A 57,671-nucleotide genomic window follows, 5' to 3' on the forward strand; every position below is an offset into this window, starting at 1 on the left:
CCTATTTTTACAGATTCACTAATATCGAACACAAAAGGAGGTGCCCATTTTACTCCTATTTTATTTCCATTACACCATAGTTCCGCAATATTTGACACAATTCCTAAATCAATTACTATATGCTGAGGTGATTCAGATATATTGAAGGTTTTGCTGTAAGATGTTGTTCCTGAATAGTGCTTAATAGCATCATTCGCTAACATTGTTAATGATTTTAGTTCATCAATTTTTATAGTTTGCGGTGTGTCCCAACCTTTATCAAAACGTAATTCCCAATTATTTTGAAGTGATTTTTCATTGACAACAATATCTTTAGTAGTATTATTTTCACTATTATAAAATTGGTATTTTCCAGATTTTGAAACTATAAAGCCTTCATTTTTCCATGTTAATTTCGCGTAGTTATTAGTTTTATGGATTTTATACCATCCCGTTACTGTATTTAGAATAATGGCATCATTATAAGTTACTTTATTAGCATAAGGCTTTTTGTTTCCTTTTGAAAATACAACAATTGCACTTCCACTTGGAGCAAAAGATAAGACTACATTTGTTCTATTATTTGAGGTGCTCCAAATTTTTGCTTCCTTTTGCTCTCCATTAAAAGCATTCCATATTTGAGGGTACATATCGTTGACTCTAAAACTCAATGTGGCGTCAACTGATTTGTCATGATTTGATGCTACAAAATAAATATGTGAGTCTGCTGTTTCACGATGAATCCATTTTATATTCAAACCTTCTGGCACTATAACGTCTTGCTCAATCCGTTCTGCTTTTAAAACCTCATCGAGTGATTTCCCCCAATATACTTTTCCTTTGCCAATTTGTTTAACGCCTTCTAATGTATTTCCCCATAAAGCATCCGTAATTTGAGACAACGCTTTTAAATCGTTTTCATCATCCATTAAACTTGGAGAATCTTGAGGTTTATCTCCCAAAACCACAGCGCCTTCCAATACTAATTCTTTAAGTTTTTTTGCAGTAGATAATAGCATATTTTTTGAATCTCTGAGTGTAATTACACGATAATCCCCAGCATTCTCTACATGAATTTTACCGTTTTTAACACTCAATTTATCATTTAGTATTTCAGCATTTAAATAATCGAAACGATACCCTTTTGGAAAGTAATCTAAATCAAAAGGTGGTCTTTCAAAATGATCTCCATAATATCGTAAAACATCAGCGACGTATTCCCCTTGTTGCAAAACATATTGATTTCGAGATAAATAATCTGTCCAATCTTTCATATAAGGCCACCACGTTTGCTCACGTACTAACGGAAAGCCAATATGACCTCCAAAGCTAGACCCAGGAAACACATCCGTTTGCGGTGTATGGGAAAACGTGTGAAATACTAAATGATTTACGCCCTTTGTGAAATTATAATCTATCAAATATTTTAATGTAAAAGGATGTTCTTTCCATTGCACACCTAATTGGGTTCCAGCTTCTGCAGCTAACATCGGTTTATTGTATAAATGCGTTGCAGATGCAGCGTTAAAAATAGGTTTAGCATATTCGTTTTGGTTAGATGGTGCTTTAGGGTACCAAAACTCCGTCATTGGAACATCACTAACACCATAATAGCGCATGGGGTCGATTGGTAACACTTCTCCTCCAGCACCTTCGGTATAAACTTCGGCTCCCATATCATGAGCTATGGTTGCAAAATGTTTGAAAAAATTATCAATAAAAACCTCATCCATAGTTTGTCTCAGGTCTCTTAAAAATTTTGTACTTACTTCTGGACTTTCAACAATATAACCCATAGTTGCAGGTAAATAAGTTTTCATACTGTAACCTCTGCGTTGTTCAAATTCACTAAACATATCTTGAGAATTCATAGTCCAAGTAGGCACATGACTTTCCCAACTATCAATTAACAAACCATGTAATTTACCATCGCCAATAGGACCACCATCTTTGATTAAACTACCAATCATTCCATTTCGTAAATGGTTTTCAATCGCAACCCTGTCTAACTTGCTAGATTCCCAACCTGTAGCTTCAGGTACTGCAGGCTTATTGGTTAATCGCATGTTGATATGTCCAAAACGCACAATAGTCCAATCGCCTCTAGGAATTTCCCAAGTCAATCTACCCTCAGCATCCAATTTATCAGAAATATTAATAATTTCATTGGAATTGATAATGGTATTTTCAGCATAATCATACACTACATTCTTTTCTAAACGACGTAGTGTTTTAGCTGCTTTAGCTTGATGGTTATGCAATCTTGGTTTGGAAGTTAAATGAATAAATTCTGGTGCTAACGCATGTTCGCCTTTAAAAGTAAAAACGAACTCTTTTGATGTGGTTTCAGGAATCGTTAAGGTTACATATTTTCGTCTGTCATTCCAGTTTCCATCAGGAAAATTAACCGTTGTTACATCTTTTAGTTTGCCATCAATTATCGCTTGTACTTTTAATTTCGCTTCAATTTTAGGATATTGTTTATCTAACAAAATATGTCGCAAAGGCGGAAAAACAATAGACCGAATAGTTACAGGTTTCTCAAATTTAGTTTTCAACCAAGTATCTTTTCCATTTATCTTGGTCGTTCCGTGAACTCTAAAATCATCTAAGTTTTGCTCTAATCGTGTTGTTGTTCTGGTAACAATTATTTTAGAGTTGGGATTAAAAATGGCTTCCCATGGTGCTAACTTATTATTACTTTCAACACTCGAAGGATTAAGCACTTCTACATCATCGCCTTCTGGAGTTGGAAAAGCGAGAACTTGTATTTCTTTATAATCGTAATCTGATGTTTTGTATAAAGCGTCAAGTGAAAGTACTTCATTAAATTCACTTCCACCTTTTACTGTGTAAACAGATTCCACCACTTCACGTTGTGCCTCTTCTACTGGCACCCATGGACCGCCTGTCATAGACCAACCCGGACAATTTTGCATGGTGAATTTTAATCCTAAACGCTTACATTCATCAGCGGCATGCCTAATCATGTCTTCCCATTCTGGGGATAAAATTTTGATGGGTTTTACATTTGGATAAAGCCTCCCTGATTTATTGAATAGATGAATACCTTGTAACCCTGCAGCTTTTATCGCTTCTAAATCTAAGGTTAAGCCTTCTTTACTGATGTTATTTCCATTAAGATGAAACCAAGTTTCTGGACGGTATTGAATAGCAGGCGATTTAAAATTTTTGCTTAATGTTTTTAAATCTACTGAAGCGTCTTTAGTTGTGGATTTGTCGGTCTTTTCGGGTTGGCAATTAAATAATAAAGTAAATGATAATAAAAGAGAGAAAAGATATTTCATGGCAATTGAAAATTTTTATAATTATTCTGAATACTCTAGTATTTTACTGGGCAGATAACCAATTCGATGTGATTTAACTTGTAATTTCACTCCTTCAGATAAGGTTATTGGGCTTTGATAAATTTCCCAAGATTGAGGTGCTTTCTCTCCGTTCTTAACTACTCTATATCCAATTGAAACACCTTCAGTATTACAACTGATAGTTATATTTCCATTTTCATTTTTGATTATTGGCATCGCAGTTTTTGGTTGCCTATCATTATCATTCCATAATTTTTTAATGAGTTTACCTTCTGCTATATCTGGATCATCTCCAACCTCATTTAACCACCTATCCATTTCTAAGCTTAACTCTTTAAGTTTTTCTTGATATTCTGAATTATTAGCTAAATTATTTAACTCGTGTGGGTCGGCTTTACAATCGAATAGCTCTTCTTTTGGCTTACTGGTTCTAAACCATTGCTTTTGTACATCGCTCAATTTACCTTCATTTTTAAGCCTTAGTAACTCCTGCATGGTTGGTATTTTTTCTCTGTATTCTACTGGTAAATAGTAGCCTTGTTCTGGCCTGTAGTTTCTAATATACTTGAATTGCTTGTCTCGTACAGCTCTAATTACATCTGTAAACCCATCAAATCTATCTGCTGCGCCATGAATATAATCGCGCTCCTCGGCTATATGATCTCCCAAAAAGGCTTGCCCTTGTATGTATGATTTTGGTTCTTCTCCTATTAATGATAACAAGGTTGGTGCAAAATCTACAAAACTAATTAACTGATTATCTTTTGTTCCTGCCTTTATCTTATTTGGAAATCTAACAATCATAGGTGTATTTAATCCAGAATCATAAATTAATCGTTTTTCTCTAGGTAAAGGGCCGCCATGGTCTCCATAGAAGAAAATAATGGTGTTTTCTAACAAACCATCATCTTCCAACTGTTTTAATACTGCTCCTACCTGCTTATCCATTTCGACGATATTATTATAAAGCTTCCACATATCGCGACGTGTAACTTCATTATCAGGTAAATATGGTGGGATATTGAATTTGGTATCTTTTGGCAAATGCATAGGAGTATCTTCTTCAACCATTCTATTTTTAGCATGCGACCCACCAAAATTTTTCCATTTGTAGCCTCTATCTCCTGCGTGGTAAAGTCTCGTTTCTATTTCTCGAAATCCGTAAGGCTCAAATAAACCCGATTCGTGGGTTTCGGTAAAATTAAAAACCGAAAAGAAGGGTTGATTACTTTCTCTGTTTCTCCAATGTGCATAGGGACTACTTTCATCCCATGCTGTAACTGGAGCTTTAAACTGATAGTCTTCTTTATAGTTATTTGTACAATAATAGCCTGCTTTTCGTAACCATTCGCTTATCATTTTTACACCTGAAGGTGGTACAGCTTCATACTTAGGTAACCCTGTAACTTCTGTATAGGATGTAGTACGCATATGATTTGCGCCTATACTAGATGGATACATACCCGTTGCAATTGCCGCTCTACTGGGCGCACAAACACCAGATGTGGAATATAAATTTGGATAAATCACACCCTCTTTTGCCAACCTGCTTAAATTGGGAGTTGCCACCGTGGTATCTCCAAATGGTGGAATGTAAGCTCCCATATCTTCAGTAACTAACCAAAGAATATTTGGGCGTTCTGGTAATATTAAAGACGTATGGTTAATTTCTGATTTCTCTTGGGTATCATTTTTGTTTTTACAACTAGTAAAAATTAAACATAAGAGAGCAACTATTTTAACTAACTTCATTTTTTTATATCTAAGTTAATAAAATTAGTTTTTTGAAAATGAAGTTCTATCCTGTATTGTCCTGACTCATAAAATTCCTTGAATAACAAACCCAACAGAAATTCTAATAAATTTCTATTGGGTTAAAAATTACTCTAGAGTTCTATCTTTTGATGATTTTTCTAACAAATGTTGACTTTTTGCCGTAAAACCTAACTAGATATAGGCCACTAGTAAGAACATTTACTTCAAGCATTAAAGATGATGTACCTTTAGTATCTTTTACTAATACAGATTTACCCATCATATTAAACACTTCAATTTTATCAACTTTATTATCTAATCCTTTAATTATTATTTCGCCATCTACTGGGTTAGAAATAAAGACTGAACTTTTATCAAAATTTGCACTACTAAGAGGGGCAATACTCTCAAGTAACCATTTAGTACTAGTACCTGCAGCAGTAATGTATGCAACGTCTCCAGAATTATCATAGGCATATCGTCCAGTAGTAGTTTGTGGCGTATGGATATCATAAGCACCAGAACCGTTGGAAATAAATTCAAAAATTCTTGTATTATTTGTGTTAGTAGTTGGTGTTGAAGTCGTAGTTGGATAAACATCACTAGTATGAAACCTTACAGCATCCCAATTAGGGTCGGCACATGAAATGTTGTAATAACCATTAGAACCAACAGATTTCACTTCAAAAATTTGTGAATCATTATTTGGTAAAATCTCATCAGCAGTTATCATATTTGAATTTACATTGTCTACAGTCCAATACTTACCAGTTACACTATGCTTTATTTTATAAAGCCCTTCTAAGTCAGTAGGATCTCCATCGTTTGAATTACTTGGAAGTGCTTCAGCGTATGTGGAAGCAACTCGCATATCATCATAATCAGTTATTACCTGAAAATCACAAGCATTTTCATTATACGAACCCCATTTAGGATACACTTCAATACCGTCATAGGTTTTATGATATGCTCTTGTATTAGAATTTGTAAGTACCACTTGATACTCATCAAAATCCATATTAGCTAAGGTTTGTTGCACACCGTTAAACCAAAATTCAATATAACCTTCGTATCTATTATTACTAGCATCATAAGTATCTTCAACGTTTATCTTAATTACAAAAGTAACCCATGTATCTTCTTGTATAGCTTGTTTCCATAGGGTAGTACGCCTTTGAGTGATAGACCCTGGCCTATTCCAATTAGGTTCTGCTGGACCAAAAGCATTTAAACTTAATTCACTCCCATCATAATCCATATTTAATGGGTAATTCTGCTTATTCGTATTTATATCCCCACCTTCATCAGTCTTCCATTGAAAAACAGCAATACCACCATCAGTAAGATTAGGCGTAGCATTTACACGCCATCTCCATCCGTAATAGTATGTACCTCCATCCTGTGGGACAAAACTATTTACATCTCCTGTGGTTCTTGCAAATTCCGCACGTTTTCTAGATATTGGCTTAGTAATACGCCAAAATTTACCAAATTCAGAATCCGTTGGTGTGGTTACAAAAGGTGGAGTATTCGGATCATCTACACACCTGTCGCCTGTTGGATTACTATTTCCATCAGGGTCTAATCGTCTAAAATTATCATTTACAGATAGATTAGGATCCCCATACCATTGCACTTGAGCATTCATACCATGACTCAAAAAAACGCAATAAAGGCAGTAAGGATGAACTTACATCTAAATTCTTGAATATTAGTGTACTTTCTAAAAACTCTATTTTCCATATTTTTCATATTTTTTCTTTTTTAAATAGCAACTATACAAACGTCTACAAAACAACCTGTAATTAGGGATGTATTAAAAAAAGTAATTTTTTCTAACAGGAAAACAGTTAGACGAAAATAACACCAAACTGTCTCCTTCAATTAAAAAAAGAACTACTCTAAGGTTCTATCTTTTTATAACTTTTTAGTGAATGTTGATGTTTCTCCATAAAACTTAACAAGATACATACCGCTTGAAAGTGAATTCACATCAAGTATTGAAGAAGATACACCTTTAACATCTTTTTGCAATACAGATTTACCAACTAGATTGAACACTTCAATTTTATTAACTTTACCATCTAAACCTTTAATAGTCATTAGATTATTTACTGGATTAGAAATAAAAATAGAACTTGCCTCAAAATCAGAAGTACTCATTGTATTTAATGGTTCAATATGCCATTGGGTTCTAGTAAAGTCACTCCCTGAATAACCAATAACCCCTGGATTGCCGCTACTGAGAGCGTTATAAACTAAAAATCTTTCCGAAGAGGTATCTGGAGTAAGGATATTAAACACACCAGCAGTTCCAGATGCACGAACAGTCCAAATCTCAGGGTTAGATGTAGATCCAGTTCCGTTCCAAGCCCTTAATTCTATTGCCGTAGTGCTATTAGCTCTTAAATTATAGTCTCCTGTGTTAATTACAATATCATAATTACCAGATGTTCCAATTTCGACAAACTGAAATACCGTAGTATCAGAAGGAGTACCATCTCCTGCTGCTGATGCAGAAATTGCTTTAGTTGATCCATCGGGCGCTCCATCGTGAGAAAGATAAATAGTACCGTCAGCCGTAAAATTGTTTCTTAATCTATAGAATTCTCCATCAGTAACTTGAGCATAAGTGCTTGTTACAAAGCATAAACAAAGAAATAGTGTAATTTTTTTCATAATCTTAGATAGTTTAATTAATTATTATGGTTCAAATTTACAGGGAAATCAGAGTAGAAAACTCCTAAAAAAGTGGACAAAACTCCTTTTTTAAGGCTTTAATGGAGGCACTACTTCTTGTACATAGCACAATGAATAAAAAATTATATATTATAATTAATTGTAGGCAATTAATACTCTAAAAAAGATTCTGAGTACGCTTTAGGTGTTTTACCAAACTTACTTTTAAAGATTTTACTGAAATATTTAGGATCTTTAAAACCAACTTTGAAACTAATCTCACCTATATTACTTTTACCTTGCTCAAGAAGACGAGCTGCACGTTTTAGCCTTATGTGTTGAATAAATTGTTTGGGTGTATAATCTGTCCAAGCTTTTACTTTAGTAAATAACACCGATTTACTCACACCTAATTCTTCACAAAAATAGGGAATATCGAAATCTGAATTGCTTATGCTTTTTTCAATTATATCTAACGCTTTCTTGTAGAGTTTTTCATCTAGAGAAGACATCACTATATCTTCTTGATTTAAAATTTCGTTTGTATTCATTTTTTGTTTTAATATCGAAATAGATTTTAAAACATTTGATATCCTTAATTCAAACTCTTTTATATTAAATGGCTTGCTAATATAATCGTCCGCACCACGCTCTAATCCTTCTAATTTATATATTAAGGAAGACCGAGTGGTTAATAAAATTACTGGAATATGGCTGGTTCTTATATCTCCCTTAACTAATGCACATAATTCTATCCCACTAGTTATAGGCATAACCACATCACTTACAATAAGGTCTATTTCTTCTTTAATTGCTATTTCAAATCCTTCCTTTCCATTTTCAGCTTCGTAAACATTATAATTAAACTCGAGTAGATTACGCATAAAACCACGTAGTTGTTTATTATCTTCAACTATTAAAATTGAAGATTTTTCGACTGAAGAGATATTTCTAAAAATAGTGGTATCATCAAAACTTAAATCTTGGGCTTTTAGCTGATTTTCATATAATGAAATATCTTCGCTAAACTTGAAGTCTTTAACAATATCAGTATCATTTAAGTGCCCTTTCCCTTTTATAAGTTCAACTGAAAAAACTGAACCAGAAGTTTTAGTAGAGTTAGCAACACTTATTTTACCTTTATGTAAGTCTATAATGCTTTTAACTATAGACAAACCAATACCAGTACCTTTATTATTATTTTTACCATCCTTAAGATTAGAAATCTCAAAAAAACGTTCAAAAATTTTGTCTACATATTCTTCTGGAATACCAACACCTGTATCGCTGACCAAAACAACTACTTTGTCTAGTTCTTCAATAATTTCAATATTTATTTCTCCCTGATCTGGTGTATATTTAAATGCATTAGAAATTAAATTATAAAACACCCGTTCTAACTTAGCGCCATCAAAGTACAAATTGATATTATCTGATGATGATGCAAAATTATATTTATAATCTTTAGCCTTAGCATACTCAGAAAATGACAAGCATATTTCTTCAATAAATTTTACAATATTTCCTTCTGAAACTTCTAGTTTCATCAATTTATTCTCATACTTTCGAAAATCCATCAACCTATTGATAAGCTGTAATAATTGATTGGAGCTACTTTCAACAACTTTTAGTTTTCTGTACATCTGGCTACTCCCTCTGTAATTTTCTAATATTTGCTGAAGTGGCCCAAAGAATGAGGGTTAATGGTGTTCGAAATTCATGAGATATATTTGTGAAAAATTCTAGTTTAGATGTATTTGTTTTTTCAATTTGTTGCGCTCTTACATGTTCTAATTCTAATTGATGCTTAAGTTTAGTTTTAGATTTTAAGATATTAAGTAGATAATATATGGCAACACTAATAACCATAAAATAGATTAAATAAGCCCACCAAGTTGCCCATGGTGCTGGGTTTACTTGTATTTGTAATGTGGTTGAATTTTGATTAACTATACCATCACTATTGATTCCCTTAACTTCAAACGTGTAATTTCCAGGTTTTTGAATGGTGTATGTTGCTGTATTATTAGAAGTTTTTACCCAATCTGTTTCTAAACCTTCTAAACGATACATATAGGTATTACTTCCTGCATTAATGAAATTAGGAATAGCAAATGATAAACTAAAATTTCCTTGATTATGGTCTAACTCTAACTCTTTTGTATACGAAATTGCATTTTCAAGACCTTGCTGTTTACTATCAATTACAACCGAAGTATTTTGTACTTTGAAACCGGTAATAATTACCTGAGGCGAATAAGTGTTTTTTGTTAGGTTGCTTTCATCAAAATATGTTACTCCAGAAACTCCTCCAAAATAATACTGAGATTTTCCAATACGTAAACTAGCATCACGATTAAATTGATTACTGGCTAATCCTTCTTTTTTAGTATAATAAGCTTCAACTTTGTATTTAACAGGATTGTATTTTAAAATACCTTGAGTATAGGTGCTTACCCAAAATTTGCCGTTTTCAGCCTCTTCAATACTTCTGATACCATTAATTTCAACTTTATCTTCATATAAATCAACAGGTTCAAAGTGATTATTTTCAAATTTAAAAAGTCCATCCTCAAATGTTCCAATCCATAAAACACCATTATCATCCTCAAAAATTGTGTTTATTTCGAACTTAATATTCAAATCTGTTATATATATATGATTTGTTATCTCTTCGTTTGATGAAATACGGTTTAATCCCCTTATAGTGCCAACCCAAATATTATTTTTAGAATCTACTTTTATGGTTTTAATATTATTGCTTATAAAGCCTTTGGGTTTAGTATTGGTATCAAAAATCTTAAATGTATTTTTACGTGTGTTATATTTAATTAAACCTTTATAATTAGTCCCTATTAACATATTATCGTTATCGTATTGTACTATAGATAACACACCTACATTCTCTAGAAAATTTAGTAACTTTTTTGGAAACGGTAATTTCTCAAAGGCATTTGTTTTAAGGTTATATATTGCTAGACCGTTAGTAAAAGTACCAATCCAAAGTTTATCATTACTAGCAATACAAAGTGATTTAACATTATCACTTTTAAGCGCTGATGCATTTTTTGTTGTAATGTATTTTATGGTATTTGTATCTTGATTTAGTATAGATATCCCGCCACCTTCAGTACCAAAAAAATGAGTCATTATAGTTAACTATAGAACTTACAGCCTTAAAACTTAGGCCTCCTCTTGAGTTTTTTTGAGTAATATTAATAAAGTTGTTGTTAAAATCGCTCCAGATATTGATACCTCCATAATAAGTACCAACCCATATTACACCTGCGTTGTCTTTAAATAAAGTTTTTATGAAATTATCATTTATAGATTTATCATCATCATTATTATATAACGCTGTAATACTTCTTTGATTTTTGGCTATTTGAAGTCCGTTATATGTAGCAATCCATAGTCTATCATTATCATCAAAAAGTAGTTTCCTAACATTTTTGTCTTTATCATTTAAGAGCGATTCTTCAAAGTAAGATTGCACACTATTTTTTGAAATATTATATTCTAGAACACTTTGCTTTTGAGTTCCAATAAGAATATTACTATCAGGACTTTCTACCATATCTTGAACCCATAGTGTTTCAGTACCCATAACTCTATCAAATTGATAATTGTTATTTGGTTTATTTGACAACCGAAGTAATCCTTTTTTTGTGCCAATAAAAATTACACCTGATTTGGTTTCAAGAATAGATGTTATATTGTTTTTTCCTAAGATTGAAATGAAAGTATCAGTTTTCTTATTATATATTGAAATTCCTCTTGAAGACCCTATCCAAATTTGATCATTGGACATTTCTTTGACTACATTAATTACGTTACTACCAAAACTTTCTTTCTTATTCAAAAAATAGGTTTTAAAAGTATTTTTTTGGGGATCATATTTATTTAACCCAAAAGATGTTCCTACCCAAATAAAACCATTACTATCTTCTTCAATACATAGAATACCATTATTACTTATAGATGTTTCATTACTTTTTTGGTGTCTAAATACAGTAAACTCCTCGCCATCATATTTATTTAAACCATCTCTAGTTCCAATCCAAACCTGTCCTAATTTATCTTGATGAATAGCTACCACAGAATTTTGCGACAATCCATCAGCATCAGTTATATGACTAAACTTATAAACATCGCTTTGTGCAACGCCAAAGCGTAAAAATAAAAAGGCTGATATGAAAGTAACGTATTTTAGCATCTATACTATTACAGTATTTTATTATTTAAAATAGGGTTTAAAAACAAAATCGAGAACCAAAAAGCCCTCGATTTCTATTATTTTTTTCAGGATAAGTTAACACTAAGCTTAGTTAGTCTAGTTTCAAAATCTCGCTTCCTGCCATTAAAAATGCACCTGTACCAAAATTTTGCCATGAATCTGCTGACGCTGGTTCTGGAAATGCGCCAATATTTTGCACCCACCCTACGCGACCATCTTCGTGTTGACATTTAGCTAAAGCATTCCAAGCCTTTTTTAGGGCTGGTGTGTGTTTTTATCAATTAGACCATTATTAATTCCCCAAGTAATTGCGAAAGTGTAAAAACCACTACCACTTACCTCTCCATGAGGATATGCTTCAGGACATAATAAACTTGTACGCCACAAACCATCTTGATGCTGAATTTTTAATATTTTAGCAGCCATTTCTTTGTATAGTTTTTCGTAAAACGGACGGTGCTTATAATCTTTAGGCATATCTTCAAGTAACAAGGCTAAACCTCCTATTACCCATCCGTTGCCTCTAGACCAAAATATTTTTTTACCATTAGGCTCTTTTTTGTCATTATCAGTTCCCTTCCAAACAAAACGCATGTCTCGTGCAAATAAATTCTCTTCTTTATCATACAATTGGTTATAAGTCTCCATGTAAAACTTATGCATGTCGTCTAAGTATTTAGGCTGTTTAGTGTGTTTTGCATACAAATTAATTACTGGAGGTGCCATAAACAAAGCATCGCACCACCACCACAAAATGGTTTTTCCTTCTTTACTTTTATCAGTTCCAGCTTTCCAGTTATCATCTTCATATAAGTGAGCGTCTAGGAATTTTTTTGTGGGCTCTAAATCCACAAAATTCTTACGTCCACCATTACCATCAATATACAAATAGCTATATGAAATTGCTATGTCATCAGCATGATGCAAACGCTTGTATGTTTGCCAATTATTCCAATAGCCCTGATTTTTTAAAGCTGCCATAAACATCATATCCTTTGTGGCTTTGTGAGCTCTAGCTACTCCAGTATAATATGCTCCCGCTGTCCAATCTGTGGGTGCTATGGCAAAAATTGGATGTGCTTCTTGCCACTCTAAAGCTTTAATCATAGAAGCTTTAACCTCTGCTTTATTAATAGTTTGAACCTCAGCTACTTTTTGAGCTGTTGAGCAATTGAATAATAATACAACCGCTAAAAGTGTTAAAATCGTTTTATTCATTATATCTTATTTTTTAGTTTGAATTTGGTTTCTAAATAATCTTTTGAAGAAGTTCCTACCATAACAGTATAATCCCCTGCTTCTAAAATTTTTTCCATTGAAATGCCTGTAAATTCTAACATTTTAGGTGTGATTGTGAATGAAACGGTTTTACTTTCTCCGGCGTCTAATTCTATTTTCTCAAATCCTTTTAGTTCTTTATCTGGTCTTGTAACTGAACCTATTTCGTCTTTAAGATACATTTGCACCACTTCTTTGGCTTTTACACTACCGTTATTGGTAACTTTAACGCTAACCTGTAATTCCGTATCAGTTGTGATTTCAGTATTTGAAATTGAAATATCTGAATACATAAAATCTCCATAACTCAAACCATGTCCGAAAGGATAAAGTGGTCCTTGCCCTAAAAATAAGTATTCTTTCTTATAATTAATCTCTTTCATGCTATAATGAAATGGTATTTGTCCAATAGACCTTGGTATGGTAACAGGAGATTTTCCAGAAGGAGATACCTCTCCAAAGATAATTTTTGCCGTGGACTCATCGCCAAATTCACTTAAATCCCAGGTATCTAAAATGGCATCGGCATGTTCTGCTATAGCATTTATGGATAATGTTCTTCTATGTTTTAATACGACGATAACGGGTTTTCCTATAGCTTTTATTTTTTCTATTAATTCGTCTTGTGGACCAACAGGGTCAATCGTAGCACGATCTCCTAAAGTACTACTACTAAAATAAGCTTCTTTTGAAGTATACTCATCACCTCCTAAAAACAAAATTGACACATCTGCAGACCTAGCTTTGTTTACCAAACTTGCTATGGCTTTGGGGTCTCTATCCAAAAGTTCTGGAGCACCGCCTTTTTGATTTGTTAAATTGAATCCTTTTTCTGCAATGAATTTTACATTTGAACCCGCAACAGATTCAAACATCTCTTTTGTGTTTTCTTTTAATAGAGGCCCTAATAAGGCTACTTTTAAAGATTTGTCTTTAGATAATGGCAACGCTTTATCTTCATTTTTTAATAAAATGATAGATTCTAAATCTGATTCTTTTGCTAGTTCTAAAGAAGACGCTGCTCTATTTCCTTTCTCAACATCTTCAATATTGATATAAGGGTTATCAAAGAGTCCTAAAATGAATTTTGTTCTTAAAACACGTCTTACCGATCTGTCTATTAATTTTTCAAGTTCTGGGTTTTTCTTTACCATTTCTGGTAAGTACGCATAAGAATCTTCAGCATATAAATCAATATCTATTCCTGCTTCTAAGCCCATTTGAGCTGCCGCTTCTGGAGACTCTGCCACATTCATAAAATAAAATAAACGTGCAATATCATTTGAATCTGAAACTACATAACCTTCAAATCCCCATTGATCTCTAAGCACTCCTGTTAGCAATTCTGGGTTTCCATGACTTGCTACTCCGTTTAAATCGCCATGAGATGCCATTATACCTAAGGTTTTAGCCTCTTTCACGGCAGCTTCAAACGGTGGGTAAATTTCGTCTATTAATGTGCGTTCAGAAATTTCTATGGCTGCGAAGTTAGAACCTCCTAGGACTTGTCCGTATCCTGCAAAGTGTTTTGCAACTGCACCAATGTGGGTTCCATTTCTTAAACCTTCATAATTTCCTTGTACACCTTTTACAGCACTAGTTACCATCTGTGTTGTTAAATATGTATCTTCTCCAAAAGCCTCACTCATACGTCCAAAACGAGGGTCACGCACCACATCTGCTTCAGGGGAATGACACATATGCATCCCTCGTAATCTTGCTTCTCTACCAACAATATCCCATTGGCGTTGCACCAATTCTGGGTTAAACGATGCTGCCGATGTCATTGGACGTCCAAATCGCGTACAACCTTCAGCATCTACACCATTATAAGATTCTGTAACAAACAAAGCTGGAATCCCCCAACGGTTGTTTTCAATAATATACTTTTGAAGCTCGTTATTCATTTTTGCTGCTGCTACGGCATCTATATGCTCTCCCGGATTTTTAATTCCTGCAATACCCAACTTTAATTTTTCAATAACTTTGTCTGATAATTTTAAGTTACCATTAGCATCTGGTTTAGTACCAATATTAGCATGAAAAATTCGCATTTGCGCCACTTTTTCTTCAAGGGATAATTTTGGTAATAATGCTTCTACGCGCTCATCAATGGATAATGATGCGTCTTTATAATCTTTTGAAACAGTCTCCCCACAAGACGTAACAGCAATACTGATTAATAAGCATAACGACAATAATTTCTTCATTTTGGAATTTTTAGTAGTTGTTTAATTTTTAAATTGAAATCTATTTAGTGTAAACGATTTATCTTTTATGCCTTTATATACAAAACAAATAGATTGTATTCCTTCTATATTTTTAACATCGAATTGTCTTTTTTGAAGGGTGTAAATATCATTTTTAGGTACATTGCAAGTAAACAATAATTTACCATTAGGATTATCTGCTCTAACTTCTATTTTTGTGGATTCACGAGCTATCACTTGTAGCTCTAAACTATTTTTACCATTCAATCCTTTTATATTAGGGTATGTTGTATAGCTATCATCATTTTGTAGTTGGATTGAAAAACCACCAATGGTATTTTCAATTTTAGTAATACCTTCGGATTTAAAATAATCTTCGGCTTCAATACTATTGTCAGCGTTATAATTTCCAACGCCAATACCATCTACTCGTATGGTTGCCATTTCACCATTAGCTTTATAATGCACATAACTAATAAAGCTATCTCTAAAATAGCGATTTCCTGTTTGACTGATATCACAATACACGTAATACCATTGGTTATGCCATTCAAAAAAACTACCATGACGTCCTTGTAAAAATCCGTTAGGCCATGTTGGAGCTGCATATCCTTGCGCGAAACTTTCCTCTTTTATAACAGAATCTTTATATTCATAAGGCCCATATAAGTTATCAGACATAGCATAAAAACAACCCCAAGATAAATAATATTTACCATTATATTTATGCACAAATGGTTTATCGTCGGTTGGCATTTTTTTGTTATGTCCATCTGAATTATAAGGCCCTCTAACATTTGAAATCTCTATCTTTTTTGGTGATTCGGCTAAACTTATCATATCGTCATTCAGCTTTGCTATATAATAGTCCCAAACACCAAAAATGATATAATGTGCTCCATTTTCTTCAAAAATAGCCATATCGTATTCGTGTGTTGGCGTTAAATCTGAAGTTAATAATGGTTTTCCTAATGGTTCTATCCAAGGACCGACTGGATAATCTCCCATAACAACTCCTGTTTGCTCATTACCTTCAGAAAAATACCAATAATACTTACCATTTTTATATGCTGCATCAGTTGCCCAACATCTTGAAAAATCTTTTCCTATATAAGTATCTTTTGGGTTAAGCACACTTCTTTTTGTCCAATTCACTAAATCTGGAGATGACCATACCCACCAATCTTCCATGATGAATTTTTTATTATCAATGGATTTATCGTGAGATGCATAAACATATGCTGTATCGTTAAAAATATGTATGTGAGGATCGTTTAACCCTTTATTGGAGACTATTGGGTTCTGGGCTTGTATTCCAGCGCCAAAAATTAAAATAAGCACTAAGGTTTCGACCTTACATTTCATAATTGTTAACAGCATCATTTAAAAAACCAAAGGTTTTGAAAACGTTAAAGATAAAATATGAAATTGTCAGACCTGTCCTGTACTGTATGGTGTAAGATATATTCAAATAGAACGTTTTTAAAATCCCCTCTAACGAGAATTACCAAATACTTTTTGTACGACTGATAGCGTGGTTATTAAATAAACACTATTTCTCCGTTGCAGAAGTAATTGATCTATTTTTATATCCATATTCGACCTTTACATCTTTTTATTGTTGACAAGAATTAAGCATTATTAGAAACACTAAAAAAATAGATGTGCTTGTGTGTTATATTTATTTAATAACTATTTTCTTCACAAGTTTATCTGTTTTACTTAATAATTCTAAATAATAAACTCCTTTGTTGAAGTTAGAAAAGTCTACTCTGTTTTGAGAAACGCTTCCTTTTTCTAAAACTTGACCCTGTATATTAACTAAGCTATACTTTAGGTTTTGGATATTTGATTTTATATTAAAAATACCACGACTAGGGTTAGGATAAACCATTATATCTCTGTTATTAAAATCATTAATACTCAATGCTGATTTCAACTCAAAGACAATTTTATCTGGTTCACTTGATAATGATCTTTGTTGTGTTAGTCTAACTGTGTTTTCGCCTTGATTAAGCATAATATCAGGAATTCTTGTTTCTAGATAAACATTCCAGTCAAATGTTCTTGTTATTAAAACATCGTTATATAACGTTCCATTTATTTCAATATCCATAATGGAGTCATCCCTATTTCTATTTGCAGCTAAAAGAATAAAATCATAAGTCCCAGCAGTAGTAACTTGAAATTTATGTTCTACAAATTGGTTATTAGAAAAGAGTCAATATACTCCCCTCCTGAAGCTGAAGCACTTGTACCAACATTAATATCATTAGGAGCTGTTGTGTAATCTTCTGCCTCTAATTCTATTAAAACTGGGGTATTAGTTTCAGATAATGTAAATTCTTGAAAATACAGCGGGCGCCTATCACCTACACCTGGTGTATTGTTACCTGTATCCTCCATGAGATAAACATAAAGCTTATTACCTGTTACAAAAGCATCAAAATGCTCATAATCTGTAGTTCCTGTACCTGTGTAAATTATTTCCCAATCGTTTTGTCCTTCTAATGTTGTTTTTATATTCACTTTTCCCCCTAAAAGCTCCACCATAAACACATGGTTTTTATAACTATAAAGTTCACCACGAGTTTGAGGGTTTGGAATAAGCCCATCTACATTACTAGAAAAATTAGTATCGGTAGCCAACTTATAATAGTGCACATTTCTATTATCAACGCGTTGTACAAAATGAATCGCACCATTTTCAGTAACTGTCCAAGCGGGATCGGAAGATGATCTTGGTAATGACGCTGTCCCATAATCATCACCTGGTTGTGCTATCTGAACTGGGTCAAGATTAGGGTCAATATTATTTCTGATTGGTAACGAAATAGAAGCATCATCAACATCAAACCATGGTGTGGATGCATTTGCAGGAATTCCATTGGTATATGCATAATATAATCCGCTATTTAGCATATAGCCATTACTGGTATTGGTATCACTATTAGTGGAGTATCGTATAGAAAAACCAGAATAAAATTTACCGTTTAAAAAGCGCTCACCGCCATACATATTGTTTCTATTAGGTAACGCAAGCGTACCTTCATGAAACAACCAATTATCACTCCATATACTACCATCATAATGCGCTAAAAGTATATCGCCATTACCAGAGCCACCTTGCCTATATCTAGCAATTAAACTTCCATTATCAGCTCTGTGTATCATCGGGTAAGTCATACGCTCATAGTCCTCTCCGGATTTTAAATAATTTCGCTTAGGATTGAAAATATCTAAAGTAAACTCATTATCAGGTACAAAAGCCATGTTCGCTTTTGAAACTGAATAATTAAAGAAATGATTGGGCAATGAAGATGACCTATAAGCGTGCATGTCATATAATATATGAATAGTATTATCAATTGTACTTACGCCAATAGCTGCTGTATTATGAGAATCGCCACGTATACCTGTACCATTTAGAAGTTCACCACCTTGCCCTACATGTTGGTGTGGAAATTCAATAGTAACCCAATTGGAGTTTGGAATATTTAAATTCTTTCTTGACAACATTAAATTACGGGTATCCATACCTCCTTTGTACCAAGTAACAAAGGCATAACCATTAACAACATCTACACAATCGCCATGTGGTGTTATTCTTGGAGAAAACCTATAATTTACATTCCTAGTTCCTGCAAAATACAAACCACCTTCACCAGACACTCTAGTTGAACTATCTAATGTAGCAACTAATTCATTTTGAGCTTCAACTAAAGAACAAAACACTAATAACAAACACAATACAAGGTAACTCTTTTTCATTTTCTAGTTTTTTTAAAGTTTTGTCTTTGTTTTTTTTATAAATTACAAAAAAGCCAGTAAAATTATAATCTTACTGGCTTTTAATTTTTATTCATTCTCCTTTAAAATGAGTTTATTTTAAGTTGAATAGTGTGCTTACCTGGTGACAATCTGATATATTTGAAAGCAGACGGTACTTTTTCACCATTATGAATTAAGTCTTTTCCTCCTAAACCATTAAGTGAAAATTCACCAACCATGTTTCCAGGAATCTCAATTTCATAAGTTTGAAGTCTAGCTCCGTTATATGTGTATTTTCCTTTAATTGCACCTCTTATAGTTGGCACTTCTATTTCACTAGATTTTAGCTTACTCATTTGAGGCTTTATAGTTGCCACTCCAAATCCTGGTGTTTTTGGTTTTATACCCCATAAACCACGTGGTATTACATTAGCTGGTACTGCACCCCAGGCGTGATTCCAATCCAAGTTTATTTTATAGTCGTAATCCCAAGCTTCTAAAGTGATTGTAGAGCCTACTCTAATCATATTATACCAGCTTCTCTTCGCTTTGCTTGCTAGTAATTCTAAAGCATAGTCTGCTTCACCAGCATTGTATAATCCATCCATCAAAAATTGTGCACCATATACACTACAAGCCATTCCTCTTGATTTTACATAATCTACAACAGATTGATAATGTTCTTGAGGCACTAACCCAAAGGCTAAAGGCATCATATTGGCGTGCAAAGATGCGTGATCTGTACCTATACCATCCACATAAACACCTCTTTCTTTATCAAACATTTGTTCGTTAACTGCCTTTTTCGCTTTTATCGCTCTATATTCAAAATCTAAAGCCTCTTCTGTCTTTCCTAAAATTTTGGCAAATTCTGCCATAATTTTCATGTTTTCATAAAAGAAAGAATTAATAACTGTGCTGTATGGCTTAAACACAAATCCATCTCGCTCTCCTTTAGTTTTACTACCAGCAAAGTTTTTACCTGGCCAATCAACAATATCAGTCAATGGTTTTTTATAGCCTTCAGGAAAACCTAATTTTTTCATAAACTCTGCATCTACTTTTGTCGATGTTATTAAACCATCTTCATTTGATAATTCATATAGAGATTTATGCTTTAAAGGCTCATAATATCGTTCAACTAATTCAGTATTTCCGGTGTACATGTAATCCGCATAAATTAACAAAGGTACATGCTGTTGCCATTCAGTAGGCCATGTTGGGTTTTTCATAAAATACTCAATAGTTCTTCTAGCCATAGCGTATTCTCTATCGGTAGTGTAATGACTTAACTGATTTAAGTATGCATCTGCTTCATAAGGGATACGTTCTCTATCACCATCAACATATAAGCCATTAAATGTTGTTGCTTTAATTGAATATTTACATAAATCCCAAACTTGATTTAAAATATCATTATTACTTGTAAAACTACTCGCATCATCATCCCAATAGGTACGAAATGCTAATTGCTTAAAATTTTCTCCAGATAATACTCCTTTTGCACCTTCTAATTCAGCATATCTAAATGGTACTAATGGAGGAAATCCATCTGGTAAAGGAATGGCTTTATTAGCTCTTGTATTTCTCTCATTTTCATGTACTTTAATTTGATATTTTGTTTGACCAGGCTTTACATCAACTTTTATTTCTTGGTAACGAATATTACTTTTCTTAGGTGGTGTTCTATTAACATTTCCTTTATCGTCAATCATTTCACCTACTCTTACAGTTAATGTATGCGGTGTTTTTGCTTCGTATGTAAAATCCATTGTAGCAAATGCGGCTTTACCAAAATCCATGAAATAAAAATCGCCTCGCTTTTCAAACTTTTCAGGCTTTATTCTATCAACTTCAAATTTATTTTCGGTTGAAATGATATAACTATCACTTTTACCTGTAGTAAATTTTTGGGCTTCAGAATAATCAACCAACCTGTTCTCTTGTTCCCAAATTCTAACTTTCCAGTAATAGGTTTTTCCAATTTCTAAGGCATTACCTTTATATTCAACATCTGTTGATTTTGTAGAAGCCACTCTTCCACTATCCCAAACATCACCATTGTTATTATCGATATTAGCCTTATTTGATGCTACCAAAATTTGATAAGCCCCTTGAAATTTAGATCCTAAAGGCACAGTCCAACCAAACTCTGGTTTTAAATCAAATATTTTAACATCAGCACTTGGTTCTCTAATAAGCTCAACAGTTAAATCTGTAGGTGCTGCTCTGTATTCGTTACTATTTTTTTAATTAATTCGTCAAGTTTAGCTCGAAGCTTATCTGCAACTTCTTTGTACTTTTTCTTTCCAATTAAGTTTTTAATCTCTTTTGGATCTTTCTTTAAATTATAAAGTTCTTCAATGCTTTGATCATTTACGTATCTAAAGTATTTCCATTCCTCAGTACGTACACCTTCACTTGGTGGTATTTCGCTAAAATCCCATATATGCTCGATTAAAATAGTATCTCTAGCTATGGTATTTGTTTCTTTTTTCACTATTGGCATTAAACTTTTACCCTGCCATGTATCTGGAGCTTTAACACCTGCCAGATCTACAATAGTTTGCGGCACATCTATATTTAATACCATATCATCAACGTCTTGATGCTGATTAACTCTTGGGTCAAATACAATTAAAGGTACACGAATTGAATTATCATACATTAACCATTTTCCAGCAAACTGACGCTCTCCTAAAAAGTAACCATTATCACCCATTACGATAATTACAGTATTTTTATCAACGCCTTTTGCTTTTAGTTTTTCACGTATTTTTTTGATTTCTAAATCTATCCCAGAAATCATTCGATAGTAACCTTTTAAACTATGTTGGTATTTTTCAGGAGTATCATAACGCCAAGTCCATCGTAATCTATTAAAACCATCTCTCACAATTTTTGGTTGCGCTAAAAAGTATTTATCATCTCCTAATTCTGGATCTGGTATTGTAGTACTCTCCAACATTTGGTCCATTTCGGATTGCCAAAAATATTGCTTTGGAGCTCCATCGTGGGCATGTGGTGCACTAAAACTTAATGATAAACAAAACGGTTCTTCATTAGATGCATTAGCATCTATAAAATCTAAGGCTTTCTGACCTGTATACCTTGTTAAATGTACTGTATCATTATCTATGGTTTTGTAATAGTAGCCTCTTCTGTCTTTATAACGGTTATTTCTATCGTAAGACTCATATTCATCAAATTGCTTATCTAAATCGTTATATCTCACTCCATATTTTCCAAAGAAACCGGTATGATACCCATTATCTTTAAGTAATCTTGGATACGAGTTTGTCATATATTCTTCGCGTACATTACCTGTTTGAAAATTAAAGTTATGTGCACGCTCATGCAACCCTGTTAAGATACTTGCTCTACTTGCGGCACAAATTGGAGTGGTAACTATTGCTGTATTGAAGTAAGTTCCTGATTTAGCCAAATCATCCATTTGTGGTGTTTCTACAAATTTATTCCCAGCATAACCGATAGCATCAAAACGCTGATCGTCGGTAAGAATGAAAATAATATTGGGCTTTTCGTTATTAGCTTGTGCAGAAATTTTGTTGAAACATACTAGCACTATAATAATGGCTAGAAAAAAACTGTTCTTATGCATAAAATGTATTATTAGTTAATGGATAATTTGATGAAATATATAGCTTATAAATTTACTCTAAAGCTTGTTATATCCTATCCTGCACTATCCTGAATAAAATAAACACTATTTAAATGAAAAAATCTTCAATAAATTAATATTTATTAAAGATTTTATTCTGATTATAAATAAAAGCTAAACTTAAAAATTTGGTTCCCAACCTGGTTCATAAGTTCTAGACCAAAGCCTCATGGCATTTCTGTTATACATCATACCTGTTTTATCATCTATATCAAAACCATTATTAATTCTGTAAGCAATATTAGCATAATGTACCATAGCCATACTTTTACTAGCATCATCAATTGGTGCTGTTAATTTTGTTTTACCTCTTATAGTATCAAAAAGGTTTTGGACATGTTTTGTAGAAGTATCGCCACCACCACCTAAAGCGGTTCCTGCTTCTTTTGATGCTGAGTTATATTCTTTAACTAATTTTCCTTTACGGTCATATAACATATATTTACCTCTATCAACAAATACAGAGCCTTCTGTTCCGTAAATTATAGTCCCACGACCACCACCATAAGTACTATAACTATTTCTAGATTTACCATCCCACTTAATGACTTTGTTATCTGCAAATTTAAACGTAGCCTCCATGTCATCATACATTTCCCAACCATCATCTAAAAAGTGACGTTTTTCTGCTTCAACATTAACATGCTGAGGAAAATCTACCTGTAATGCCCAACGTGCCACATCTAACTCATGAGTTCCATTATTACCTGCTTCGGCTGTTCCATATTCCCAACCATACCAATGCCAATTGTAATTCCATGTTTCTGAGGTATAATCACGTCTTGGTGCTGGCCCTTGCCATAAATCCCAATCTAATCCATCAGGAATTGGAGCACTTTTTTGTATTGGCGATTTACCACGTCCATTATTATAAAATGCGACAGCTTTATATGGTTTTCCTATAACTCCATTATGGATATCATTAATGATTTCTATAGTATGACCAGATGAACGTTGCTGATTCCCCATTTGAACCACTTTATTAAAATATTTTGCGGCTTTTACCAACTGCTCATTTTCATTCATATTGTGGCTACAAGGCTTTTCTACATAAACATGCTTCCCCGCTTTCATTGCCATAATTGAACCTGGTGCATGCCAATGATCTGGTGTTGCATTAATCAACACGTCAACATTTTTATCGTCTAGCACTTTTCTAATATCATTCTCTAAAGTAGGATTGTAATCAATATGTTTTCTAAACCCTTTTAAAGCCTTTAAACGTTGACTTTCCATCACATCACACAAGTAAAGTAATTTTGCATTACTTGCTTTTGATCCTATGGGTGATTTAAAAGCATTCAACCGTCTTCCCAATCCTGCAATGGCAACATTTAATCGGTCGTTTGCTCCAATTATATTCTTATAACTTTTAGCAGACATAGCGTTAACACCACCTGTTAAACTTACTCCAATTGCTGCTGCAGTAGTTTTTTTATAAAATCCCTTCTGTTATTGTCCATCTTATTTCTTTTTTTGTTTTGGAACTCTAATTTTAATATTTCTAAAAGCAACTTTATCGCCGTGGTCTTGCAATAAAATTTGTCCTTTTTCTAGTACTCCAAAGTTAGGCCATTTGGCGTATTTACTTTCTGAAACCAATTTTAAAAACCCTCGCTTCCTCGCTCATATTCTAACACTTTAATATCATTTAACCAATGCTCAACATGATTATTAATAGATTTAATATATGCCGTATTCCATTCTCCAATTGGCTTAATAGGTTTTTCAGGACTTGCTTGTATTAAATCGTATAGCGAACAAACAGTTCTACTGCCTTCATGCGACCCTCGTTTAGCATCTTCATGTAATGCATCATCCAAAATTTGATATTCTAAACCAATTGATGAACCTGGTCCTTTATTTATTTCAGTATCTACGTAATATTTGATACCACTATTTGCTCCTGGCGTTAATTTAAAATCTACTTGTAATTCAAAGTTACTGTAAACATCAGTTGTAACAATATCACCTCCTGCTTCAGATTCTGCCCCACCTGTATCTGCTACAATTAATTCTCCATTTTCAATAGACCAACCTTGAGGTGGAAATTTATCTAATTTTGCACCTCGCCATCCATTTGTGGTTTTGCCATCCCATAGCATTTTCCATCCTGATTTTTTTCACCTACAGTTAAATTATTTTTTGTGATTATAGGATTTAAAGGTGACCTAGTAGTATAGTTAGAAAGATTTTTAGTTAAGATCTTAGCATTTTTCCACATTACCTGCTTACCTAACCTATCTTTATGTTTACCTATGGAATGTACTTGTAATCCAATAAAACCACTAGCCGTTTTATCGTCAATTAAGTATGAAGCTGGCACGCCATTTATCCAAGTTTTTATAGTATCTGCAATAGCTTCAACACGATAATGGTTCCATTCATTCTGTTTGAAAGCTTTTTGAGCTTTGGGATTATTTTCTAAAGTATTTAACCATTTACGTCTTTTCTCATCATATATACCTCCACTCCAAGCGCGTTTAGAAGGGTCTATCTCGACCTGATATCCATGCACAATACCATCTCTGTAATAAGGAAGACTATTACTTCGTATTTGAATACCAGAATTCATTGTAGAATCGACTTTAAAATCGATTTCAAAAATAAAATCACTATACATTTCATTAGTTGTTAAAAATGTATTTGGTGTATTGTCTACAGTTGTTCCAATAACTACACCATCTTCTACCTTATAAGTAGCTATACCTCCTTTAATATTCCAACCTTCAATAGACTTGTTTTGTATTAAATTAATCCAAGGTATTAGCGCTTTTTCTTCCTTACAAGAATATACATTAATGATTAAGAGAATTGTAACAAAAAACAATAATCTAGATTTAAATACTTTCATTATAATTACGATTTAAAATTTTAGAAATTATTAAAAGCTCTTCATCATAAAAAATTAACACTTATAACGAAGAGCATTGACTAACTCAAATAATTAATTACTATTTTGAATATTTCAGTATAATTAAAGGGTTTTTCACTAAATCCTATCCTGTTCTGTCCTGAAACGACTGTTTTTAACATTATAAAAAGTTTTATGAAAAGAGAACTTTATGCTTGAGATGACAAAATATCTTTGCATAAATTAAAAAAAATAGCGAAGTGTATGTCCTCGCTATTTTTTTAAATGTTTATAATGTTTATAATGTTATGGTGTTTGAGTTAACTCCACAACAAACTCTTCAAATTTAACATTCCTGTCTCTTATTACTAAAGTATCCTTAACCGTATGCATTAAATCTAGTGTTGATCTAGAACGTACTTGACCAAATACAAGTTCCTCAACGATTTCAAGATCCTGGTATTCGTATTCTAAATATATTACATCACGTTTTTGTCCACCCCATTCATCTCCATCTTCTAAAAACCTTCCTGTTCCAGTAATAGTAATATTGCTATCTTCATCAGCATTAGTTATTGTAATTTCTTCATTATCATTAAATGTCAATTCTAAAGAGACAGAACTATTACTTGGAATACCTGCTCTTCTGATTAGGTTGGTACTAATCGCTTTATTGCGTCCTGCAGTTGATACGAAAGTTACTTCATCCCTTACAACAAACTCATCTCTATAAACAGTAGAAGAATCAATAGTGGTTGTTTCTGTAATTCCTGTTGCAACTGTGAATTTTTCAGAAGTCCCAACAACCTTATCCTCACCACGACGCAAATACATTCCTTGATACTTATTCATAAACTTAATACCAAAAAGAGTATAATCTTTAGGTAATGTTTGCCAATCAGTTTCTCTAATCTTGATAGGGTTTAAAACATCTTCATTAGGTACACCAGTCAAAAGTGAATCTAATCCTTCAGTTTGAGTAATTCTTAAAGGCACAACATAATGTACTTCTCCGTCTCCTGCAAATGAAAGTGGGTCTTCAAAAAACGCATCACTAAGTTGAATTGGAATACGTCCTTTAGTAGAACCAGCAGGTATAGTTACTGGACTTGACTGTTCAATGGTATAATATGACGCAGGCAATACCTGTACATTTACTGAATCAACATCAGTAATATTATTAGCGTCAATTAATTCCGGTGCTAATTCAAAAAAGACTCTTCTGTCTGTATCATTTTGATAAACTCCTGACATTGTTACACCAATTTCAAACCTACCATTATTATCATTATCATTAAATCCTAAATCGTATTTTCCTAAAATCAAAGTTCTAGCTGGAGTTTGAAATGGGAAATAAACTGAAGTTGAACCAAAATCGTCAAAATCATTTTCCTGATTAGTGCAAGCCATCAAACTGAAGACAACGGCTAATATTATTAAAAATTTTATTTTCATATCTAATGCTTTTTTAATTGTTTTAAAGTACATAATTATCTTACCAGCCATTATTTTGCTCCAATTCTGAGAACTTTAAAGTTTCATCATTCGGAATTGGTAAATACGTAGCAAAAGTTTGGTAATTTCTAATTTCAACAGAAGGTAATTCTACATAATTATTTCCATCAAAAAAGTAACCTTTAGCTGATTCATTTAATGATAATCCCCATCGTCTTAAATCCCAAAACCTGTGTCCCTCAAAGCTTAATTCTAAACGACGTTCATTTCTAATAAGATCTCTCATACCCTCCTTAGAGGTTATAGTTGCTAAGTAGCCGTCAGGTTGAGTAATTCCAGCTCTTTGACGGATTGCTGCAATAACATCACGAGCAGTCATCCCATTGATTTGTTGATCTGGACCACCAACTTCATTAGCTGCTTCTGCAAATATTAAAAATAATTCTGTGTATCTAAAATATACATTATAATGACTTTTCCCTGTTGAGGTTCCGTCATTATTAATCCTAACATCTGGACGTAATAACTTTTTAAGATAATAACCAGTTGTAGTAGAAAATTGAGGAATTGAATCCAATCTGTTTATTCCACCACCTACACCGGTATTAATAGCTCCACCTCCAAAAGTATCTCCATTTGTTACTATATATTTATTTAATCTTGGATCTCTATTTGCATAAGGATTTTGAGCATCGAAACCATTAGCTACTGTTGCAGGGAATCCATCTTGCATAGGGAATGCCATTACAAGATTATGTGTTGGGTTAATTTCCCCTCTTCCATTTACAGAAGGTGGAAACATACGTTCCTCTAAGGTTGAACTATTACCACCAATCGAACCTCTCCATAGCATTTCACCACTATTTCTAGCATTATCAGTTGTGTAAAATTCATCACCATCTGCTGTCAATCCAGAAATCCCTCCAATAGTATTTAATACTTGACTTGCTGTATTTGCAGCCATTTGATAATACCCTTGATCATTTAAAAAAGATGGACTAGCAGCAAACAATGCTAAACGTGCTTTAAGCCCCTGTACTATTCTACCAGAGATACGTAAATTATAAGCACTACCGTTCACTACCGCATATTTCCCGAAATCAACATTTGCATACCATGGGTCTAGGTTGGCTTCATTTAATCCATAATCTGTTGGCAACAAAGCTAAAGCATCATCAAAATCTTTCATTATGGCCTGAACAGAAGCTTCAAATGATAAACGTGGGGTATTAAAGTTACCCGTTGCTTCAATGAATTCAGTAAAATACGGTATACCCAATAATTCTCCTGAAGTTCCAATTCCTGCATGTGCTTGTAAAGCATAAAAATGATGCAACGCTCTCAATGCTAATGCCTCACCCTCCATACGTTGGTAAAACAATTGATTAACATCTTCATCTCTGTTCCATTGTATCTCACCAGCATTAATAATTTCTAAAAATCTATTAATGTAAAATACACGTTCAAAACTATTCCAACGAGAAGCAGGATTAAACTGAGCTGCTAACTCACCAAGAGCCATTCGCTTATAGCCATTATTTAATTGGTTACTTACAGCATCATCAGTTGCTGCCTCAGAAAACACATTCTGATTCACTAAACCATTATAACCTTGCAATAACAATCCTTCTGCCGATTCAGGGTCTGAACTAATATAATCAAAGTCTAACCTGTTTTCATCGATAGGCTCCAAGGTATCGCAGGCAACCATGCCAGTAAAAACCAACACAATTAATATATATTTTATTAAATTTTTCATTTTATTTATTCAAATTTTATAATTACATTAAAATGACGCTCGCACCCCAAGAGTAAAAGCTCTAGTTAGTGGCGTAGTACCAATTCTTAAATTAAGAATATCTTTGTCTTCAGCTATTTGTAAAAGGTTAGTTCCTTGAAGATTTAAACTAAAATCTTCTAAACCAATTTTGTTACACAGGTTATCATTAAACTCATATGTTAACTGTACACGGTTGATATTAAATATATTAGTATCATACAACCAAAAAGTAGAAGTTACAAAATTGTTTTGATTATTTTGAGTTGATAACCTAGGGAAGGTTGCAGTACTAGCTGTTGTTGGAGTCCATCTACCCAAAACAACTTCTGAATACTTATCATTACCATTTACTTGAAAGTAAGAATTAGAACTAATAGCGTTTCCACCTGTTTGTCCAGTACCTAAAATAAATAGATTAAATGCTTTATAGTTTAAATTAAGATTTACACCATAATTGAGAGGACTTGTAGATTGTCCTATAGCAACACGGTCATCATTATCTATAATATTATCACCGTTTTGATCTGTATATTTTATATCTCCAGGACGAACTATACCGAAACCAGGAACTGGTATGCCACTATTTAAAACAAACTCACCATCTGCATCCTGGGTAAATTCTGATTCAGAATAAAACCCTTGATCTACTAATCCAAAAATTGTTGATGTTTCTCTTCCAACTCTATTTTGGTAGTCAAACTCATTAATTTCTGCTCTTTTTGTAGCTATAGATTCACTATGTAAAATATTTGCACCTAAACTTACCGTCAATTCATTAAACGTTTTTTTGTAGTTTAAACCAATTTCAAAACCTTTATATGAATTTCTGTTGAAATTTTCAAGAGGTCTAAATGTGTTATAGTAAGATGGATATTGGTCAGTTAAAAATGCTAATTGCTTATCAAGGTCTGTTTCAAAATAATTAAATTCTAACCACAATGAATTCATCAAATAACTTTCAAATCCAATATTTAAATCAATGCGCTCTTCAAATCCTAAGTTAGGATTTGCGCCTTGTGATATACCTTGTCTTCTATTAGAACTTTGTCCATCAGCCCATGTAAACGTACCTGCATTCGAATAATCTTCACCATACAAATAATAACCGTTAATGCCTCTATCAGATTTTATAATACCACCTGATGCTTTTAGCTTTAGATAATTTACAAAATTGCTTTCTTTAAGAAAAGATTCTTCGCTTAGTATATAAGCCACACCTAAAGTTGGAGATAAACCGCCTCTATTACCTTCAGGTAATTTAATGGAATGTACATAAGAACCACTAAAATCTACAAATATTTTTTTCTTGTAATCATAACCTAATTGAAACGCTAAATGAGAATCAATATCCGTTTGAAGTACACCATTCACTTTCGTAGAGTTGTAGTATCCTAAAAACGTTGAGTTAATTGAGTGATCTGTACCAAATGTTCTATCATAATTAAGTAATCCATAAAAACCTAGTCGAGATACAAAACCGTTGGTACTAACACTTTCAGTTAAATCTCTAATGTTGTCACCAAATTCTTGAAAATTAGTTATTCTCTCTTCATCATTCCAGTCACTATTTGGATCTACAGCATAGGTTCTAAATTGATTTCGTAAAGTTAAATTATAAGAATCATAAAAATCAAAACTCAAATATGTTTTGGCAGATAAACCTTCTGTTATCATATCTAAATCAAAATTAATTGAATTATTAAACTGAGTAGAACGGAACACGGTATTTTGATATCCCCCCGCAATAGCCAAGGCTACTGGAGAATCTGTACCAAACTGTTGGGTTGTTCCTAAAAGCTGGCCATTAAAAGTATTTGCTGCCTGTAATTGACCTGCAAGTGTTGGGTTATTAGTAGTATCAATTAAATCTATAGGTATTAATGGCGAATAGACATTAGGTTTTAAAGTTGTACCAGCATTTAACAAATTAGCTCTAGATGATTTATTTGTACTAATAATTGCAACACCATCAATACTACTTGTAATCCAATCGTTAACTTTAAAATCTATATTACCTCTTAAATTAAATCGGTTAGTACCTGCATTAATATCTTCATTAATATTAACCCATGCCTCGTTATAATTCCACCCTGCATTAACATAATATTGAGATTTATCATTTCCACCAGAAAACTCCGTAATAATATTTCTTGAAGTTACAAAGGGTTGTACATATTCATTAGAATAAAGATCTAAGTCTGGATATCTAACTGGATTAACACCACTTCTAGTATTTTGAATAATATCATTTGTAAATGGCACTTGGTCTGCAGTTCCACCATCGTTTATAAATGCCTCATTAAATAAAACCATGTAATTTGCAGAATTAAGATAATTAGGCAATGCAAGCGGTGTTCTAATACCAGAACGAACATTAACATTAATTTCTTTTCTGTTTATTTTTCCACGCTTGGTATTAATAACAATCACCCCGTTTCTAGCTTGGCTTCCGTATAGCGCAACAGAGTTGGCATCTTTAAGAACAGTTATTTGATCAACTTCCTCCATATTTAAAATATTAGGATCACGACCTATTACACCATCAATTACAAAAATAGCTGCACCTAAACCTCTAATATTATTAGAGCCTCTAACACCAAGCATTAAGCCGTTTATATAATCTCTAACAAATTGCGTATTGTCATAAGTTAAGCGATCTTTAGTGTTAATTGCTGACATGGCACCAACAATTTCACGTCGGTTTTTGGTAGCTACTCCCATTTTAATAATATCACTTTCAGCAGCTAGGAAAGGTAATTTCTTTAAAGTGATATTTTGAGCTAAATCAGATATACTCATAAGTTCTGATTGATACCCCTCTTTTTGTATTACTACAGTTTGGTCTCCCTCTAAAGTGATTTGAAATTCTCCATTAGCATCTGTGGATGTTTGAACTCCATTAGGGCCATAAATAGTAACGCCACTAAGAGGATTACCTTGTTCGTCAACTAAGGTTGTTCTTACTTCTGTTTGAGCTATTGCAACACTACAAAAGCAAAATAGCGCTAATGATGTTAATGCAAACAACCTATATAATTTATTTATCTTCATTTTTTTGGTTTAATGTTAATTAAAACGAATTGTATAAAAACTACCATCCTGGATTTTGTGGGAAGCCCTCGTAAATCTGTGTTTGAGCAGCAGGAAATGGTATCCAATAATGCTTAGGGAATTCACAAACTCTCTCGACAAGTAGTTTTTCTGTGAATGACGAACGGTCTTGAGGATATTCAAAAGACGTTTTTCTTCTATACTTTTCTAAATGTGCTACACCCCAACGACGAATATCTACCCATCTATGAGCCTCAAAGCTTAATTCAACAGATCTTTCTCGTCTTAATTCATCCATAAATTTATTATTATCAGAAACTATAGCTGCAGGAACATTTGGCACACCAGCTCTATTTCTTAGTAAGTTTATAGCTTGCTCAGCACTTAATGAATAAGAACCAGGTGTTGCAGTTGCGCCTTTAGAAGCATGTAATGCTTCAGCATACATTAAATACACATCGGTAAGTCTCATATGCATGCGTACACCTACATATTTATCAATAATTCTATTCCATCTACTATGGTACTCTCCATCTTCTATAGGGTAAAATTTCTTACGCATATAAGCTGTTGTAGATGGTTGATTATCACTACCACTACTACGGTGTTCTCCACCTGTAAAAAGTTGAGCTTGCCTATGTTGTGCAGGAATTGTTGCTTTTGTTCCAAAAACCTCTCCATCTGTAATAATCCATTTGTAAAAACGTGGGTCACGATTATCGAATGGCTTTGTAGCGTCATATAATGTAGGGCCATAGGCTCCACTTATATCATCTTCAATTGACAAACCATTTGCCATTCCAAAATTATTATGAATAAAATTATGAGTTGGACTAGAAATTTCTGATCCAGACCTTCCATGAATGTCTCTATCTACACCTGATGTCATAAATCTTTCTGCTGAAACTTTATGACCTCCAGGAGCAGTAAAAACTAACTCACCAGCTCCAGGAAAAGTATTGGGTGCTGGTGTTTTCCAAAACACCTCATCAATATTTTCCCAAGTAGATAATGCATAGCGACCTTGGTCAGCTAATTTAAGTATCCCTGCAAAAGCATCAACAGCCATATCACATAATTCGGTATCATAATCATAAGTATTTACACTTACGTTATTACCTTTCATTAATGGGCTTGCAGCAAGAAGTAGATTTTTACCTTGAAATGCATAGGCAGTTCCCTTAGTAACCCTAAGAGTATTTTCACCTAATGTTTTTTGCCCGTATGACATTGTATCCCAATTTACAGGTAATAACTCTATAGCTCTCTTGTAATCTTCATTGGCTTCTAAAGCACATTCTTTGTATGTTGCAGGACGTGGTAAAGCAAAATCACCAACTAGTACTTCCTTTATATAAGGGTAACGTCCCCAAAATTTCATAATTTCATTATGAAAAAATGCTCTAAAAAAATAGGCTTGACCAAGAATAACATCTTTTTCCTCTTGAGTGGCATTTACCATTAAATCAATATTTGCAATTGCCATATTAGCATTACGAATACCTCTTAAACCACCTTCATATAAACCAGGTCTTCTACTCGCCTGAGTTTGATTGGTATTGTTATTAGCAGTACCAAAAGCATTCCCTCTCCAAGGTGTTAAATAACTAAAACTATCGGTGTTTAAAGCATTTAATGCACCGTTATCAATCTTAAAACTTGGTTTCCAAGTTCTATTACCATGTGCATCATCCCCATATAGATAATCTTGAAAAGTATGCGCTGAAGTTCCATAATCTACAACTAAAGCATACATTTCTTCAATGAACCCTTGTGCGTTATCAAAGGTTGAAAAAACCTCTTCTCGATCTAAAACCGATTCTGGAGCAACATCTAAGTAGTCCTCGCATGAAAACGAGAATATAAGCCCCAATATTAATACCAATTTTGTTTTATAATTTTTCATCACGTTATTTTTTAAAAATTCAAATTAAACCCGAAGTTAAACCTTTTCAATGTAGGATAATCTCCCCTGAAATTAGAATCAGCAGTAATGTCACCGTTAAATTCTCTATCATCTGGTAAGTCTGACCATAAGAACAAATTATTACCATTGGCAAAAACCTGAAGTTTTTTAACACCCAACTTCTCACACGTTTTTTTAGGTATGTCATAAGACAATGAAACTGCTTTTAGTCTCGTTAATGATGCATCCAATAAGTTATCTCTTGGATTAGTATCAGCTTGCGCTCTCCATGCAGGCTGAGTATCTGTACTGTTAGGCGAATTAACAGTCCAATAATCTATATCTTGTGTGAAAATTAAATTAGTTTGATTATTAAATGTTCTGTTCCCAAAACTTCTAAGCGTATTTTGTGTGCCATACAGTTGAGCAGAAATACTAAAACCTTTATAACGTGCTCCTATAGTAGCAGCCCAGTTTCTTTGTGGTGTTGTTGGATAGCCATAAGGCGCATTATCAAACCTGCCATCGTAAAGCCCATCACCGTCAAAATCAATCAAATCATAATAGCCCACTCGTCTATCCTCTTGATTATTAATAAGTGGTGTTGAACTATAAACATCATCCCAATTTGTAAGGATTCCTCCAGGAATAGCTGTTCTTGTTTGTCCTAATGGATAACCTGCATTCTTTTGATAAAAAGGTCTAAACGCCGGGTCTTCTCTTTCTATAACTTTATTGATAGCTTGTGTAAAATTGAAATCACCAAAAAGATTTAACCCGTTACCGAACGTATAATTAGCTCCTAAAACAATTTCAAAACCTCTTACCTCTACTACACCTTTATTAAAATCTGGTGGTGCTATTCCAAAAAAGTCTGGTACAGCTCTATCTTGACCTCTAATAATAATATTTTCGCGGTCTTCATTAAAATAATCAAATTCAGCAGTAATTATATTATCTAATAGTGATACCTCAGCACCTATGTTATACTTGGTAGATGTTTCCCATTGCAGATTAGCATTTCCAACACTATCTTCTGTATTGAAAATGTAAGGCGATCTTCCATCACCACCTTGATAAGCATTAGGATTTAAGAAAGCCGATCCTCCATTACTCCATTGTTGAATATAATTCCATCTACCAGGAGCTCTATCACTACCTGTTACTCCATAAGATCCTCTAATTTTTAATCTATTTAACCAGTCTACTTCACTCATAAACGATTCGTTGGTTACCGTCCAACCTAATCCTACAGCAGGAAAGAGATCAAAACGAAACCCTGGACCAAATCTCTCTGAGCCGTTATAAGCACCACTTAATTCTATCAAATATCTATTATCATAATTATAAGTTAATCTATTTACCCAGTTTTCACGAAATGTAGGAAAAACACTTCCTGTTGCGCTTTCTTGTCTTCTAAACAAGATTAGTGCCGTTACATTATGTTTATCTGCGATAGAAGTAGAGTAGTTTAATGACATATCATAAACTAAATTACGTCTTCTACCACGAACGCCATTAGTAGTATTATCAAGTACTTGAGAAGTTCCCACAGTCCATGGGAATTGTACAAAATCGAAGTCATTTACACCGTTTGGTGATATAATCTGCTCTTGGTCTCCGTCATAAACTCTATAGACTACATTTTCAAGACCATCCCCACCTGGGTCATTTAAGCTTTGTCGACTATTCATATTATTATCTAACGAGAACCTACCTTGAAATTTCAAACCTTTAGTTACAAAATCAAGGTTTTGTTTTAAAATAATATCCGTATTTACCTGGAAACTAGTAAAAGTATTATACCCTGTATTAGTTAAACTCACAATAGGGTTTGTTATACCAAATCCGTCGTCTACATATTGTCCATAAAGACCATCTGGATATACAGGTGTAAAAAGGTCAGGAGCAATTTCATAAATTCCGTTTACTACAACATTTAAATTGGCTGGCGACTGACGAGTCCCCAAGTAACCAGAAAGGTTTACCGAAAGCTCTGTAGTTTTGGTAATATTAAAATCAATATTAGTTCGGTAATTAAAACGCTCGTAATTGTATTCTCCAAGATATCCTTTTCCACTATCATATTTACCTCCATCAAAAATATCATCTACCGTTTGATATGCTAAACTCGCAAAATATTTAGAATTTTCTCCTCCACCACGCGCAGATAAATTAATTCTATAATCTTGAGCAAAATCTTTCAGTATCTCATCTTCCCAATTTACGTTAGGATAAATAAAACTTTCTTCCGCATTTAAAGGATTACGGTATTTATCAAGAATAGCCATTGGTGTAAAATCACCCCATGATGCAGGTTCAAGTGCTAGTTCTCTCAAAATAGAACTATTAGCCTGTGATATTGCATCATAAGAATCTAATTTTTGCGGCAATCTTGAAACCGTTTTAATCGTGGTATTAACAGTCAATGATAGTTGTGCTTTTCCTTTTTTACCACGCTTGGTTGTGATTAATATTACACCATCTCCTCCTTCTACACCAAATACAGCTGTAGCAGAAGCATCTTTAAGGACAGATATATTCTCAATATCATTAAAATCAATATCAGACATTGCTCTTGGAACACCATCTACCAGAACCAATGGCTCTCCACCACCATTCCATGAACTTTGACCACGAATAAAGATTCGCATATCAGACTGACCTGGAAGACCACTACCTTGTATCGCAGTTACACCAGGTAAATTCCCTTGTAGTGCTGCTTCAACATTAGTTAAACCACCAGCTCTTTCCATTAGAACCTCTCCTTTAACTTGACTTATCGCAGCTACCACACTCGCTTTTTTCTGTGTACCGTAACCTACTACTACTACTTCATCCAGCCCCTCTACATCTTCTTCCATACTTAGATTAATGGTAGCTTGACCATTTACTGGAATTTCTACTGTTTTAAAACCTAAATAAGAAAATACCAAAGTTTTTTCTCCCGAGGTTAATTCAATAACATACTTACCGTCAAAATCTGTTGATGCTCCTCGGCTAGTATCTTTTTGCAGCACACTTACACCGGGCAAAGGCATCCCGCTAGCATCAGTAACAGTACCCGAAATCTTTTCCTGAGCCTGTAAACTAGTTGAAGTGAAACTGGAGAACATTAACATCATAATTAAGGTTAATCCAGAAACAAAACATCTTTTCTTTAATTTGTGTTTCATTTTGAGTTTGAGTTTTAACATATAATTTAGTTTTATTAGTTCGATAAAGTACAATTACATAAGAAAATCATAGTATTATCAATATAGATACAATTTTACAAATTTAGCTATGAACGCCTATCCTGCCCTATCCTGTTAAAATGATTTTTTAACTATATTTCTTGCGATTTTATATATCTTATAATAAGTAATTAACAAGCTGATTTATAGATTTATTCAAAACCAAAAGTCAGTATATAACAATTTTGTCCTATACTATCCTGATAAAACTAGACAAATGAGTTAGTATCAAGACTAGTTCATACTAAATTATAAAGAATCTCTTAATATTAACTGAGTTTTCAAATAAGTTTTTTGAGGTTTATTAAGCGTAATAAAATCAGCTACTCTTTCACCAAATTCTTTAAAGTCAATTGACACAACTGTAATACCTTTGTTTGTATACTCTTTTAAAGGTGTATCGTTATAAGAGAGTACACCAACATCTTTTCCTAAATCTAAATTTTCTAAACGACATTGATTTAAAAGCTCATACAACATCCTATCATTAACGGTTATGTACGCTATCTTTTTTTCAACGATGAATTCATTAGAATTACGACAAATGGTGTGTGCAAAATCGTGAGTAACACAAAACTTCTTAAAATAGTCTAAGCTTTCAGAAGGATGGTAAGTAAACTCTGGATAAACAAAGCATAAAGCTTTGTATTTTTTTAATAAGTGTAATGCTTGCTCAAGACATCCATAAAAAGCTTTACCAAAATTTTGAAATACATAATTTTCTGCTATATCTAAGTTGGCTTTCCAATCAATGAGTAACAATTTACTTTTATCTATTTTAGATAGAGTACCAATTACTTCTGGATGATTAAACCCCATAATGATATACTTGTAATACTTACCATTATCAATATTAAGCATGGCTTTAAAATTTTTAATATTATAATGGTGAAATTGTAAATCAACAACAACATTATCAGGTAAGCAATCCATAAACGAATGATAAAAAACTTCTTTGTAGGCTTTGAAAGTACTTATCAACAAAAGAATTTTCTTTCGGCTTTCACATATGTAGTACCCTTTGTTTGGAGTGGACTTTATGTAGCCTTGCTTTTTTAATAATGTATATGCTTTAAATACAGTATCACGAGAAATATTATACTCTTTACTAAACTCGTTAATAGAAGGTATACTATCACCAAATTTATAAGAGTTTATTTCAATAGACTCTTTAAACGCATTAACGATCTTAATGTATTTGGGAATATTATTACTGTTAATATTCTTCAATATAATTCTGTTATCTATCATAGAATAGTTCATAAAAATCAATCTTTCATACTAACAATTATGATATCGTTAAAAAGATTGATTACTAAACCTTACCAAATAAATTATATTATTTCAAAATATGTATCCTGTACTTTCTGAATAATGGATAAAATTCGTCTTTTTTATTGTAGACTTTAGTAATAAATTGACAGTAAAGATTGTTGAAGTTGTTATTGCTTATGTTTTAAATGAATAAATCAAAAGCAAATTACTATTAAAGTCAAATTCAGTAAATGAGAATATAAATTTAAAAAACTATTTTCTAATAAACAGGACATCTATTAGGATATAAAGTAGAATTAAATGAAATCAATTAATGAACTATTCCTTTGATCTTTTTTAAGACCTTTTTGTCGGGATGACAGGATTTGAACCTGCGACCACACGACCCCCAGCCGTGTACGCTAACCGGACTGCGCCACATCCCGAATTGTTTTTGTAATTTTCAAAGAAAACACTTTTTAACTTATTTGCAAAACGTAAAAAAGCCAAAGTATTCACTTTGGCTTTTTTAATATACAATTTCAATTACTTAATTATATGTAGATGTTGACACCTCAAAAGAAGCATCTTTTGCTGCTAAATAACGCTCAGCATCCAAAGCTGCCATACAACCTGTTCCTGCTGCGGTTACTGCTTGACGATAGACATGGTCTGCCGCATCTCCTGAAACGAAAACTCCATCTATATTTGTTTTAGAAGTTCCTGGTACATTTATAATATAACCTGTTTCATCTAAATCCAAAAAGCCTTTAAAAATATCAGTATTTGGTTTATGACCAATTGCTACAAAAAATCCTGTTGCCTCAATTTCATGTTTCTCATTGGTTTGATTATTAAAAACTCTAACTCCAGTTACCACTTGGCCATCACCTAAAACCTCATCAGTTTCAGTATTAAATAATATTTCAATATTTTCAGTATTCTGAACTCTAGCAGCCATAATTTTTGAAGCTCTGAATTCATCACGCCTTACTAACATGGTTACTTTTTTACACAGTTTAGATAAATAGTGTGCTTCTTCACATGCTGAATCTCCTGCACCAACAATTACCACTTCTTGGTTTCTATAAAAGAACCCATCACATACTGCACAAGCAGAAACTCCACCACCAAGTTTTAAATATTTCTGTTCAGAATCTAAACCTAAATATTTAGCTGAAGCGCCAGTTGAAATAATAATGGTATCTGCATGAATTTCTTTCGTTTCATTTACCCAAACTTTATGAACTTCACCTGAAAAATCAACTTTTGTAATCCAACCATCGCGAACATCTGTTTCAAAACGTTGCGCTTGTGCCTGTAATTGCATCATCATTTCTGGCCCTGTAACACCATCAGGATATCCTGGGAAATTTTCAACTTCATTTGTAGTTGTTAATTGCCCTCCTGGTTGAGAACCTTGGTATAAAACTGGTTTCATATTAGCCCTAGCCGCATAAATTGCTGCCGTGTAACCAGCAGGTCCGGAACCTATTATTAAACATTTTAATCTTTCAATATCTTGAGACATAATCTTATCAATTTAGTAGTAACAAAAGTAGAATTTTTGAAGCAAACCTTACTCAGAAGTTATTAACAGTATTTATGGTTTAATAAATATTCACTATCACAACTACAATAAGAACTGCTATTAAAACAGTAGGACTAGAACCTTATAAGGTTGATTAAAAATATTAAAAGTAACTCAACTCAATCTTATCAAAATCTATTTTAACGAAACTTTCAAGCATTTCAATTAATTACGTATTCATTTTTTTGTAACTTGTTGTTAACTAAACAAATTATATTATGAAAAAAAGTTTAACCCTAGCGCTTATTTTATTTGCAATCGTAATTTCTTGTAATGATTCAAATAAAAAATCAGAAGTTGTTTCAGAAGAAACTAAAGAAGAAAAATTATCTATTATGGGCTCTTGGGAGCGAACTAGTTTTTATAATTATGGTGAAAACGGAAAAATAACAGATAGCTTTTCTTCATCAGAAGCTAATAGACATATCAAAATTTTTACAAAATCTAAGGTAATGTGGTGTAGAAATATTGCTGCAGATTCTACAGAATGGTTTGGCTATGGAAAATACTCTTTAAACGACAGTCTTCTAACTGAAGTTTTAGAATATGGATCAGTAGAAATGAGTCAATACATTGCAAAGAACCCTGAATTTGTATTTAAGTATGATTTAGGAGCTGATAAGTTTAGTCAAATACAAATTGATGCAGAAGGGCATCCCCTTTTTGCTGAAAACTACACAAGAATAGAATAAAATCTTGCAATTAGTTTAATTTTCAAACTGTATCTTTATAAATATTTTTTAATTTATGAAGATAGTAGTTCTAGATGGTTACACATTAAATCCAGGCGATTTAGACTGGAAACTTATTAAACAGTATGGAAACATAACTGTTTATGACAGAACACCATATAATAATAGGAGTATTTTAAAAAACATCGAAGATGCTGACATAATATTCACTAATAAAACACCTTTAAATTCTGAGGTTTTAAATAAAGCACCAAATTTAAAATACATAGGTGTTTTAGCAACTGGTTACAATGTTGTTGATGTAGAAGCTGCAAAACAACTTGGAATAGTTGTAACCAATGTGCCAGATTACAGTTCTTCCGCAGTAGCACAATTTACTTTAGCTTTAATTTTAGAACTTTGTCATCATATAGGAAATCATAATACTGCAGTACAGAATAGAGATTGGATAAAAAGCAAAGATTTTTCATTTTGGAATTACCCTTTAATAGAATTGGCTGATAAAACAATCGGTATTATTGGTTTTGGTAAAATTGGTAAAGCAACAGCTAAACTTGCTCAAGCATTCGGACTCAACATAAAAGTTTATAACAGAACAGTTTACAAAGAATTTAAAACTATTAATTTATCTTTTGTTTCTTTAGAAGAACTATTAAAAACTTCTGATATTATTAGTCTTCATTGCCCATTATCCAAAGACACAGAAGGCATAATTAATACATCTACCATCTTGCAAATGAAAGATGGTGCAATGCTTATAAATACATCTCGTGGACCATTAATCGTTGAACAAGATTTAACTAATGCATTAAATAATGGAAAATTATCTGGAGCTGCAGTTGATGTAATTTCAGAAGAACCTATGAAAGAGGATAATCCATTGTTGAATGCTAAGAACTGTATTATTACACCACACATAGCATGGGCAACCAAAGAAGCCAGAACTAGATTGATGCAAACTGCTGCTAGTAATCTAAAAGCCTTTTTAGATGGAAACCCAATAAATATTGTCAATAAATAAAAAAGACTATTCAATTTTTGAATAGTCTTTTTGTCGGGGTGGCAGGATTCGAACCTGCGGCCTCCACGTCCCAAACGTGGCGCGATAACCGGGCTACGCTACACCCCGAATTAGTTATCATTAACAGGCTGCAAATATACTTTTTTTAATCAATCTGTTATCCAATTTTCAGAAAATATAATTTATTTTTCAAAAAGTTTTTATTCCTGAGTAAATACCATAATTTTCCGAAGTGAATTATACTTCAAAATTAACTACAATTATAGTTTTTCTGTTTTATGGATTTGTTTTTAGCCAAAAACAACCCATCAATAAAGTTACAGATGCAGAAAGTGGTGTTTTATTAACATCTGTTACAATTACTAAAATTAAAGATACTACCTCAATAATATCTAAAGATGGCATTTTCTCTATTAAAGAATCGGGATATTATAGATTTATTAGAAAAGGTTATTTAGAGGAAATCATTGCTCTTGAATTAAAAAAAGTCACATTATCCAACTTAATGCTAATCCTCAACAACTAAATGAAGTTATAATTAATGCCAACCACTTACCTCAAATATTAAAAAACACCACTTCTAGTGTAAGTTTAATTAATAAAAAAGCAATAGATAGAGGTAATACAATTAATATCAATTCAGTTTTAAACAGAAGTACTGGCGTTTTTATGCAAACTGGAGCTTTAAACACAAACCGGTTAACAATAAGAGGAATAGGGTCAAGGAATTTATTCGGCACCTCAAAAATAAGAGCTTATTTTCAAGACATCCCATTAACTAATGGAAGTGGGGAAACAAGTCTTGAAGATTTTGAACTTGGAGCTATTGCTCAAATCGAAATAACTAAAGGCGCTACTTCTAGCATGTATGGTGCAGGTTTGGGAGGTATTTTAAGATTAGTTCCTAACACTCCAAATTTTAATTCTTCTGATTTAAAAAATGAAACTACTATTGGGTCTTTTGGTTTATTTAAAAACTTAATAACGTTAAACTTAGGCAAAAACTCAAGTAGTTTAAAACTAGCTTATAGTAACACAAAAAGTGATAGCTATAGAGAAAATAATAACTACAACAGAGAAGTTTTAACTATAAACGCTATTCATCACATAAATGATAAAAATGAAATCTCACTTCTGGCAAGTTTATCAGATTTAAAAGCATTCATACCAAGTTCTCTAAATCAAAATGATTATGATAATACGCCATCTTCAGCTGACTCTAACTGGAAACAATCTCGAGGATTTGAAGATACCAAAAGAGGTGTTATTGGGGTATCATGGAAACAAAAAATAAATGCTAATCTTAAGCAAAACACAAGCCTTTTTAGTTCTTTTAGAAACTCTTATGAACCTAGGCCTTTTAATATTCTAGATGAAAACGTTTTGGCATTTGGGATTAGAAGTCGTTTAATTGGAGCATTTAAAGTGAATGATAAAATTATTAAATGGACTTCTGGTTTAGAATTATTCATGGATAATTATGTTTACAAAACTTTTGGAAACCAATACAGAGATTTCCCAGAAGGAACTGGTAGTGTAAAAGGTAATCAAATTTCTAACTTCAAGGAAAAAAGGAGCTACTATAATTTATTTTTTGAAGCGACTTATGAAATATCAAATAGTATAAATTTAGTGTTTGGAACCAATTATAATAAAACTAAATACAAATTAGAAGACAAATTTGTAGTATCTACAGATAATCCAGATCAGTCTGGGGATTTTAAATTTAAAGGTATCTTTTCTCCAAAACTAGGAATACTCTTAAAGGCTTCAAAACATATTAATTTTTACGCCAATGTAAGTCATGGTTTTTCTCCACTTAGTTTATCTGAAACCTTATTGCCCGACGGACAAATAAATAACAACTTAAATCCTGAAACTGGATGGAATACTGAAATTGGAACTAGAGGTGCATTACTTAAAAATAGATTTCAGTATACAGTTGCTGTGTATAGATTATCTGTAAAAAATCTACTGGTATCAAAAAGAACTTCGGAAGATGCCTTTATTGGAATTAACGCAGGAAAAACGGAACATAATGGTTTAGAATTAGACCTAAATTACATGTTTATTAACAAGAAAAACATTGATCTGTCTTCATTTATAAACTATACACTTAACGACTATAAATTTAAAGATTTTGTTGATGGAGATGCAAATTTTTCTGGAAATAAGTTAACAGGTGTACCTTCTAAAATTCTTAATATTGGTATTGATTTAGACAGCAAGTTAGGGCTTTTTGGAAATGTTAATTACCAATATGTTGGAAGTATGCCAATTACGGATAGTAATAGTATTTTTTCAGAAGATTATGGCTTATCAAATCTTAAAATAGGGTATCAAAACACATATAACAGCAATCTTAAATTTCAAGTATTCTTTGGAGTAAATAACCTGTTTGATAAAAAATATGTGTCCCAAGTTTTAATAAACGCCTCAAGTTTTGGTGGTAATGCACCTAGATATTTTTACCCAGGAAATCCTCTAAATTATTACTCAGGAATATCAATAAATTATTCGTTTTAATGTATATTTAACTCAAAATCAAAAGCATGAAACACTTCACATATAGTTTAACCTTTTTCTTAATATGCTTCTATTCATGTGCACAACAAAAACCTTCAAAAGTAAAAGCTAAATCAGCTAAAAACATCAACTTTGAAACTGAAATAGTTGTTCCTGAATTAGACATTCCATGGGGAATGGAATTTTTGCCTGATGGCAGCATGTTAATTACTGAAAAAACAGGAACTTTAATTCACTATAAAGATGGAAAAAAATCTAATATTGAAGGCTTCCCAGAAGTTTATGTCAGAGGACAAGGTGGTTTGTTAGATGTGAAACTACATCCTGATTATAAAACTAATGGCTGGATTTATTTTTCTTTCGGCTCATCAGAAGGAGAAGGTTCTGGTGGACATACCGCCATTATTAGAGCTAAACTTAATGGGGCTAATTTAACCGATATCCAAAAATTGTATAAAGGTGAAGGCAATACCAAAAAAGGGCAACATTGGGGATCTCGCATAGAGTTTGACAACCAGGGTTATCTCTATTTTTCCATTGGAGATAGAGGAAATCGAGATGTAAATCCGCAGGATATAACCAGGGATGGTGGGAAAATTTACAGATTAAATGATGATGGTTCTGTTCCTAAAACTAATCCGTTTTTCGATAATCCAAAAGCAAAAAAAGCTATTTATAGTTTTGGGCATCGCAATCCTCAAGGAATGATTTTAAACCCTGAAACTGGAAAAATTTGGGTTCACGAACATGGACCAAAAGGAGGAGATGAAATAAATATTATTAAAAAAGGTAAAAACTACGGATGGCCAATAATTTCATACGGTATTAATTATAGCGGCACATCGTTTACTGATATTACAAAAAAAGAAGGCATGGAGCAGCCTTTATTTTATTGGGTTCCTTCTATTGCTCCTTGCGGAATGGCATTTGTGAATTCTGATACATATCCAGATTGGAAAGGTGATTTACTAGTTGGTTCTCTTAAATTTGAATATTTAGAACGTTTGGTTTTAAAAAAGAATAAAGTTGTTAAGCGTGAAAAATTATTTGAAGGCTTAGGCAGATTCAGAAATGTAAAATTGGCTCCAGATGGTTTTATTTATGCAGCAATTGAAGGAAAAGGAATTGTAAAAATAATTCCAAAATCTAAGTAAGGCATTATGAAACTATTTATATTCTCAATTATTGGAAGTGTTCTTATAATTTTATCAATTATATCTGTAAAACAGCAAGACAAATTACAAGAAAGTATCACAAGAGGAAACGAAGTATATGGTGATTTTTGCATGAACTGTCATTTAGCTAATGGAGAAGGTGTAGAAAATACATTTCCGCCTTTGGCTAAATCAGATTACTTAAAAAATAACAGAGAAGCGAGTATACGTGGTATTAAATATGGTCAAAAAGGAGAAATAACTGTAAACGGAAAAACCTACAACGGCTATATGGCTCCCTTAGGTTTAGACGATGAAGAAGTAGCTGACGTGATGAATTTTATAAATAACAGTTGGGGAAATTCGGGTTCTAAAATAGTTACTGTAGAAGAAGTAGCCGCAGTTAAAAAATAGATATATTTCGCACCATATATTTTTACATTTACTAACTTTGTTTACAATGTTAAAATATATGAAATGATATGCTAATAATTGGAATTGCTGGTGGTACAGGTTGTGGTAAAACTACAGTTGTAAATCAATTACTAAAAGAACTTCCGGAGGGAGAAGTTGGTATTATTTCTCAAGATTCTTATTACAAAGAGACCTCACATTTGAGTTATGATGAACGGGTTAAAATTAATTTTGATCATCCCAGAAGTATTGATTTTGATTTATTAGCAAAACATCTAGAAGCATTAAAAAATAATGAAGCCATACACCAGCCTGTTTATTCATTTGTGAAACATAATAGAACTGGCGATACTATTTTAACACACCCCAGAAAAGTAATGATTGTAGAAGGCATTTTAATTCTTACCAATCCTAAACTTCGGGAGATGTTTGATATTAAAATATTTGTGCATGCGGATAGTGATGAACGTTTGATTAGGCGCCTAAAACGAGATATTTCTGAACGAGGTAGGGACCTAGATGAAGTTTTAACACGTTACAAAACAACACTAAAACCTATGCACAATCAGTTTATAGAACCTATGAAAGAATATGCAGATATTATCATCCCAAACAATAATTACAATACCGTAGCAGTTGATATTGTAAGAACTATTATCAACGAGAAATTATAACAGATGAAAAAGCTCAATACAAATCATCGATTTTTAAAACCATTTAAAAATATCTACATATTAATCTTAGTAGTTTTTATAGGATGGATGCTATTTTTTGATAGCAACTCATGGTTTATTCATAATGAATTGAATACTGAAATTGATGATTTAAAAGCTGAAAAAGAATATTACAAAAAAGGTAAAGAAAAGGATCTTAAAGAATACAAAAAAATAAGCTCTAAAGAAGGTTTGGAGAAGTTTGCTCGTGAAGAATATTACATGAAACGAGAAAACGAAGACATCTTTATTATTGAATATGAAGACAGTTTAAAATTAAAAAATAATGAGTAATTCGTTATTTAATGAATTTGAACCCGTTTCTGCTAAACAATGGAAACAAAAAATACAGTTCGATTTAAAGGGAGCTGACTATAATGATGCCCTTATCTGGACCAGTAATGAAGGTATTCAAGTAAAACCATTTTACCATTCTGATGATTTTAAAACACTCCCAAAACCATCAAATACTCAAGCAAGTCAATTCAAAATTTGTGAAACTATTTTTGTTGCAAATGTCGAAAAGTCAAATTTAAATGCTATTTCTGCAATTAATTCAGGAGCAGAAAGTGTAAAATTTATTCTCCCTTCTGAAGCTATTTCAGTTGAAAGTTTATTAAAAAACATTAATCTGGGTAAGGTTTCTATTCATTTTGAAATGCAATTTTTATCAGAAGAATTTATTAAGAACATTTCTATCATTCCTGCGAAAGCAGGAATCCAATTTCATACCGATATCATTGGAAATTTAGCAAAATCAGGAAACTGGTTTAAAAACTTAAAAGATGATTTTACAAAGTTTGAAACTATTGTAACCAACTCTAAATCTTTTAGCATAGATGTATCATTATACCAAAATGCAGGTGCAAATATAGTACAACAACTTGCCTATGCCTTAGCGCATACCAACGAGTATTTTAATCATCTAGAAAACACAATAACTTCAAAATTAAATACACCAATTACTGTAACTTTCAACACAGCAGTTGGTACAAATTATTTCTTTGAAATTGCAAAACTTAAGGCATTACAATCTTTATTTAATACGGTTTCACAAGAATATACTCTAAATTATAAGCCTCATATTTTTGTAGCACCTACAAAACGAAACAAAGCTATTTACGATTACAATACCAATATGTTGCGTACTACTACTGAGTGTATGAGTGCTATTTTAGGTGGCGCAGATACTATTTGTAATTTATCGTATGATGCCATATTTCATAAACAAAATGAATTTGGTAATCGCATAGCAAGAAATCAATTATTAATATTGAAACACGAAAGTTATTTTGATGCTGTTGATAATCCAACAGACGGAAGTTATTATATAGAAACCTTAACACAACAACTGGCTGAAAAGGCTCTCACTTTATTCAAAAATATTGAAGCGAATGGTGGTTTTTTGAAACAACTCAAAGATGGTACAATTCAACGTAAAATAAAAGAAAGTACCAACAAAGAACAAGAGTTATTTAATTCTGGAAACGAAGTTATATTGGGAAGCAATAAACACCCAAACAAAAATGACAAGATGAAGGATAATTTAGAACTGTATCCATTTGTTAAAACACACAACAGAAAGACTTTAATTGAACCAATTATAGAAAAACGATTAACCGAAAAATTAGAACAAGAACGTTTAAACAAAGAGTAATTATTATGAATTTAAAATTTAACCTTATCACACTTTTATTAGTAGTCACTTTATTTAGCTGTAAAAATGAAGTAAAAGAGAAAACCTTGGACACGTATAAATTTACTGAAAAAGGAACCGTATTAAACTGCGATAATTTTGATGTAAAATTGCTTAACGAAGCATTATTTTCTTTTGAAGAAGATATTATTAAATTCTATGGAAAAAATAATCCTAATATATCGCGTGCTTATAATCAGTTTATTAGTAATACTGTTTATAACAGAGTAAAATATGAAGATATAGTATCACCACATACTGTAAAAATCTTTGAAGTTTTAAAAACTAAACAAAACCTATGGAATCCTAATAATACATCTGGTAAATTAAACTATAATAGCCCTTTGTTTTCATGTATAACTAACAATATTTCCAACAAAGATTTAAAAACCACATTAAAGGCATTGGTAAGCACAAACAGTATGAGTCCAAAATTATTTGGGCCTGCTTTACAATCTAATTCTAGAGCCGCTATTGGAGATAAATATCTTTCGGCATATATGGCGTTTGATATGTTTTATGCAAAATTATTTACTGTAGATTTAACTAAAGTAACTGAAAAACCTGAACCTAAAGTAGATTTTAATAAAATCCCACCAGCTGCACCAAAAGAAGTTGATCCGCATGCTGGACATGACCATTAATTGATTTGACAAAGCTCATATTTAGTTTTATAATTTCACTTTGTTTACTCAGCTGTAAGAACGAAAAATCTAAAGCTGAATTAGCTAAGGAGAATTTACCTGGAACTTATTTTGAATTAAAAGAAGATAACATCAAGGTTTTTTTACCTGTATATTTTCAAGAGTTTTCAGTAAACACATATCAAGAATTGATTGATGCTTTACCCGATTCAAAAGAAAAACGAATGGAACAAAAGCGATTCGATTATTTAAAATATTCAAAAGGAAACACCTATTATTTTAGAGACGTTGCATCTTCATCATTGGTTACAATTAAAATGATGAAATATATCCCTTTTGGTAGAAAAGAATCTTCTCAATTATTGGGTCTACTCTCAAGTCAATGTAGTGATTATGCGTTTACTTTTGAAACCAATTGTGAAAAAATAACTGCAGGATATTCTGGGAATAGTAAAACAAGTGTTTTTAGGTCAGTTTTTGAATTGACCAATAAAGACAAATACAAAGCTTATAATACAACATATTTGGTATCCTCAAACTATAAAACATTTAGTATGAGTATTTATTCCAATACCCTCCAGGATTTTAATACTTTTATTTCGAAAACGATAATTAAATAATGCGTAAAAACCTTCAACATATAGAATTAAAAAAAGAAAACAGAAGACAAAAGTCTGATGTTAAAACTTTTACTACTGCTGAAGGTATAGCTATTAAATCGACTTATCTAAAAGAAGATTTAAACGCTATTGAACATCTGGATTTTGTTGCTGGTATTTCTCCATATTTAAGAGGTCCGTATAGCACCATGTATGTTCGCAGACCATGGACTATTAGGCAATATGCAGGTTTTAGTACTGCCGAAGAAAGTAATGCCTTTTACAGACGCAATTTAGCTGCTGGTCAAAAAGGATTGTCTGTGGCGTTTGATTTGGCAACGCATCGGGGTTATGACAGCGATCATGAACGCGTTGTTGGAGATGTAGGAAAAGCAGGAGTCGCCATAGATTCTGTTGAAGACATGAAGATTCTGTTTGACCAAATTCCGCTAGATAAAATGTCGGTTTCCATGACCATGAATGGCGCCGTATTACCAATTATGGCTTTTTATATTGTTGCTGCAGAAGAACAAGGTGTGCAACTAAAACAATTATCTGGCACCATTCAAAATGATATCTTGAAGGAGTTTATGGTACGTAACACCTACATATATCCGCCTACGCCATCCATGAAAATCATTTCAGATATTTTTGAATTTACGAGCAAACACATGCCAAAATTCAACAGTATTAGTATTTCGGGATACCATATGCAAGAAGCGGGTGCAACATGCGATATTGAATTAGCTTACACCCTAGCCGATGGTTTAGAATATATAAAAACAGGATTAAAAGCAGGCATGGACATCGATACTTTTGCGCCTAGATTATCTTTCTTTTGGGCCATTGGTATGGACCATTTTATGGAAATTGCCAAAATGCGAGCTGCTAGAATGCTCTGGGCTAAAATTGTAAAACAGTTCAATCCTAAAAATGAAAAATCTTTAACATTAAGAACCCATTGCCAAACCTCTGGGTGGAGTTTAACTGAGCAAGATCCGTTTAACAATGTAGCCCGAACAACTATTGAAGCTGCTGCTGCTGCTTTTGGCGGCACACAAAGCTTACATACCAATGCATTAGATGAAGCCATTGCATTACCAACCGATTTTTCTGCACGAATTGCAAGAAATACTCAAATATTTTTACAAGAAGAAACCAAAATAACTAAAACTGTTGATCCTTGGGCAGGCAGTTATTATGTTGAAAAACTAACACATGATATTGCACAAAGAGCTTGGAACTTAATTGAAGAAGTTGAAGCATTAGGCGGTATGACCAAAGCTATTGAAGCGGGAATCCCAAAAATTAGAATTGAGGAAGCTGCAGCTAGAAAACAAGCACGTATTGATTCTGGTCAAGATATTATTGTTGGTGTTAATAAATATCAATTAGAAAAAGAAGATCCTATTTCTACTTTAGAAGTAGATAATCAAACGGTTAGAAATGCTCAAATTGAACGCTTAAAGCGTATTAAATCTACTCGTGATTCTGAAAAAGTAAAAACTACTTTATCAAATTTAACAGAAGCTGCTAAAACAGGACAAGAAAATTTACTAGCTTTAGCTGTTGAAGCTGCAAGATCTAGAGCTACTTTAGGCGAAATTAGTGATGCACTTGAAGTTGAATTTGGAAGACATAAAGCACAAATAAAATCATTCTCAGGCGTGTATAGTAAAGCAATTGAAAACGATGAATCCTTTAAAAAAGCACAAGAACTTGCAGATGTTTTTGCAGTACAAGATGGCAGAAGACCACGAATTATGATTGCAAAAATGGGCCAAGATGGTCATGACCGTGGTGCCAAAGTGGTAGCAACAGCTTACGCCGATGTTGGGTTTGATGTAGATATTGGTCCACTTTTTCAAACTCCAAAAGAAGCAGCCAAACAAGCCGTTGAAAACGATGTACATATTCTTGGAGTATCATCTTTAGCTGCGGGGCATAAAACATTAGTACCACAAGTAATCGAAGAGTTAAAAAACTACGGACGTGATGATATTATGGTTATTGTTGGTGGCGTTATACCTAAACAAGATTACCAATATTTGTTCGATGCTGGAGCTGTTGCAGTTTTTGGCCCAGGCACAAAGATTAGTGAGGCAGCTATTACTATTTTGGAAATTTTGATTGATTAATAGTTAACTTGAATTTTTTAACACTTACATGGTTTTTGATATACTTGATTTGAAAACTTTACTTTATAAATAAAACCATAAATAGCCACTTCTTAAGAAAAGTATACGGGTTTTTGATTCTTGTGAATTTAGTTTACCCAAATTTCCAATTTCATTCGATTTTTATTTCATAAAAAAATGTCAAACTTTTCAATATTCATAAGGTATTAGCAGATAATAAAGTTATTAATATCATGTTAACAAGTTCGGTTTTTATTCCTAATAATTAATCGTATTTTTACACCCTAAAACCAAATCAATTAATGGGCAAAATCATTGCAATTGCGAACCAAAAAGGAGGCGTAGGCAAAACAACAACATCGGTAAACTTAGCTGCTTCTCTGGGTGTTTTAGAGAAAAAAGTTTTGCTAATAGATGCAGACCCACAAGCCAATGCTACTTCTGGTTTAGGTATTGATGTAGAAAGTGTTGAAATTGGCACCTATCAGTTATTGGAGCATACTAACTCTGCAAAAGAGGCTATAGTTGCTACGGAAACTCCAAATTTGGATATTATCCCTGCCCATATAGATTTAGTAGCTATTGAAATTGAATTGGTTGATAAAGATGAACGCGAATATATGCTAAAAAAAGCATTGGAACCAATTAAAAATGATTACGATTTTATTTTAATAGATTGCGCGCCGTCTCTAGGATTGTTAACTTTAAATGCATTGACATCAGCAGATTCAGTATTAATTCCTATTCAATGTGAATATTTTGCTCTTGAAGGTTTAGGTAAGTTATTAAATACTATAAAAAGTATACAAAAAATTCATAATTCTAATTTAGATTATGAAGGTTTGTTACTTACCATGTACGATTCGCGTTTACGATTATCTAACCAAGTAGTGGAAGAAGTGCAAAAGCATTTTAACGATATGGTATTTAAAACCATTATACAAAGAAATGTGCGTTTAAGTGAAGCACCAAGTTATGGAGAAAGTATCATTAATTATGATGCAGGTAGTAAAGGTGCAAGCAATTACTTAAGTTTAGCAGAAGAAATAATTACTAAAAACTCCTAAATTATGGCGAAGGCAACCAAGAAACAGGCTTTAGGTAGAGGTTTATCTGCTCTTTTAAAAGACCCAAGTAACGACATCAAATCAGTACAGGATAAGGATGCTGATAAAGTAATTGGTAATATTGTTGAATTGGATATTGAATCTATTGAAGTAAATCCGTTTCAACCTCGTACTAATTTTAGCGAAGAATCTTTACAAGAATTAGCCTCTTCAATTCGAGAATTAGGTATTATTCAACCTATTACAGTTCGTAAATTAGAATTCAATAAATACCAATTGGTTTCTGGAGAGCGTCGTTATCGCGCTTCAAAATTAATTGGATTAGCAACTATTCCTGCTTACATAAGAATTGCAAACGACCAAGAATCGCTAGAAATGGCTTTGGTTGAAAATATTCAACGTCAGGATTTAGATCCTATTGAAATTGCCTTGTCTTACCAACGTTTAATAGATGAAATTAACTTAACACAAGAGCAAATGAGTGAACGTGTTGGAAAAAAACGTTCTACAATTGCCAACTATTTGCGTTTATTAAAGTTGGATCCAATTATACAAACTGGTATGCGAGATGGTTTTATTTCTATGGGACATGGGCGTGCGCTTATTGCTATAGAAGATCAAAACGACCAGTTAGATATTTACGAAAATATTTTATCTAAAAAGCTATCCGTTAGAGAAACTGAAGTACTAGTAAGACTCCACAACAACCCTGATGCTGAAAACACCGCTTCTACTTCAAAAAATAATACAGAAGATGATGTACCCAAGCATGTTAAAAAAGGTATAAAAGACTTTTCAGAATACTTTGGACATAAAATAGACGTTAAAGTCTCTAAAAACGGAAAAGGAAAAATAATTATTCCTTTTCATTCAGAAGAAGATTTTAATCGTATTAAAAAATTAGTGCAACGTGCTAAATAAACTGTTCATAGTACTGGTATTAACCTTTTGCTGCTGTTTTTCATCTTTGGCTCAAGATAAAGAGACATTGCCTCAAGACAGTATTCCCACAACTCCTGCAACACTAAAAATTCAGGATACTATTCTTCCCTCCAAAACAATAGATCCTTTACGACCTGCAAAAGCTGCTTTTTTATCTGCCGTCTTACCTGGTTTAGGACAAGCTTACAATAAAAAATATTGGAAAATCCCAATCGTTTATGGAGCTCTAGGTACTGGTGTTTATTTTTATGTTACAAACGATAAAGAATATAGAAGATATAGAGACGCTTACAAAAGAAGATTGGCAGGGTTTACTGATGATGAATTTTTAAATTTAAATCCAGATGGTAATGTGATTTCTGAAAGAGTTACTGACGACGGACTAAGAAGAGCACAAAAACTTTTTAGACGTAATAAAGAAATTGCGCTTTTAGTAACTGCTGGCTTGTATGTATTAAACATTATAGATGCCAATGTAGATGCACATTTATTGCAGTATAATGTAGATGAAAACCTTACCTTAGCGCCGCATTATAAATTTCGAGATATTAATACAACCAGCAACGTTGGTCTTACCTTAAATTTTAAATTTTAATATGAATATAGCACTACTCGGGTATGGTAGAATGGGTAAAACCATTGAACAAATAGCGATTAATCGTGGACATAATGTGGTTCTTACTGTCGATAAAGACGATACCGATTATGATGTTAGCAAAGCAGATGTTGCTATAGATTTTAGTATTCCATCGGTAGCTTTTGGTAATATTTCAAATTGTATAAAAAACAATGTCCCTGTGGTTTCTGGAACTACGGGTTGGTTAAAAGACTACGATAATGCTGTTTCACTTTGTAAAGAAAATGACGGTGCATTTATCTACGCCTCTAATTTTAGTTTAGGGGTTAACATCTTTTTTGAGTTAAATAAAACGCTTGCTAAAATGATGAGTAACTTGAAACAATACAATGTTACTATGGAAGAAATTCATCATACTAAAAAACTAGACGCACCAAGTGGTACAGCTATTTCTTTGGCAGAAGGTGTTATAGAAAATAATCAAAACTATGATGCTTGGAAATTAGATGAAGCTGGCAATAAAACAATTCCGATAGTTGCGAAACGTATTGAAGATGTTCCTGGAACACATACAGTTGATTATGAAAGTGAAGTTGATACAATTTCAATAGAACACATTGCTCACAACAGACAAGGTTTTGCTTTAGGAGCTGTTATTGCTGCAGAATGGTTAGCAGGAAAAACAGGTGTTTTTACTATGAATGATGTGTTAAATATTGGTTAACGTATCTATAAACCTGTAACAATAAAACTACTGTTACTACTAACAAAAAATTAAAATTTTGAGATTATGACTTGGACACAATGGTTTATTTTCTTCTTGATAATACAAGTAATTCATGGTTTAGGTACTTGGAAATTATACATAAAAGCTGGAAGACAAGCATGGGAAGCGTTTGTTCCAGTATATAATGGTGTAGTTTTAATGAAAATAATTAACCGCCCGTGGTGGTGGGTTATTTTGCTATTCTTACCAGTTGTGAACTTAATTATGTTTATAGTGGTTTGGGTTGAAACCGCAAGAAGTTTTGGGAAAAACACCTATTTAGATACTTTTTTGGCTGTAGTTACACTCGGGTTTTACAACTACTATTTAAATTATGTAGCTGATGTTAACTATGTTGAGAACAGAGGCTTGATGCCAAAATCTGGATCAGGAGAATGGACCAGCTCTATTTTATTTGCTATAGTAGCGGCAACAATTGTGCATACTTATTTTATGCAACCATTTACAATTCCATCTTCTTCCCTGGAGAAATCATTATTGGTTGGCGATTTTCTATTTGTAAGTAAGTTTCATTATGGTGCAAGAGTACCTATGACTACTGTTGGAGCTCCTATGGTTCATGATACTATTCCTGGATTAAATATAAAATCGTACGCCTTTAACGATCATTATGAAAAGCGAAATACCTCTTTGATAAATAAATTACAATTACCTTATTTAAGACTACCAGGTTTTGAGAAAATAGATAGAAATGAAATAGTAGTATTCAATCAACCTGCAGATACCTTGCGGAATATGGATATTTTCACTCCAGACAGAAACTATTACAAACCTATTGACAAGAAAACAAATCTTGTAAAACGTTGTGTTGCTGTACCAGGAGATTCTTTAGAAGTTCGTGGTGGCTACGTTTATATTAATGGTAAAAAGAATGAATTACCAGATAGAGCCCAGTTACAATTCAGCTACTATGTACAACCCAAAACAAGCCAGTTTAATCCCAAATTCCTTAAAGAGCGTTATGATATTACAGATGGTTTTGGAATTATAAATAATCAAAACACTTATTATTTTTCTGCTATTTCTGATGCTGCAAGAGAGAAATTCAAAAACAACCCTAACGTAGTAAGTATTACACCTAACATAAAAGAAAAAGGTGTACGAGATAAAGATATATTTCCTCATGATCCTAATTACAATTGGAATGTTGATTATTTCGGACCACTTTATATTCCTGAAGAAGGAAAAACTATCGCTATTAATTTAGAAGTTTTACCGCTTTACAAACGCCTTATTACTGAATATGAAGGCAATTCACTTAAAGTAAACGGCAATCAAATCATTATTAACGGAGAAGTTGCCACAACTTATACTTTTAAACAAAATTACTATTGGATGATGGGAGATAATCGCCATAACTCAGTAGATGCGAGACGTTGGGGATTTGTACCTTATAATCACGTGCTTGGTAAACCAGTATTTATTTGGATGAGTTGGGATGGTATTAAAAATCCACGCTGGAAACGTTTTTTTACAACTGTTAGTGGCAGCGGAAAAGCGACATCTTATTTAATACCTTTTCTAGTGGTACTATTTGGTTGGATAGGTTTTAACACGTGGCGTAAACGTAAAAAAGAAAGCAAATAAACTTTAATGTACTTTTGCTTAAACGTATCTTTTTCAAGACTAGGCAGATTTATGAATATTAAAGGTTTTTTGATTGTTGTTTTTATTACCTCAATGTCTTTTGGACAGCATAAAACACCAATCACTAAAGATTTTGTGCTTGGGAAGTTTGATTACAGAAAACATGACAATTTCATAAAAGTAGATGCTATTCATGCTTCAAAAACAGTATATCTAAATACTGACGTTTATGCTGCTTTTGTAAACATGTTTAACCAAGCAAAAACCGATGGTATTACTTTAAAAATACATTCTGCCACTCGTAACTTTGAAGAGCAAAAAGTCATTTGGCAACGTAAATGGGATAAATACCAGAACCTAAAACCTATTGATAGAGCAAAAAAAATATTGAAGTATAGTTCAATGCCTTCAACATCGCGTCATCATTGGGGAACAGATATCGATTTAAATAGTTTTAAAAATTCTTATTTTGAAACTGGTAAAGGCAAGAAAGAATACGGCTGGCTTTTGAAAAACGCTAAAAACTACGGATTCTATCAAGTTTATACTGATAAAAACACAGGAAGAACTGGTTATAATTTAGAACGTTGGCATTGGTCTTATATACCACTTGCCAATACATATCTTAGTTTTTACAACAAACATATCGGCTATTCGGATATCACAAATTTTGAAGGTGCTGTGCTTGCTAAGCAATTAAATATCATCACAGCATATGTAAACGGTATTTCAAAAAAAGTAAAACCGAAAATTAATACTGATTAATGAAAATTGTGATCCATCCTACATATTTCCCCAACGTAGCGCACTTTGTAGCTATGGCTAATGCCGAAGGGGTTATCTTTGAACAAGATGATAATTTTGTAAAACAGACTTACAGAAACCGAACATATATTTATGGTGCTAATGGTAAGTTAGGCTTAAATATTCCTGTAATTTATTCTCAAAAGAATCGTCAGAAATATAAAAATGTAAAGATTTTTAATGATGAAAATTGGCAAAGTCTGCATTGGAAATCTTTACTTTCAGCTTACAGAACATCTCCTTTTTTTGAATATTATGAAGAT

General features: G+C 32.7%; 40 protein-coding genes, 2 tRNA genes and 2 pseudogenes (2 of these 44 cut by a window edge). 19 read left to right on the plus strand and 25 right to left on the minus strand.

The features are described from left to right. From AC0L5U_RS07655 to trxB, 24 genes and pseudogenes are all read right to left on the minus strand, one after another. Positions 1-3,287, minus strand: partial view of a glycosyl hydrolase gene (locus AC0L5U_RS07655; protein ID WP_473415659.1) — the 5' portion only. Its footprint begins 175 nt before the window's first position; the window shows 3,287 of its 3,462 coding nt (coding positions 1-3,287); it begins with the start codon at positions 3,285-3,287; the stop codon falls past the left edge of the window. Positions 3,288-3,308: 21 nt separating this feature from the next. Beyond that, the gene (locus tag AC0L5U_RS07660; protein ID WP_473415662.1) at positions 3,309-5,060 is read right to left on the minus strand and encodes a sulfatase family protein; all 1,752 of its coding nucleotides are present in this window, start codon (positions 5,058-5,060) and stop codon (positions 3,309-3,311) included. A gap of 142 nt (positions 5,061-5,202) precedes the next feature. Continuing rightward, positions 5,203-6,723: a T9SS type A sorting domain-containing protein gene (locus tag AC0L5U_RS07665; RefSeq protein WP_473415664.1), complete on the minus strand. Its 1,521-nt coding sequence runs from the start codon at positions 6,721-6,723 to the stop codon at positions 5,203-5,205. A gap of 257 nt (positions 6,724-6,980) precedes the next feature. Next, positions 6,981-7,742 (minus strand): T9SS type A sorting domain-containing protein, encoded by a 762-nt coding sequence (locus AC0L5U_RS07670; RefSeq protein ID WP_473415665.1) that lies wholly within the window; start codon positions 7,740-7,742, stop codon positions 6,981-6,983. Between the two features lie 170 nt (positions 7,743-7,912). Then, entirely contained in the window at positions 7,913-9,385 is a 1,473-nt protein-coding gene (locus AC0L5U_RS07675) for a hybrid sensor histidine kinase/response regulator transcription factor (RefSeq protein WP_473415667.1), read from the minus strand. Between the two features lie 4 nt (positions 9,386-9,389). After that, the gene (locus tag AC0L5U_RS07680) at positions 9,390-10,892 is read right to left on the minus strand and encodes a ligand-binding sensor domain-containing protein (RefSeq protein ID WP_473415668.1); all 1,503 of its coding nucleotides are present in this window, start codon (positions 10,890-10,892) and stop codon (positions 9,390-9,392) included. After that, entirely contained in the window at positions 10,870-11,958 is a 1,089-nt protein-coding gene (locus tag AC0L5U_RS07685; protein ID WP_473415669.1) for a ligand-binding sensor domain-containing protein, read from the minus strand. The genes AC0L5U_RS07680 and AC0L5U_RS07685 overlap by 23 nt, the downstream gene beginning before the upstream one ends. 112 nt (positions 11,959-12,070) lie before the next feature. Further along, positions 12,071-13,197, minus strand: a pseudogene (locus tag AC0L5U_RS07690) (glycoside hydrolase family 88/105 protein). Continuing rightward, positions 13,197-15,467: a glycoside hydrolase family 3 N-terminal domain-containing protein gene (locus tag AC0L5U_RS07695; protein ID WP_473415670.1), complete on the minus strand. Its 2,271-nt coding sequence runs from the start codon at positions 15,465-15,467 to the stop codon at positions 13,197-13,199. Before AC0L5U_RS07695 ends, AC0L5U_RS07690 begins: the two are co-directional and overlap by 1 nt. A 21-nt stretch (positions 15,468-15,488) precedes the next feature. Next, positions 15,489-16,832, minus strand: a complete 1,344-nt coding sequence (locus tag AC0L5U_RS07700) for a family 43 glycosylhydrolase (protein WP_473415671.1) — start codon at positions 16,830-16,832, stop codon at positions 15,489-15,491. A gap of 316 nt (positions 16,833-17,148) precedes the next feature. Continuing rightward, the gene (locus tag AC0L5U_RS07705; RefSeq protein ID WP_473415673.1) at positions 17,149-17,583 is read right to left on the minus strand and encodes a T9SS type A sorting domain-containing protein; all 435 of its coding nucleotides are present in this window, start codon (positions 17,581-17,583) and stop codon (positions 17,149-17,151) included. Between the two features lie 80 nt (positions 17,584-17,663). Continuing rightward, positions 17,664-19,238, minus strand: coding sequence for a BNR-4 repeat-containing protein (locus tag AC0L5U_RS07710; protein WP_473415675.1), 1,575 nt, complete (start codon positions 19,236-19,238; stop codon positions 17,664-17,666). Positions 19,239-19,339: 101 nt separating this feature from the next. Continuing rightward, the gene (locus AC0L5U_RS07715; RefSeq protein WP_473416212.1) at positions 19,340-21,436 is read right to left on the minus strand and encodes an alpha-L-rhamnosidase-related protein; all 2,097 of its coding nucleotides are present in this window, start codon (positions 21,434-21,436) and stop codon (positions 19,340-19,342) included. 11 nt (positions 21,437-21,447) lie between these two features. Further along, the gene (locus AC0L5U_RS07720; protein ID WP_473415676.1) at positions 21,448-22,860 is read right to left on the minus strand and encodes a sulfatase family protein; all 1,413 of its coding nucleotides are present in this window, start codon (positions 22,858-22,860) and stop codon (positions 21,448-21,450) included. A gap of 180 nt (positions 22,861-23,040) precedes the next feature. Next, the gene (locus AC0L5U_RS07725) at positions 23,041-24,303 is read right to left on the minus strand and encodes a Gfo/Idh/MocA family protein (protein ID WP_473415677.1); all 1,263 of its coding nucleotides are present in this window, start codon (positions 24,301-24,303) and stop codon (positions 23,041-23,043) included. An 81-nt stretch (positions 24,304-24,384) separates the two neighbouring features. Further along, positions 24,385-25,774: pseudogene (locus AC0L5U_RS07730) on the minus strand (3-keto-disaccharide hydrolase). Between the two features lie 306 nt (positions 25,775-26,080). Then, positions 26,081-27,280, minus strand: coding sequence for a DUF5627 domain-containing protein (locus AC0L5U_RS07735; protein WP_473415678.1), 1,200 nt, complete (start codon positions 27,278-27,280; stop codon positions 26,081-26,083). Then, complete coding sequence (locus AC0L5U_RS07740) at positions 27,270-28,988, minus strand: RagB/SusD family nutrient uptake outer membrane protein (protein WP_473415679.1); 1,719 nt, start codon at positions 28,986-28,988, stop codon at positions 27,270-27,272. The genes AC0L5U_RS07735 and AC0L5U_RS07740 overlap by 11 nt, the downstream gene beginning before the upstream one ends. Before the next feature lie 27 nt (positions 28,989-29,015). After that, a complete protein-coding gene (locus tag AC0L5U_RS07745) occupies positions 29,016-32,060 on the minus strand; it encodes a SusC/RagA family TonB-linked outer membrane protein (RefSeq protein ID WP_473415680.1) in 3,045 nt (1,014 codons plus the stop codon). A 40-nt stretch (positions 32,061-32,100) separates the two neighbouring features. Next, entirely contained in the window at positions 32,101-33,966 is a 1,866-nt protein-coding gene (locus tag AC0L5U_RS07750) for a RagB/SusD family nutrient uptake outer membrane protein (protein ID WP_473415681.1), read from the minus strand. Positions 33,967-33,977: 11 nt separating this feature from the next. Beyond that, positions 33,978-37,142 carry a SusC/RagA family TonB-linked outer membrane protein gene (locus AC0L5U_RS07755; RefSeq protein WP_473415682.1) on the minus strand — a complete coding sequence of 1,055 codons (3,165 nt, stop codon included), beginning with the start codon at positions 37,140-37,142 and terminating at the stop codon, positions 33,978-33,980. A gap of 309 nt (positions 37,143-37,451) precedes the next feature. Next, the gene (locus tag AC0L5U_RS07760; RefSeq protein ID WP_473415684.1) at positions 37,452-38,465 is read right to left on the minus strand and encodes a GntR family transcriptional regulator; all 1,014 of its coding nucleotides are present in this window, start codon (positions 38,463-38,465) and stop codon (positions 37,452-37,454) included. A 362-nt stretch (positions 38,466-38,827) separates the two neighbouring features. After that, positions 38,828-38,902, minus strand: a tRNA-Pro gene (locus AC0L5U_RS07765). 104 nt (positions 38,903-39,006) lie between these two features. Beyond that, complete coding sequence (trxB, locus tag AC0L5U_RS07770; protein ID WP_473415686.1) at positions 39,007-39,987, minus strand: thioredoxin-disulfide reductase; 981 nt, start codon at positions 39,985-39,987, stop codon at positions 39,007-39,009. A 278-nt stretch (positions 39,988-40,265) separates the two neighbouring features. On the opposite strand from trxB, the gene AC0L5U_RS07775 reads away from it, so the two are divergent. Both AC0L5U_RS07775 and AC0L5U_RS07780 read left to right on the plus strand, forming a co-directional pair. Continuing rightward, a complete protein-coding gene (locus AC0L5U_RS07775; RefSeq protein ID WP_473415687.1) occupies positions 40,266-40,739 on the plus strand; it encodes a hypothetical protein in 474 nt (157 codons plus the stop codon). 55 nt (positions 40,740-40,794) lie between these two features. Further along, positions 40,795-41,760 (plus strand): D-2-hydroxyacid dehydrogenase, encoded by a 966-nt coding sequence (locus AC0L5U_RS07780; protein WP_473415688.1) that lies wholly within the window; start codon positions 40,795-40,797, stop codon positions 41,758-41,760. 33 nt (positions 41,761-41,793) lie between these two features. Here the strand turns inward: AC0L5U_RS07780 and AC0L5U_RS07785 are convergent. Next, positions 41,794-41,868 (minus strand) — tRNA-Pro (locus AC0L5U_RS07785). A gap of 124 nt (positions 41,869-41,992) precedes the next feature. Between AC0L5U_RS07785 and AC0L5U_RS07790 the strand changes: the two genes are divergently transcribed. The 17 genes from AC0L5U_RS07790 to AC0L5U_RS07870 form a co-directional block, all read left to right on the plus strand. Further along, positions 41,993-42,286: a hypothetical protein gene (locus tag AC0L5U_RS07790; RefSeq protein WP_473415689.1), complete on the plus strand. Its 294-nt coding sequence runs from the start codon at positions 41,993-41,995 to the stop codon at positions 42,284-42,286. Between the two features lie 101 nt (positions 42,287-42,387). Continuing rightward, complete coding sequence (locus tag AC0L5U_RS07795) at positions 42,388-44,286, plus strand: TonB-dependent receptor family protein (RefSeq protein WP_473416213.1); 1,899 nt, start codon at positions 42,388-42,390, stop codon at positions 44,284-44,286. 26 nt (positions 44,287-44,312) lie between these two features. Further along, positions 44,313-45,440 carry a PQQ-dependent sugar dehydrogenase gene (locus AC0L5U_RS07800; RefSeq protein WP_473415690.1) on the plus strand — a complete coding sequence of 376 codons (1,128 nt, stop codon included), beginning with the start codon at positions 44,313-44,315 and terminating at the stop codon, positions 45,438-45,440. A gap of 6 nt (positions 45,441-45,446) precedes the next feature. Next, positions 45,447-45,854 carry a c-type cytochrome gene (locus AC0L5U_RS07805; protein WP_473415691.1) on the plus strand — a complete coding sequence of 136 codons (408 nt, stop codon included), beginning with the start codon at positions 45,447-45,449 and terminating at the stop codon, positions 45,852-45,854. A gap of 68 nt (positions 45,855-45,922) precedes the next feature. Then, entirely contained in the window at positions 45,923-46,528 is a 606-nt protein-coding gene (udk, locus tag AC0L5U_RS07810) for a uridine kinase (RefSeq protein WP_473415692.1), read from the plus strand. A 3-nt stretch (positions 46,529-46,531) separates the two neighbouring features. Further along, positions 46,532-46,861 carry an FtsB family cell division protein gene (locus AC0L5U_RS07815; protein ID WP_473415693.1) on the plus strand — a complete coding sequence of 110 codons (330 nt, stop codon included), beginning with the start codon at positions 46,532-46,534 and terminating at the stop codon, positions 46,859-46,861. Continuing rightward, positions 46,854-48,224: a methylmalonyl-CoA mutase subunit beta gene (locus AC0L5U_RS07820; RefSeq protein ID WP_473415695.1), complete on the plus strand. Its 1,371-nt coding sequence runs from the start codon at positions 46,854-46,856 to the stop codon at positions 48,222-48,224. Before AC0L5U_RS07815 ends, AC0L5U_RS07820 begins: the two co-directional genes overlap by 8 nt. A 5-nt stretch (positions 48,225-48,229) precedes the next feature. Further along, positions 48,230-48,907: a hypothetical protein gene (locus AC0L5U_RS07825; RefSeq protein ID WP_473415697.1), complete on the plus strand. Its 678-nt coding sequence runs from the start codon at positions 48,230-48,232 to the stop codon at positions 48,905-48,907. A 5-nt stretch (positions 48,908-48,912) separates the two neighbouring features. After that, positions 48,913-49,527 carry a hypothetical protein gene (locus AC0L5U_RS07830; protein WP_473415698.1) on the plus strand — a complete coding sequence of 205 codons (615 nt, stop codon included), beginning with the start codon at positions 48,913-48,915 and terminating at the stop codon, positions 49,525-49,527. Continuing rightward, positions 49,524-51,644: a methylmalonyl-CoA mutase gene (scpA, locus tag AC0L5U_RS07835; protein WP_473416215.1), complete on the plus strand. Its 2,121-nt coding sequence runs from the start codon at positions 49,524-49,526 to the stop codon at positions 51,642-51,644. The genes AC0L5U_RS07830 and scpA overlap by 4 nt, the downstream gene beginning before the upstream one ends. A gap of 302 nt (positions 51,645-51,946) precedes the next feature. Then, positions 51,947-52,711, plus strand: coding sequence for a ParA family protein (locus tag AC0L5U_RS07840; protein WP_473415699.1), 765 nt, complete (start codon positions 51,947-51,949; stop codon positions 52,709-52,711). Positions 52,712-52,714: 3 nt separating this feature from the next. Then, entirely contained in the window at positions 52,715-53,632 is a 918-nt protein-coding gene (locus AC0L5U_RS07845; protein WP_473415700.1) for a ParB/RepB/Spo0J family partition protein, read from the plus strand. Then, a complete protein-coding gene (locus AC0L5U_RS07850; protein ID WP_473415701.1) occupies positions 53,622-54,248 on the plus strand; it encodes a DUF5683 domain-containing protein in 627 nt (208 codons plus the stop codon). Before AC0L5U_RS07845 ends, AC0L5U_RS07850 begins: the two co-directional genes overlap by 11 nt. Before the next feature lies 1 nt (position 54,249). Next, entirely contained in the window at positions 54,250-54,954 is a 705-nt protein-coding gene (gene dapB / locus AC0L5U_RS07855) for a 4-hydroxy-tetrahydrodipicolinate reductase (RefSeq protein WP_473415702.1), read from the plus strand. 66 nt (positions 54,955-55,020) lie between these two features. Then, positions 55,021-56,604: a signal peptidase I gene (lepB, locus tag AC0L5U_RS07860; RefSeq protein WP_473415703.1), complete on the plus strand. Its 1,584-nt coding sequence runs from the start codon at positions 55,021-55,023 to the stop codon at positions 56,602-56,604. A gap of 51 nt (positions 56,605-56,655) precedes the next feature. Beyond that, complete coding sequence (locus AC0L5U_RS07865) at positions 56,656-57,369, plus strand: M15 family metallopeptidase (protein WP_473415705.1); 714 nt, start codon at positions 56,656-56,658, stop codon at positions 57,367-57,369. After that, positions 57,369-57,671, plus strand: the 5' end (the start) of a protein-coding gene (locus tag AC0L5U_RS07870; protein ID WP_473415706.1) for a WbqC family protein. 321 nt of this gene lie beyond the right edge of the window; the window shows 303 of its 624 coding nt (coding positions 1-303); its start codon is at positions 57,369-57,371; the stop codon falls past the right edge of the window. Before AC0L5U_RS07865 ends, AC0L5U_RS07870 begins: the two co-directional genes overlap by 1 nt.

The organism is Jejuia sp. G7-7, from assembly GCF_055808955.1.

Bases quoted from the DNA above. Each gene is read 5' to 3' on its own strand.
- AC0L5U_RS07705 (WP_473415673.1), bottom strand. From the start codon at position 17,583: ATGGATATTGAAATAAATGGAACGTTATATAACGATGTTTTAATAACA.
- AC0L5U_RS07760 (WP_473415684.1), bottom strand. From the start codon at position 38,465: ATGAACTATTCTATGATAGATAACAGAATTATATTGAAGAATATTAAC.
- AC0L5U_RS07840 (WP_473415699.1), top strand. From the start codon at position 51,947: ATGGGCAAAATCATTGCAATTGCGAACCAAAAAGGAGGCGTAGGCAAA.
- AC0L5U_RS07725 (WP_473415677.1), bottom strand. From the start codon at position 24,303: ATGTCTGCTAAAAGTTATAAGAATATAATTGGAGCAAACGACCGATTA.
- lepB (WP_473415703.1), top strand. From the start codon at position 55,021: ATGACTTGGACACAATGGTTTATTTTCTTCTTGATAATACAAGTAATT.
- AC0L5U_RS07695 (WP_473415670.1), bottom strand. From the start codon at position 15,467: ATGAAGAAATTATTGTCGTTATGCTTATTAATCAGTATTGCTGTTACG.
- AC0L5U_RS07675 (WP_473415667.1), bottom strand. From the start codon at position 9,385: ATGTACAGAAAACTAAAAGTTGTTGAAAGTAGCTCCAATCAATTATTA.
- dapB (WP_473415702.1), top strand. From the start codon at position 54,250: ATGAATATAGCACTACTCGGGTATGGTAGAATGGGTAAAACCATTGAA.
- AC0L5U_RS07755 (WP_473415682.1), bottom strand. From the start codon at position 37,142: ATGAAACACAAATTAAAGAAAAGATGTTTTGTTTCTGGATTAACCTTA.
- AC0L5U_RS07865 (WP_473415705.1), top strand. From the start codon at position 56,656: ATGAATATTAAAGGTTTTTTGATTGTTGTTTTTATTACCTCAATGTCT.
- AC0L5U_RS07820 (WP_473415695.1), top strand. From the start codon at position 46,854: ATGAGTAATTCGTTATTTAATGAATTTGAACCCGTTTCTGCTAAACAA.
- AC0L5U_RS07845 (WP_473415700.1), top strand. From the start codon at position 52,715: ATGGCGAAGGCAACCAAGAAACAGGCTTTAGGTAGAGGTTTATCTGCT.
- AC0L5U_RS07740 (WP_473415679.1), bottom strand. From the start codon at position 28,988: ATGAAAAATTTAATAAAATATATATTAATTGTGTTGGTTTTTACTGGC.
- AC0L5U_RS07660 (WP_473415662.1), bottom strand. From the start codon at position 5,060: ATGAAGTTAGTTAAAATAGTTGCTCTCTTATGTTTAATTTTTACTAGT.
- AC0L5U_RS07680 (WP_473415668.1), bottom strand. From the start codon at position 10,892: ATGACTCATTTTTTTGGTACTGAAGGTGGCGGGATATCTATACTAAAT.
- AC0L5U_RS07670 (WP_473415665.1), bottom strand. From the start codon at position 7,742: ATGAAAAAAATTACACTATTTCTTTGTTTATGCTTTGTAACAAGCACT.
- AC0L5U_RS07805 (WP_473415691.1), top strand. From the start codon at position 45,447: ATGAAACTATTTATATTCTCAATTATTGGAAGTGTTCTTATAATTTTA.
- AC0L5U_RS07720 (WP_473415676.1), bottom strand. From the start codon at position 22,860: ATGCATAAGAACAGTTTTTTTCTAGCCATTATTATAGTGCTAGTATGT.
- AC0L5U_RS07780 (WP_473415688.1), top strand. From the start codon at position 40,795: ATGAAGATAGTAGTTCTAGATGGTTACACATTAAATCCAGGCGATTTA.
- AC0L5U_RS07710 (WP_473415675.1), bottom strand. From the start codon at position 19,238: ATGAAAAAGAGTTACCTTGTATTGTGTTTGTTATTAGTGTTTTGTTCT.
- AC0L5U_RS07735 (WP_473415678.1), bottom strand. From the start codon at position 27,280: ATGGCTGGTAAGATAATTATGTACTTTAAAACAATTAAAAAAGCATTA.
- AC0L5U_RS07745 (WP_473415680.1), bottom strand. From the start codon at position 32,060: ATGAAGATAAATAAATTATATAGGTTGTTTGCATTAACATCATTAGCG.
- trxB (WP_473415686.1), bottom strand. From the start codon at position 39,987: ATGTCTCAAGATATTGAAAGATTAAAATGTTTAATAATAGGTTCCGGA.
- AC0L5U_RS07750 (WP_473415681.1), bottom strand. From the start codon at position 33,966: ATGAAAAATTATAAAACAAAATTGGTATTAATATTGGGGCTTATATTC.
- AC0L5U_RS07815 (WP_473415693.1), top strand. From the start codon at position 46,532: ATGAAAAAGCTCAATACAAATCATCGATTTTTAAAACCATTTAAAAAT.
- AC0L5U_RS07700 (WP_473415671.1), bottom strand. From the start codon at position 16,832: ATGAAATGTAAGGTCGAAACCTTAGTGCTTATTTTAATTTTTGGCGCT.
- AC0L5U_RS07775 (WP_473415687.1), top strand. From the start codon at position 40,266: ATGAAAAAAAGTTTAACCCTAGCGCTTATTTTATTTGCAATCGTAATT.
- AC0L5U_RS07800 (WP_473415690.1), top strand. From the start codon at position 44,313: ATGAAACACTTCACATATAGTTTAACCTTTTTCTTAATATGCTTCTAT.
- AC0L5U_RS07685 (WP_473415669.1), bottom strand. From the start codon at position 11,958: ATGCTAAAATACGTTACTTTCATATCAGCCTTTTTATTTTTACGCTTT.
- udk (WP_473415692.1), top strand. From the start codon at position 45,923: ATGCTAATAATTGGAATTGCTGGTGGTACAGGTTGTGGTAAAACTACA.
- AC0L5U_RS07825 (WP_473415697.1), top strand. From the start codon at position 48,230: ATGAATTTAAAATTTAACCTTATCACACTTTTATTAGTAGTCACTTTA.